We start from the raw sequence: 56579 nt of genomic DNA on the forward strand, positions 1-56579 counted from the left end.
AACCGGCACGATTCGATGGCATTCGAGCGCACGCTGGATGCCATTCCTGCGATACCGGGCCTGAACGGACAGCCTCGCAAACGTCCGGGCAAGCTACATGCGGACAAAGGCTATGACTTTGCACGCTGCCGTCGTTACCTGAGGCAGCGCGGCATCACGGCCCGCATCGCCCGCCGTGGCGTGGAAAGTAAGGAGCGGCTCGGCCGGTATCGCTGGGTAGTCGAGCGCACGCATGCCTGGTTTGCCGGTTTCGGCAAACTGCGCATTCGTTTCGAGCGTCGTCTCGACATTCATGTCGCGTTGCTCTCCCTGGCTGCTGCCGTTATCTGTTCGCGCTTCGTTGATGACTTGTGTTAGCCGCTCTAAGCCTTTTTCCGGCAATTCGCTTTCATGCTCATCCGCGTCGCGCACCGAACACCGCGCCTCGTGCGCCGACGCCCATAGCTTCCCGGCGCGCTTCACGCACGCCTCGATCACGTCGCCGAGCGGCCGCACGTCCGCCGTCCATCGCCCCCCGATCCACCGCCCCCCATCGTCGCGACCGGCGCCGCGCGGATGCGCCCGCGCGCCTGCGCGACCCATGGCCGGGGCCGCGTATTCCCTCCGCCATGCAGGCTCCGCAGCATGGCCGCTACCGTACGCCGACCCGGCCATGGCCGCCGCGATTTAGGTGTTTACCCGTAACCATATTGTCAGAGAGTTATCGGTATGCCGATAATACTCTCATGGATGTGAAAACTGCAGTGCGCGTCTTCGACGTGATCAATCTCTTCGCCGAAGTCCGGCAGCCGATGATCTACAGCGAAATTGCGCGTCGAACCGAGATCCCCCTTTCGAGCTGCCACGCGCTGTTGCAGACGATGGTGGCCAAAGGCTATCTGTATGCGCCGGGCGTGAAGGCCGGCTATTACCCTACGCAGCGCCTGTTGCATGTCGCGCGCGACATTTGCAGCGAAGACCCGCTCACGCTGATGTTCCAGCCGCTGCTTTCCGCGCTGCGCGACGCCACCGGCGAAACGGCCGCGCTCGCCACGCTCGCGGGCAACCGCGTGGTCTATCTCGACGTGATGGAGTCGCGCCAGAAAATCCGCTATAGCGATGAGCCGGGCGGCTTCATGACCATCGCGAGCGCGGCCGGCAAGGCGCTGCTCGGCGCGCTCGCGCCGGCGGGGCGGCGCAAGCTGCTCGACAGTTGCGAGCCGCAGTTGCATTCGGCCAGCGGCGCGGTGATCGATCGCGCCACGTTCGAGCGGGACGTCGACCAGGGCGTGACAGACGGCTGGCATCGCTCGACGGGCGAAAGCGTGGAGGACGTGGCCGGCCTCGCGCGCGGCTTCCTGATTCATGGCGAGGCATTTGCGCTCGTCATCGGCGCGCCGAAGGCGCGTCTTCTCAAGAACGAGCAGAACGCCGTGAAGGCGCTACTCGAGGTGTACGCGCAAATCCCGCCGTCGCTGCTCGCCGCCTGAGGCACTGGAACACGCGACGCACGAAACGACGCGGCGGCGCTGGCCGATCCATCGGTCCGGCGCGGACTCATGAAGGGAGACAGACAGCATGCGCTGGAAAAAACGGCCGGAAGGCTCGAACTGGGGCGACTTCGGTCCCGACGATCAATTGGGGCGCCCCAATCTCATCGGCCCGGAACAGGTGCTCAAGGGCGCGCGCGAAATTCGCGCGGGCCTCACGTTCACGCTCTCGTTGCCGCTCGACTTTCCCGGCGAAAGCAAGCTCAACGTGCGCCGCCATCCGCCCGTGTTGCGCCCCACGTTCCGCGACGGGCTGCCCTATGTGAATTTTCCTTTCGCGCGCAACGAAGCCGGCGCCACCGATGTCGTCAGCGACGATCAGGTGCTGCTCTCGCTGCAATACTCGACGCAGTGGGATTCGCTCGCACACGTCGGCGCGCGCTTCGACGCCGACGGCGACGGCGTGGCCGAGAGCGTCTACTACAACGGCTATCGCGCGAACGTGGACATCGTCGGGCCGATGGAATACCGCGTCGACGAAAACTTCGCGCCCCACGCCTGCGGCGGCGAACACAGCCATGCCGACGTGCTCGGCATCGAGCACCTTGCCGTGAAAGGCATGCAGGGCCGCGGCGTGCTGATCGACTTCACCGCGCATTTCGGGCGCGAATGCCGCACGGTCGGATACGACGACCTCATGCGCGTGATCGAGGCCGATGGCGTGGAAGTCGAACGCGGCGATATGCTCGTGCTGCGCACCGGCTTCGCGGAGATGGTGCTCGAAATGAACCGTCAGCCCGACGAAGCCGTTTTGTCGAACCATTGCAGCGCGCTGGACGGTCGCGACGAGCGCCTGCTGCAATGGATCACCGGTTCCGGCATCGCCGCGCTCGCCGCCGACAACTATGCCGTAGAGCGCTTTCCCGCGCGCCCGCCCGCCGCGCCCGGCGATCATCCGCTGTTGCCGCTGCATCATCACTGTCTCTTCAAGCTCGGCCTGCCGCTGGGCGAACTCTGGTATCTGCGCGACCTGGCGGCGTGGCTGCGCGAGCACGAGCGTTCGCACTTCATGCTCACCGCGCCGCCGCTGCGGTTGCCGGGCGCGATGGGCTCGCCCGTCACGCCGGTCGCCACTGTGTAACCCGCTGCTTCGTATTCCTCTGTTTTATTCGCACATCAGACATGGCTAAAGAAAGAGTCCTGATTACCGGCGGCGCCGCCGGCATCGGCGCCGCGTGCGCCGCGCGCTGCGAGACCGACGGCTACGAGGCGGTCGTGATCGACCGCGTGGGCGACGGCATCATCGCCGACCTCTCCGACACCGAAGCGACAGCCGCCGCGCTCGCCCGCGCGCTCGAAGGCGGCCCGATCACGCGCCTCGTCAACAACGTTGGCGTGGTGGTGCCCAACGACGCCGAACACCAGACGCTCGAAGAACTCGAACGCGCGTGGGCGCTCAACGTGCGCTGCGCGCAGCAGTGCATGCAGGCGCTTTTGCCCGGCATGAAGGCTGCGGGCTTCGGGCGCATCGTCAACATGTCGTCGCGCGCCGCGCTGGGCAAGGAATTGCGCACGGCTTATTCGGCCACCAAGGCCGCGCTGATCGGCATGACGCGCGTGTGGGCGCTCGAACTGGGCGCGTTCGGGGTGACCGCGAACGCCATCGGCCCGGGTCCGGTCCGCACCGAACTTTTCGACCGCGCCAATCCGCCCGGCGCGCCGCGCACCGAGGCGATCATCAACGCCGTGCCCGTGAAGCGCATAGGCACACCCGAAGACGTTGCGCACGCCGCCTCGTATCTGCTCGACGCGCGCAGCGGTTTCGTGACTGGCCAGGTGCTCTATGTGTGCGGCGGCATGACCGTCGGCGTGGCGGGAGTTTGACGATGGCGCCCCTCGAAACGCGCGTGCCGCGCCGCGCCGGCATTATCGGTGCGGGCAGCATCGGCGTGGCGTTCGCGATCTGCTTCGCACGCGCGGGCTGGCGCGTGCGCCTCTACGATCCCGACGCGGCTCGCCGCGCCGCCGCGCCCGAAGAAGTCGCGTTGCGCCTCGACGATCTCGCATGCTTCCAGTTGCTTGAGGAGAGCAGCGGCGCAATCACCGCGCGCGTGGAGGTCGTCGATACGCTCGAAGCCGCCGCGGCCGAAGCCGATCTCGTGCAGGAATGCGCGCCCGAGCGCGCCGAGCTCAAGCACGAGATCTTCGCGCAGCTCGACCGTGCCGCGCCGGCCGACGCCATACTCGCAAGTGCATCGTCGTTTCTCGCGGCCTCGAAATTCGTGGACGATACGCTGCCCGGCCGCACACGCTGCCTCGTGGCGCACCCGGGCAATCCGCCCTATCTCGTGCCCGTGATCGAAATCGTGCCCGCGCCTTTCACCTCCGAAACGGCGGCGGCGCGCGCGATCGCACTGTACCGCGAAGCGGGCATGAAGCCCGTGCACGTACAGCACGAAGTGGAAGGCTTCATCTTCAACCGCCTGCAAGGAGCCGTGCTGCGCGAAGCGTATTGCCTCGTGCGCGATGGCGTCGCATCGGTGGAAGACATCGACACCGTGATGCGCGAAGGCCTCGGCCCGCGCTGGTCGGTGATCGGTCCGTTCGAGACCGTCGACCTGAACACCCGCGGCGGCATTGCCTCGCATGCGCAGAAGATGGGCCCTTCGTATGAACGCATGGGTGCCGAACGCGGCCAGCATGATCCGTGGACACCCGAGCTCGTCGAACAGGTCGAAGCGGCCCGGCGCGCGGCGCTGCCGCTCGATCAATGGGACGAACGCGTGGGCTGGCGCGACCGTCAGCTCATGCGCCTCGCGCGCCATCGCAAGACCCCAACCCGCGACGACTCGTAAGCGCCACAGCGCGCGCAGCGAGACCCGACAATTACTACGATTCAGACAGAGACACTTCCATGCAGAAAGTCACCGCTTTCTTTACCGAGCTGATGCGCCGGTATTTGCCAGACCCGTTCGTCTTCGCGATCGGCCTCACCCTGCTTACGATGGTCCTCGCCGTGAGCGTGCAAGGCCAGGCCGTCGCGGCCCTGACCACGAGCTGGGGCAAGGGCTTCTGGGCGCTGCTCGCGTTCACCACGCAAATGGCGGTGATTCTCGCAATGGGCTACGTACTGGCCACTGCGCCGCTCACCGACCGCTTTCTCGACCGTGTGGCCGCGCGCGTGAACGATCCTCGCACGGCCGTGATCGTCGCGACGCTCGTCGGCGGCATCGGCAGCTATCTGAACTGGGGCTTCGGACTCGTGGTGGGCGGCATCGTCGCTCGCAAGCTCGCGCTGCGGGTGAAAGGCGTGCACTACCCGCTCATCATCGCTTCGGCGTATAGCGGCTTCACGCTCTACGGCCTCGGGCTTTCGGCCAGCATTCCCGTGCTGATCTCAACGAAGGGGCATCCGCTTGAAGCGCAAATGGGCGTTATTCCGCTTTCCGAAACGATCTTCTCGCCCACCATGCTCCTCACGAGCCTCGTGACCATCGTCACGCTGCCGCTACTGAACGCGTGGCTGCACCCGAAGGCGGGCCAGCCGATCAAGGAAATCGACCGCTCACTCGAAGAACGGCAGCAAAAGGCCTCGGCGCCCGGCGTCGATCTCGACGAAGGCGACACGCTCGCCAACCGCCTGAACAACAGCCGCATTCTGAGCTACGTGATCGGCCTGATCGGCATGGGCTATGTCGCGCTGCACTTCGTGCAAGGCGGCTCGATCGACCTGAACCTCATCAACTTCTTCATTCTGTTTCTCGGCATCCTGCTGCTCGGCACGCCGATTCGCTATGTCGAGAAACTCAATGAAGGCATTCGCACGATCAGCGGCATCATCCTGCAATACCCCTTCTATGCCGGCATCATGGCGATCATGGCATCTTCCGGACTCGTCAATACGTTATCCGAAGCATTCGTGAAGGTCGCGACGCCCGGCACGCTGCCGTTCTGGGGCTTGATCAGTTCGTTCGTCATCAACTTCTTCGCGCCTTCGGGCGGCGGACACTGGGTCATTCAAGGCCCGTTCATGATCGAGGCGGCGAAGACGATCGGCGCTTCGGTGGGCCATACGTCGACGGCCGTGATGCTCGGCAACGCCTGGAACGATCTCGTGCAGCCGTTCTGGATCCTGCCCGCGCTCGCGCTCTCGAAACTCAAGCTCAAGGACATCATGGGCTACACGGTCATCATGATGTTCTGGATCGGCATCGTGTATTCGGTCGCCATTCTCCTCTGGGGCTGATGCGCGCCCCTCACCGCACCCACACGCTCACCGGAGACCATTCATGCTGTATCTCGTGCACATGCAGGTACACATTCCGCACGGCACCGACGCCGCCTTCGCCGACGCCCTGAAAGCGGAAGAAAAAGCGTTTTCGCAGAAGCTGCAACGAGAAGGCAAATGGCGCCACCTGTGGCGCGTGGCCGGAGAATATGCGAACTACAGTGTGTTCGACGTCGAATCGAACGATGAGCTTCACGCGCTGCTCTGCGCACTGCCGCTCTTTCCGTTCATGAAGATCAGCGTGACGCCACTCGCCCAGCATCCTTCGGCCATCGAGCCCAACTAGGGGGAGCGCGCCATGCCTTTTCTCATCGAAACGTTCGACAAACCCGGCCACCCCGGGACACGCTCGCGCGAACGTGACACGCATCTGGAATTTCTCGCGCGCAACAAGGTGCTACTGCTCGCCTGCGGCGCCAAGCTCGACGACGACGGCGGCAGTGCGGGCGGCGGCATCTACATCGTCGACGTCGAAACGCGCGAAGAAGCCGAGCGCTTCATCGCGCAGGACCCGTTCGCTCACGCCGGGCTGTTCGAGAGCGTGAAGATCGTTCGCTGGCGCAAGGCTTACGTCGGCGGAACCTGCTACCTGTAAGCGCAAGGCGAGCGCCTTCCCCTGCGGGGCCGTTTCCCGGGCACGTCGATTGCTGGGCACCTGCGTCGCCAGTCCATCAAGCGGCGCGGTCCACGAAGCCGCGCCTCCACGCGAGGAGGAATCGATCATGCTCAAGCTGGCCCTGTTCTTTGCAATCGTCGCCGTGATCGCGGCTTTGTTCGGTTTCACCGGCATTGCAGCCGGCGCGGCAACCATCGCGAAGATCCTGTTCTTCATTTTCGTCGTGCTGTGCGTGGTATTCCTCGTGATCGGCGTAGTGGTCGCGAAGAAAGTCGTCGATTGAACGATGTCGACTCGCCTGAACAGATCGTCCAGGAGGGCTCGCTCAACGCATTCGACGCGGGCTACCCGACGTTCAATAACGTCGAAATGACCGACTCGCACGCGCTTAGCCTCGCAGGCGTCTGTATCCCGACGGATGGATCGGTCAGCCGCGCGCATGAACTTTCCCGCTCATGCCTGACGGGTCGCGCCAGAATCGCGGCCCGTTGCACACACGAAAAGAGGGCGATGTCATCGCGAGGTCATGCAGGCGCGCCATCGTTGCGCAGACACTCACCCTGCGATGCTTGCGCCCGCGCGCATCAGTCATGCACGGCCGCCAGCGCAGACATCGCCCCTCTGCTCGCGAGGCGCGACGACATGACGAAAAAAGACATCCCCGAGAATGCACCCTCCGAAAGCGGCGCCGGCGTCTCGCGCCGCGGCTTTCTCAAGCTCGCCGGCGCCTCTGGCTTCGCGAGCGCGGCCGGCGCCTTCGCGGGCAATGCGAGAGCCGACGCCGCAACGCCCGACGGCACGCCCGAGCAGATCCACCTTACATGGGGCGAGGATCCGACGCGCGAAGTCGTCGTTTCGTGGGCCTCGCTTGCATCTTCCTCGAATCCGCGCGTGATCTACAGCGCCGATCGCGGCAAGCGGGAAACGGTCCATGCCGTTCAGCGCACGTACAACGACGGGCTCACGGGCGTCGTTGTGTTTACCTATCACGCGCGCCTGCGCGGCCTCGACCCGGCCACGACGTACCGCTACGAAGTCACCGCCGACAACGACAGCCGCGCCGGCGCCCCCTTCAGCTCGAGTTTCACGACCGCGCCGCGCGGGCGCGCGCCGTTCCGCTTCACGAGCTACGGCGACCTCGCCACGCCGAACACGAGCTGGGTGCTTTCGTCGCCGCAGAGCCGTTTCGCCGTGGAAGCCGTGGAGCGCTTCCAGCCGCTCTTTCATCTGTTGAATGGGGACCTGTGCTACGCGAACCTCAATCCCGCACATCAGACCGACGTGTGGCGCGACTTCGCGAACAACAATCAAACGTCGTCGGCAAACCGGCCGTGGATGCCCTGCCCCGGCAATCACGAGATCGAGTTCTACAACGGGCCACAGGGCCTCGATTCGTACCTGACGCGCTACACGCTGCCCGACAACGGCACGCGCTTCCCGGGCCGCTGGTACAGCTTCCGCGTGAGCAACGTGCTGTTCGTCTCGCTCGATGCCGACGACGTCGTCTATCAGGACGCCGCCGCCTTCGTGGCCGGCCCCGCGCCGCTCGTGCCGGCCGCGAGCACGGGTCACGCGCCCATCCAGCCGGGCTCGTCGTTCTATGTGCGCGGCTACAGCAGCGGCGAGCAGACACGCTGGCTCGAAAGCACGCTGCAGCAGGCGAAGCATGACGACGATATCGACTGGATCGTGGTGCAGATGCACCAGGACGCCCTCAGTTCGTCGAAGACGGGGAACGGTTCGGACAAGGGCATTCGCGAAGCGTGGCTGCCGCTCTTCGACCGCTACGGCGTAGACCTCGTGGTGTGCGGGCACGATCACGACTATGAGCGCAGCTACCCGGTGCGCGGCTGCAATCATCACGCGGGCATCGACGCGAAAACCGGCGCGCGTGTCGATACGCTCCAGCCTCGCCCGGTACCGCATGCCCAGGGCTCGGGCGGCACGTTCGACACGACCCACGGCACGATCCACCTGATCCTCGGCGGCGGCGGCACAAGCGCGCCGCTCGACGTGTATGGCGTGGACATCGGCAACGGCAATCCGCAGGCCCAGGTGTTCACGAAACCCAATCGCCCGGTGGCGGGCACGGCCGCGGGTACCTTCGTTCGCCCCACGGCCGACGCGCTGGAAGACGCGATATGGTCGGCGCAGCGCGATACGGGTACGGGCTATGGCATCGCGGTGTTCGACGTGGACCCGGGCACGCACGGCGGCAAAACCACGATCACGATGAACTACTATCACGCGCCCGGCGCCGATCAGACGCCCACCGGGAATTATGAGTTGTTCGAAACGATTACGCTGTCGAAGCCGCGTTAAGGCGCATTCGGGCCACATGATGGCGCGGGGCGCAAGCGCCCCGCGCTGCGATCAATCCGTGACGGTCGCTTCTTCCCGTTCCTTCATCGCAATCGCACCGGCCGCAAGCCGCCGGTAACGCGACAACGCCCACAGCGGAAAATACGCGGTATATCCGTGGTACTTGAGATAGTAGATGCGCGGGAACCCCGGCGCGTTGTGCGAGCGATGCCACCAGAACCCATCGTCCTGCTGCACGGATAGCAGATACGCCACGCCGCGGCGCACCGATTCGGATTCCCAATCACCGAAAGCCATTTGCGCGAGCAGCGCCCAGGCAGTGAAGTTCGATGCGCTCTCGCCGCCGTTGGTGCCCCGAAGGCGCGGATCGACATAGCTGTCGTTGGTCTCGCCCCACCCGCCGTCGGCATGCTGGCGCGCGCGCAACCACGCGAGCGCGCGTGCAATGTACTCTTGCCTGGGGTCCTCGCCCGCGAGCGCGAGACCCGCCAGCACACTCCACGTCCCGTAAATGTAGTTGGTGCCCCAACGACCCCACCAGCTGCCGTCAGGCTGCTGCGCCGCCTTCACGTACGCGATGGCGCGCGCGAGCGCCGCCTTGTCCTCTGCGCGGCCCGTCACGCCGAAACACAGCAGCACGCGGCCCGATACGTCCTCGGTTGGCGGGTCGAGCAGCGCGCCGTGATCGGCAAAGGGAATCGCGTTCAAATAGAGGCGATCGCAGTCCGCATCGAAAGCCCCGAAACCGCCGTTGCGCGATTGCAGGCCGCGCATCCAGTCGAGCGCGCGCGTCACGCGCTGCGCGTAAGGATCGACGCCGGTTTCGCTCGCCTGGGCGCGGCCGCGCCGATGCAGCATGGCCGCGACCACGGCCGTGTCGTCGATATCGGGGTAGTACGGGTTCTCATACTGGAAGGCCCATCCGCCCGGCGGCGTGTCGGGCCGCGCGTTCTCGATCCAGTCGCCGCGCACGTCTTCCACCTGGCGCTGCGCGAGCCAGTCATACGCGCGAGCGATGCGCTGCTTCAACTCCCGGTCCGAAACGGCGACCGGATCGGCTGGCACGACCGCGCATGCCTGCTCCAGCGCCATCGTGCTCCATGCGGTGTCCCACACGGGCGAGAGACATGGCTGGCAATAAACGCTGCCGTCCGGCCGCTCGACGAGCAGCTTTTCCAGCGCATTCTCGCAGTCGCGGCGCAGTGGATGATCCTCAGGATACCCAAGCACCTGCATCATCTGGTAGCTGTAGACGATGGGAGGAAAGATGCCGCCCATGCCGTCCTCGCCGTTCATGCGCTCGGCGCACCAGGCTTCGGCATGCTTCATGGCACGCTGGCGCAGCGCGCGCGGCATCAGCGGCTCGATATGCCGCACCGCGCGGTCCATGGCGAGAAAAAGCCGGCGAATGCCCTTGCCGCGCGGAAAATATTCGCGCTCCTCTTCGGGCGGCGTGACGAACAACTCGGCAATCGACACGCCATGCGGATTGGCCGCGCGCGCCTTGAGCGAACAGAGCGCGAGCAGCGGCACCATGGTCGTGCGCGCCCAATAGGCGACCTTATACATCGAGATCGGCGCCCACCTTGGGAACAGCACGAACTCGACCGGCATGAACGGCGTGGCGCGCCACGGCACCTGGCCGAAGGTAGCGAGCAGAATGCGCGTGAACACGTTCGACTTCGCCGCGCCGCCGAGCTTCAGAATGGCCTCGCGTGCCATCACCATGTGCGGCGCGTCGGCCGGGTCGCCCGCCGCCTTCAAGGCGAAATACGCCTTCACGCTGCACGAAACATCGGGCGCGCCGTCCACGTACAGATCCCATGCGCCATGCGTCTGCGAGCGCTGAATGGCGCGCAGATAGCGCGCCATCTTCTCCTGGCGCACCGTGTCGATCTTGCCCATGAAGTGCATCATGAGGATGTATTCGGCGGTGATCGTGGCGTCCGATTCGAGCTCGAAGCACCAGCTTCCATCGGCGTCCTGCTGTTGCGCGAGCGCTTCGCGGCCGCGAATGATGGAGGCGTCGAGAGACGCCATGCCGGCAGCGGAAGCGGAAAAAGGCGGGCGGGAATTTTTCATCGGCGAATCATACCATCCGTACGGAATGTTTAGCCGAGAGGCCCGCAATGGTATGATCGGCGGCATGAAAGACTCCTCCGTCAAGGCGCCGGCGCGCGCGACAAGGCGCGGCGCGAAAGCGGCTGACACGGCGCTCACCTCGCCGTCGAAGGCCCCCTCCCCGCGCAAAGGCGCTGCCCCGCCCGACGGTGCGCCGGCCGCGGGAGCGCGCCGCAAGAAAGCCCCGGCCCAGGTGCGCGCCCAGTTGCTGCAGGCCGCCTCCGATATCGCCACCGACCATGGCGTGCCCGCCGTGACGCTCGACGCAGTGGCCGAGCGCGCGGGCGTGACCAAGGGCGCGCTGCAATATCACTTCGCCAACAAGCAGGGCCTGCTCGATGCGCTCTTCGAGCAGACGATGGAGCGCTTCGAGCAGCACATGCACACGCGCATCGAGGCGGGCGTCGCGAAAGGCGCCCCGCAACATAGCGCCGCCGCGCGCGCGTATCTGCACACCACGATCGACGAAACGAGCCCGGCCGCCAGCACCGACGTGCTGCGCGTGCTCGTGGCCGCGATGATGACCGACCCCGCGATCCGCGAGCGTTACGCCGCGCCCATGCGCAAATGGACGCGCCCCGACCCGCTGCCCCTCGAAGCCGCCGCGCGCCTCATGATCTGCCGCCTCGCGGCAGACGGCCTGTGGATCTCCGAACTGCTTGGCTACCAGAACATGCCGCCGCGTCTGCGCGACGAAGTCGTGCGCCAACTGGAGCAACTGGCGCTCGTCGGGGGCAAATAGACCTCGCGCCAGGGTACACCCTGGGCGCGGTGCCATCACGCGCCGCGCACTATGCCGAAATCGTCGCCGCCTGCGGGTCGATCGAACAAGACGGCCAAAATGGCGCGTCCTACGATTACCGGCATGAAAACCCTCACCGTTATCGATTCGCACACAGGCGGCGAGCCCACCCGCCTCGTGATCGCGGGCGGCCCCGAACTCGGCCATGGCCCGCTCGCCGAACGTGTCGCCATTTTTCGCCGCGATTTCGACCTCTTGCGCTCGGGCATCGTCAACGAGCCGCGCGGCTCGGACGTGATGGTCGGCGCGCTCCTTTGCGAGCCACACGATCCGTCCTGCTCCGCCGGCGTGATCTTTTTCAACAACGTCGGCTTTCTCGGCATGTGCGGGCACGGGACCATCGGTCTCGTCGCCTCGCTCGCGCATCTCGGCCGCATCGCGCCGGGCGTGCATCGCGTCGAAACGCCCGTCGGCAACGTCGAAGCCGAGCTGCATGGCGACGGCACGGTCACCGTACGCAACGTGCCCGCGTATCGCTATCGGCACGCGGTGCCCCTCGACGTGCCGGGTTCCGGCCGCGTGCATGGCGACGTCGCCTGGGGCGGCAACTGGTTCTTTCTCGTCGCCGATCACAACCTGGAGCTCGAAGCCGATAACGTCGAAGCGCTCACCGAAGTCACGTGGGCAATGCGCAAGGCGCTCGAAGCAAACGGCATTACGGGCGCGGACGGCGCGCTGATCGACCATATCGAACTGTTCGCGCACCCGGATCGCGCGGACGTGGACAGCCGCAACTTCGTGCTGTGCCCGGGCAAGGCCTACGACCGCTCGCCCTGCGGCACCGGCACGAGCGCGAAGGTCGCATGTCTCGCCGCAGACGGCCTGCTCGCGCCCGGCGCGCTGTGGCGGCAGGAAAGCATCATCGGGAGCGTGTTCGAGGCGAGCTATGAAGCCGCGCCGGAACTTCCCGCCGGTCACGTGCGCCCGAGCATACGCGGCAGCGCACATATTAGCGCGGAGTCCAAACTGATTTTTGCCGACGACGACCCGTTCGCGTGGGGCATTCGCACGTGATTCGAGGTTCGAGCGATCGTCCCGACGTGGTCGTGATCGGCGCGGGTATCGTCGGCGCGGCCTGCGCTCACGAGCTTGCCGCGCAGGGCCTTCACGTCCTCGTCATCGAGCGCGCGGGGGCCGGTGGCGGCGTAACGGCCGCGGGCATGGGCCATCTCGTCGTGATGGACGACACAGCCGCCGAATTCGCGCTGAGCGCGTGGTCGCGCGCACTGTGGCACGAACTCGCGCCGCGCCTCGATGCGCGCCACGCGTTCGCGCGCTGCGGCACGCTCTGGGTCGCCGCCGACGACGAGGAATACGCGCTCGCGCAAACGCGCCATGAGGCGCTGCAACGCCAGGGCGTGGCCTGTTCGATGCTCGACGCGCGCGCGCTACGCGTAGCCGAACCCGGTTTGCGCGAAGGTCTCGTGGGCGGCATGAGGGTCGACGACGACGCCGTGGTTTACGCGCCCGCCGTTGCCGCATGGTTGCTCGCGCAACCAGGTGGCGTGCGCATCGACTGCCGCATGCGCACGCAGGTCGCGCGCATCGATCGCGCGGGCGTGCACCTCGCCAACGGCGAGGTGATCGCGGCGGGCGCGGTGCTCGTCGCGAACGGCCTGCAGGCGACCGACCTCGTGCCGCGCCTGCCGATGCAGCCCAAAAAGGGGCATTTGCTCATCACCGACCGCTACCCCGGCACGATCCGCCATCAGATCCTGGAACTCGGCTATATCAAGAGCGCGCACAATGCGAGCGGCACTTCGGTCGCCTTCAACGTGCAGCCGCGGCCGACCGGACAATTGCTGATCGGCTCGTCGCGCCAGTTCGGCAGCACGGACCCCGCCATCGAGCCGGCGATTCTCGCGCGCATGCTCAAGCGCGCCGCCGCGTATCTGCCGCAATTGCCCGCGCTCAACGCGATTCGCGCGTGGACGGGCTTTCGCCCGGCATCGAGCGACGGCATGCCGCTGATCGGGCCCGCCGGTCCGTTCGCCGACAACGAGAGCCATCCGTCCACGTGGCTCGCCACCGGGCACGAAGGTCTGGGCGTGACCACGGCGCTCGGCACCGCGAAGCTGATTGCCGCGCAAATGCTCGGCCATGCCGCCGCTATCGACGCGACGCCCTATCTTCCTGCCCGCTTCGCCGTGGAGGGGGCCGTCCATGCCTGAAGCCCTCACGTTGACGATCGATGGGCGCGACGTGAGCATCGCGCCGGGCAGCTCGGTCGCGGCGGCCATCGCCGTCGCCGCGCGCGAGCGACACGCAGCGCTCGTCACGCGGCGCTCCGTGGACGGCGCGCCGCGCGGGCCTCTCTGCGGCATGGGCATCTGCCAGGAATGCCGCGTCGTCGTCGACGGCGTGCCGCACCGGCTCGCCTGCCAAACGATCTGCGCCCCCGGTATGCGTGTCGTGACAGGAAATGCGGCGCCATGAACTTCGATATCCTGATCATCGGCGCGGGACCGGCCGGGTTGAATGCGGCATGCACGGGCGCGCAAGCCGGTGCCAACGTAGGCGTAGTCGACGACAACGCGCTGCCCGGCGGCCAGATCTGGCGCCAGGGCCCCCGTCATCGCGCCGCGGGCCCCGCGCGCGCCTTGCTCGATGCGCTCGCGAAACGCCCCTACGTAACGCTGCTGAACGGTACCCGCATCGTGCAGGCGTTGCCGGGGCGGCGACTGCTCGCGGAAGACGCGAGCCGCGCCCTCACGCTCGGCTACGACAGGCTCATCATCGCTTCGGGCGCCCGCGAGCGCTTCCTGCCCTATCCTGGCTGGACGTTGCCGGGCGTCACCGGCGCGGGCGGCTTGCAGGCGCTCATCAAGGGCGGTGTGCCCGTGCGCGGCGAGCGCATCGTCATCGCGGGCAGCGGACCGCTGCTCTGGGCGGCTGCCGCGACCGCGCGCCAGCATGGCGCGACGGTCGCCGCGCTCGTCGAGCAGGCGCCGTCGCAAGCGGTGCGCCGCTTCGCTGCGGGCCTCGCGCGCACACCCGCGAAGCTTGCGCAGGCGCTGCGCATGCGCTTCGATCTCCGTGCGACGCCTTATTGGTGCAATGCATATGTAGTCGAGGCAATCGGCACGTCGCGCGTGACGCAGGCGCGTGTCCGGGATGGCGAGGACGAGAGGCTCGTCGATTGCGACCGGCTCGCCTGTGCCTATGGTCTCGTGCCGAATACGGGCCTCGGCGCGGCGCTCGGTTGCCGGCTGACGGCACAGGCGGATTCCTCCGCCATCGCCGTGGACGAATGGCAGCGAACCTCGGTCGATGGCGTGCTCGCGGCTGGCGAATGTGCGGGCGTGGGCGGCATGGAACTCGCGGCGGTCGAAGGACGGATTGCGGCGCACGCCGCGCTCGGCGAAACCGCCGACGCGCGGCAACTGTTCGCCGCGCGCGAGCGCTACCGGCGCTTCGCCGCGCGCCTTCACGCCGCGTTCGAACTGGCGCCCGCGCTGCGCACGCTGGCGCAGCCGGACACCGTGTTCTGCCGCTGCGAGGACGTCGCGTATGGCGACGTCGCGCGTCACGCGTCATGGCGCGACGCAAAACTCCAGACGCGCTGCGGCATGGGCCCCTGCCAGGGCAAGATCTGCGGCGACGCCGCGGCGTTCTGCTTCGGCTGGCCGCAGCACGGGCAGCGCCCGCCGTTCTCGCCGGCACGCATCGAAACTTTGCTGCAAGGCGGGAGCTGAAGCGCCGAACGCTTTTTGTCGCGGATGCGCCGGCGCACGCGAAACGGCACAATAGCGGTTTCCGCCGATCCCGCCTTTGCGCTCCGCGATGCCCGAACTGGTTCTGCCCGCCGCCGTTGACAACGCCACGTTTGCGCAGATGGTCGCGCATTTCGCCATGCTGGAACCGCTGTTCGACGCCATGCCGGACGTGGTGTTCTTCGTGAAAGATCACGAGGCGCGCTATGTGATTGCGAACACCACGCTCGCCGCGCGCTGCGGCTTCAAGGCCAAGCGTTCGCTGCTCGGCAAGACCGCCGAGCAGGTTTTTCCCTCGCGCTTCGGGCAAAGCTATACCGCGCAGGACCAGGCCGTCGTACAGCTCGACAGCAGCCTCGTCGACCAGCTCGAACTGCATCTGTATCCCGGCCGGCAGCCAGGCTGGTGCCTCACCTCGAAAGTGCCGCTGCACGACGCGCAGGGACGCGTGCTCGGCGTGGCGGGCATCTCGCGCGACCTGCAGGCGGCCGAAGGCACGCACCCCGCCTATCAGCGGCTCGCGGTCGCCGCGAAGTACATCCAGGACAACTATGCACAGCCGCTCAAGCTTGCGCACCTCGCGAAGCTCATCGACATGTCGGTCGCGCAGATCGAACGCTACTTCCACAAGATCTTTCATCTCACGCCGCGCCAGATGCTGCTGAAAGCGCGGCTCGACGCGGCTTCCGTGCTGCTCGCCACCGACCAGAGCATCACCGATATCGCAACGCAATGCGGCTATAACGATCACAGCGCATTTACGCGCCAGTTCAAGGCCACCGTAGGCATCACGCCAAGCCAGTATCGCGCGATGCTGCAGGCGCACGACAACGCCCGGACGCCGGGCGCATGAGCGCCTGCGCGGCGCGACCAGGGTTGTCCCTGGCGCACGGATGGACTATGCAGATTTCGTCTCTTTGACGCACGAAAGGCCTCAAGCGCGAGGCAATCTGGACAGCGATACTCGACTCATATTCAACAGGTACCGGCGCGAGCCGCTACGCATTCAAGGAGTGAGTCACAGTGAGCGCTATCCAGTGGAGCGGCGTGTTTCCCGCCGTCAGCACCCAGTTCAAGGCGGACTTCTCGGTCGATATCGACGCCACGCACCGGGTGGTGAGCAATCTCGTCAAGGACGGCGTTTCCGGCCTCGTGGTGTGCGGCACCGTCGGCGAGAACACGTCGCTCGCAACGAACGAGAAGATGGCCGTGATCGAGGCCGCGCGCGACGCGGCGGGCGGCAAGGTGCCGGTGATCGCGGGCATTGCCGAATTCACCACCGAATTCGCGCGCCAGACCGTGCGAGAAGCGGCGCGCGTGGGCGTGGACGGCGTCATGGTCATGCCCGCGCTCGTGTACTCTTCGAAGCCGCACGAAACGGCCGCGCATTTTCGCGCCGTCGCTTCGAGCACCGATATCCCGGTGATGGTCTACAACAATCCGCCAATCTACAAGAACGACGTGACGCCCGACATCCTGATCGCTCTTCAGGATTGCGAAAACATCGTCTGCTTCAAGGATTCGTCGGGAGACACGCGGCGCTTCATCGACTTGCGCAACGCCGTGGGCGAGCGCTTCGTGCTGTTCGCGGGCCTCGACGACGTCGTGGTCGAAAGCGTGGCGGTCGGCGCTCAAGGCTGGGTGTCCGGCATGTCGAACGTGTTTCCCAAGGAAGGCGAAACGCTCTTCCGTCTCGCGAAGCAAAAGCGCTTCGACGAAGCGCTCGCGCTCTATCGCTGGTTCATGCCGCTGCTGCATCTCGACGCGCGTCCGGACCTCGTGCAATGCATCAAGCTGTGCGAGGAGCTCGTGGGGCGCGGCAGCGCCGTCACGCGTCCGCCGCGCCTCGCGCTCGAAGGCGAAGCGCTCGCGCACGTGAAAGCCGTCGTCGAGAAGGCGCTCGCCGCGCGCCCCTCCCTGCCCAACGTCGGTCTCTGAGCCGCCATGACCGGCGCGCCCGCGCACGTCGTCCTCGCGCTCGACGAAGTCTTCGCGCTCTCGCGCAAGGTGCTGCTGCGCCACGGCGCGTCCGGAGCCCATGCCGACGCGATCGCGCGCGTCATCACCCAGGGCCAGCGCGACGAATGCCATTCGCACGGCATTTATCGCCTGCTGGTCTGCGCACGTTCGCTCAGGAGCGGCAAGGTCGACCCGCGCGCCGAACCCACGCTGCGCGATATCGCACCCGGCGTGCTGGCCGTCGACGCGCACTACGGCTTCTCGCTGCTCGCCTTCGAAACGGGGCTGCCCGTCCTTGCGCAAAAAGCGCGCGGCCAGGGCATCGCGGCAATGGCCATCAATCGCTGCTTCCATTTTTCGGCGTTGTGGCCTGAAGCCGAAGCCATCGCGGCGCAAGGCCTCGTGGGCCTCGCGATGAACCCGAGCCATAGCTGGGTCGCGCCGGCGGGCGGCACGCGCGGCGTATTCGGCACGAATCCGCTGGCGTTCGCCTGGCCGCGCGAGGGCACGCTCCCGTTCGTGTTCGACTTCGCAACGAGCGCCATTGCGCGCGGCGACATCGAACTGCACGCGCGCGAGGGCAAGCCGATCCCGCCGCATTGGGCGCTCGACGGCCAGGGCCAGCCGACCACCGACGCCCGCGCCGCGCTGGCGGGTGCGATGCAGACGTTCGGCGGTCACAAGGGCTCGGCGCTCTCGGCCATGATCGAACTGCTGGCGGGTGTGCTGATCGGCGATCTCACCAGCATGGAATCGCAGGCTTTCGACCAGGGCGCGGGCGCCAGCCCCTGCCACGGCGAGCTCGTCATCGCCATCGACCCGCGCCGCTTCGGCGGCGGCGAGGCCGCTCAGGCACGCGCGGAGCGGCTCTTCGGCGCCATCACGGCCCAGGGCGCGCGCCTGCCGTCGCAGCGCCGCTTCGAAGCGCGCGAGCGCAGCGAGCGCGACGGCGTGAAAGTGCCGCGCGCCCTGTACGACGATGTACTGAAGCTGCTCGACTGATTCCCGCCGACGCCGCCCCCCAACGTATCGCTTAAGCGCCGGTTAAGCCGGGATGAGCGACAATGACACGTTGAAATAGGGGGAGCGAGCAATGCGCCTGTTGCTGGTGGAAGACGACGAAATGATTGCCGAAACGGTGCTCGATTCGATGCGCCGCGAGGGTCATGCCGTCGACTGGGCGCGCGACGGGCGGGAAGCGGAGCTTTCGCTCGACAACGATGTCTACGACCTCGTGCTGCTCGATCTGGGGCTGCCGAAGAAGGACGGCATCGAGGTGCTCAACGGCTATCGCCGCAAAGGCGGCGAAGCGGCCGTGCTGATCCTCACCGCGCGCGATTCGGTCACGGACCGCATCGCCGGGCTCGACGCGGGCGCGGACGACTACCTCATCAAACCCTTCGATCTCGACGAGCTGGCCGCCCGCACGCGCGCCATGCTGCGCCGCCGGACGGGCCAGAAGCAACCGGTCTACACGCACGGCAGCCTCGCGCTCGACCCCGCGGCCCACGAAGTGACGAAAGATGGCGCGAGCGTCGCGCTCGTGCCGCGCGAATTCGCGTTGCTGCGCGTGCTGATCGAACAGCCCGCGCGCGTATTCACGAAGGCCGAGCTCGAAGAGCGCATGTACGGCTGGGGCGAGGAAGTGGGGAGCAACGCCATCGAAGTGCATGTGCACAGTCTGCGCCGCAAGATCGGCACCGAGCAGATCGTGACGGTACGCGGCGTGGGCTACCGGCTCAAGAGGCCGGAATGAATTCGATCCGCCGCCGCCTGCTGGGCTGGCTCATTTGCGGCTTCGCGGCCACCTCCGTGGTGGCGGGTTTCGGCATTTTCCACACCGCGCGCGAAGAGGCGGGCGAACTCTTCGATTACGAGCTGCGCGCGGTCGCGCTTTCCATGCCCGCGAACGTCGAAACCGCGCGCCAGGTCGAGCAATCGGGCCCCGGCTTCGACGAGATCGCCGACGACCGCATACTCATCGAGATCTGGGACCGCAACGGCACGCCCATCTACCACTCGCGGGAAACGCCCACGCTGCCGCGTCAAACCACGGGCTTTCGTACGATCGAAGAAGGCGAAGTGCATTGGCGCGTGTTCGGGGTTGTCCAGCCCGAGCGCTTCGTGCAGGTCGCGCAGCCCATTTCCGTGCGCGACGCGCTGGCGTTGCGTCTCGCGCTGCACACGCTGTGGCCGCTCGCGCTGCTGGTGCCGGTTGCGATCGTGCTCGTGCTTCTCGTCGTGACGCGCGGGCTCGCGCCGGTGCGTGCGTTATCGGCGCTGCTCACCGCGCGCTCGGCGCATGCGCTCGAACCGCTGCGCCTTGACGGCTCGGTGCCCGTGGAACTGCGTCCGCTCGTGGAGGCACTCAACGACCTGCTGGCTCGCCTGAACGCGGCGTCGCAGGCGCAGCGCACGTTCATCGCCGACGCGGCGCACGAGCTGCGCTCGCCACTCGCCGCGCTCAAGCTGCAGTGGCAGGCGGCGCTGCATGACGGCACGCTGAGCGGCGAGCCGCGCACGCTCGAGCGCATGCAAACGCGCCTGAACCGCACGATCCGTCTCGTGCAGCAATTGCTCACGCTCGCGCGCGAAGATGCACAGGCGCCCGTGCCCACCACCGCCGTGAGCCTGCGGCGGCTCGGCGAGCAGGCCATCGGCGACTTTTCGCTGCTCGCGGAAGAGAAAGGCATTGACCTCGGGCTGGAGTCGCGCCCGCCCGTCGCTCCCGAGGACATCTGCAACGTGAATGCCGATGCGCACGGGCTCAATACCTTGCTGAACAATCTGCTCGACAACGCGATCCGCTACACGCCGGCAGGCGGCAAGATCGATCTCGTGCTCACGCGCACGCACGACACGCTCGGCTTCGAAGTCGTGGACAACGGACCCGGCATTCCGGAAGCCGATCTCGAACGCGTGCTGGACCGCTTCTTCCGCGGCGACCAGGCGCTGGGTACAGGCAGCGGCCTCGGCCTTTCGATCGTCGCGCGCATCGCGCGGCGGCAAGGTCTGACGTTCACGTTGCGCAACAACCCTGGCGGGCGCGGCCTCACCGCCGCGGTGAGCGGGCTGCAAACGCTCGCGGACGCGGTGGCCGACCCGCTAGCCAGCAGCCGAACCGCAAGGGCCACGAGCGATTCGGCATAACGAGGCGGCTGTCGCATACCTGGCGTACCCTGCCCACCCGGCTTACACTTCGTACTCCGGATTACGCTGCAGTTCACGCAACTGCGGCGCATGACGACCGACGTGCACTGCCGATGCACGGCGCGCGCCGTCTCTTCATTCGTCCAGTAGCGAAGGCGCCGCGGCGTGTTGCCCATATACGTTGAGCAGATCGTCGCAGAACGCGCGCACGATGGGCTTTTCCACGGCGCCGCGTTTGACGGCGAGATGCATCGGCACGTCGAAGCTGAACGTCGTGCGCCCCAGCACCCGGATCAGACCCCGCTGCTCGAACGGCTCGGCATGATGCGCCGGCAGATAGCCGATATGGCTGCCCGAGAGGATCAAAACCGTGGCCGCGTCGATGCTGTCGGCGATCGCGCTCACCTGCCGGTCGCCGATGCCCGCAAGCTCCTCGGGGATCGGATAGCTGCGCCATACCCAGTCGTGCTCGCGCAGATCGTCGACATTGACGTGAGGCGCCTGGTGGAAAAGCACATGCCCACGCCCGCAGCACAGCACCTGGCGTTCGTCGAACAACGCGGTGTAGTCGAGGCCCGCCACGCGATGCCAGAAGTAGCCGATCGCAATGTCGAGATGGTTGTTGACGAGGCTTTCTTCGAGTTCCTGCGGTGCGGCTACCTTCATCGTGAAGCGCACGGCCTGATCGCGCTTGCGAAACGCACCAATTGCTTCCGCGAGCCGTGCGTTCTCGACATGCGAAGCCTGCCCGATCAGCCCGATGCCCAGTGTGCCGACGAGCTTGCGGTCGATATCGCGCACGCGCGCGACGAACTCGGAGGTGGCCGCAACCAGTGCGCGAGCGGAAGGCACGAAGCGCTCGCCCTTCGACGTGAGGCGAAAGCCGCCGCGCCCGCGCTCGCAGAGCTTGAAGCCGACGCGCGCCTCCAGCGCCGAAAGCTGCGTGCTGATGGTGGACTGGCGCACGCCCAGCGTCGCTTCCGCCGCCGTGATGCCGCGCGCATCGACGACGGCGAGAAAGACGCGGATGAGCCGCAGATCGAGATCGGTGGTATTGGAGAACATACTGCTTCGGATCGCTAACGGAGATTCACATCGGAAAGCCCATCGCCTTGATGCCCTTTATCCAGGCGCGCTTCCAGCCGCCTTCCGCGTCGGCGCCGTCGAACGCATGGAACGTGACCTTCGCGGCAAGCCAGCGCACGGGCTCCGGAGGGATATAGATCGGGCTCTGGTTGGCGATGTCGAGCGCACGCTCGGGGCTCTTGCGGTCGAAAAGAATGTTCAGGCCCATGAACGCGCCGAAGCGGCTCGCCGCCACGCCAAAGCCCGTATAGCCCGCCACGAAAACGGCCTTGCCGTTCAGATAGCGTTTCGCGAACACGGAGCCGCGCGAGCAGTAGTCGATCGGACCACCCCACGCGTGTGAGAAGCGCACGTCGCGAAGCTGGGGAAACGTGCGGTAGAACGCCTGCGCCAGCCGATAGTAGGTTTCGGCCTTCTGGTCCTGCGGCGGGTTCGGGTCGCCGTCGAAGTGGTAGCTCACAAGGCCGCCGAAGATGATGTTGTTGTGCTTCGTAAGGCGGAAGTAGTTGAGCTGCGTGCGCGTGTCGTAAATACCCTGACGATTCTTCCAGCCGATGCGCGCGAGCTGCTCCCCGGTGAGCGGCTCGGTGGCGAGCACGTGATCGCGCACCTGCAGCACACGGCGATTGATATCAGGAATGCCAACCTTTGCCGTACCGCTGCCGAACACCACGCGCGGCGCGCGCACGCTGCCTTCGGGTGTCTTTACGTGGACGGTTTGGCCTTCGTCGATGACGTCCACGAGCGGCGTGTGCTCGTAAATTCTCACGCCGAGCGAGAGCGCCGCGCGCTTGAGGCCCCACGCAAGCTTGGCCGGATGCACGATGCCGCTGCGATTGCGCGACCATAGCGCGCCGGCGAACAACGGCGAATCCAGTTGCTCGCGCGTCGTCTCGCGGTCGAGCAATACGACATCGTGCCCGTAGCGCCTGTGAAGCTCGTAGTCGCCGCGCAAATGCTCCATATGCTCCGGATCGACAGCCACGGTCATCTCGCCATTCCATTCGACGTCGGCGTCGATGTCATAGCGATCGAGCGTCGCCTCGAAGCCATCGAGATTGCGATGGCCGAATTCTTCGAGCTGCGCGATATCGTTCGGGAATACGCGCACCGCATTGGGCAAGCCATGCATCACCGATGTCGAAATGATGCCGCCCGCGCGGCCCGACGCGCCGTGTGCCACCTTGCCCGCCTCGATCAGCACCACATTCAGATGCGGCATCTGCTCCCTGGCCTGCACAGCCGCCCAGAGGCCCGTGAAGCCGCCGCCGACGATCAGCAGATCGGCGTCCACGCTGGCACCGAGCTTCGGCTCGGTCGGCGGCTCGGCGGGATTGTCGAGCCAATAGGGAAAAAAGCGCGTGTGCGACAGCGCCTCTCGCACATCGAGCGCAACGGGCGTGTGCGATTGAACGTCGATATCTGCAGGGGTACTCATCATTGGCTTCACCGCGTGGAACGGAAGAGACGGGGCCGCCGCCAGCGGAGGCGGCGCGCTTTAGGCCTGTTCGAGCACGACGTAGAACTTCTTCGCGTCCTCCATGGTTTCCCAACGGCCTGCAAAGCCCGCGGGCAGCAGGTAACCCTGGCCTGCCGTAAACTCCTTGCGACCGCCGTTCGCGTCGGTCAGCGCAATCTTGCCTTCCACGAGCCATACCGCCTCGTCGGCGGTCGTGGCCGGGAAATCCACCGCGCCGACCTTGCCTTCCCACCAGCCGATCACGTAATTGTCGTTCTTGCCAGCGGCCGCGCGCCAGTCGCTTTCGTCCATGCCGAACTCCAGCCTGGTGAATTCCCCGATACCGGCGCCCAGCGGCACGATGTCCTGAATCAGTTTGCTCATTGCGTCGTTTCCAGGTGATTGAATGACGCCAAAGTTACCGGCTGGCACGGCTGCGGTATGCCCCCCCTCAGGGGGGACAAGCTGCGTTTTGGGCCCGTTTAGCGCCATCTGGCGGTCCCGCTCCGCCTTTTTGGCGGCCAAATGCCATCGGCTATAATGAATCGGCTTTCACGAAGGGGCGCGCCATGCTGCTCAACGTACCCCCGCCCGACCGCGATCAACCCAATTTTCCACTTTCGTTCAAGACCCTCGGCAACGTGATCGAGGCTGTCGGCACGCCCGATTTCGTGCCGCGCCTCACGCTGCTGCTAAACGAAGTCGTGCCCGTCAACGTCGTGCATATCGAACGCTCGCGCGTGGATAGCACGATGCCCACCGGCTTTCGCTGCGAATGGATCGGCAGCGGCGGGGTCGGAATGGATTCGGGCGCGATTTCGGACGTGATGACCCTCTATTACGACCGCTTTTACGAAAGCGACCCGCTTTTCGCCGGCATTCGCGGCAAGATCGGCACGATGCTCGTCGTGCGCGACATTGGCGCCATTCCGCCGGGCGAGTTCCGCCAGCGTCTCTTCGACGAAGCGCGCATCGCCCACGAATGCGTGCTCGCGCGCGGTACGCGCCACGCACAGGACTCCATCGCGCTCGAACGAGCGCTGCGCGAGCCGCCGTTTACCCTGGTGGAAATGAACCGTTTTCGCAACGTGAGCGAGTTTCTGTTTCCGCTGCTCGAACTGCACGCCTCCACGAGCGCAGCCCGGCGCATCGCCCACGCTGCCCCGTTCATGCATCCGCTCGCGCAATTCGACGCGCGCATCGCGGCGGACGGCGTGCGCCTCTCCAAACGCGAATACGAAACGTGCGCGCACCTCGTCACGGGCAAGACCGTGCCCGAAACCGCGCAGATTCTGGGCGTGCAAGTGGCCACCGCCGAGTCGTACGTGAAGCGCGCGTTCGCGAAGCTGGGCGTGCGCACCAAGCGGGAACTGATCGCCTGGGGCCACGCCGCCGCTTGAATACGGGCTGCCGCTGCGCGATCAACGATCGCGCATACATCGATCGCCATCGATGTAAACATCTCCACTTCGATATTTGGCCGCACGCAATCTCCCCTACCATCGCCCGATCGATTTGACTCTAACGATCGGAGACTCGCGAGATGGAGCGCCAGTTCAACCAGCCGCTGGGCGGCAACGAGATGCCGCGGTTCGGCGGCATCGCAACCATGATGCGCCTGCCGCAGGCGCAGACCACCGAGGGGCTCGACGTCTGCTTCGTGGGCGTACCGCTCGACCTCGGCACCTCGAACCGCTCGGGCACACGCTTCGGGCCGCGGCAGATCCGCTCGGAATCGGTGCTCCTGCGCCCCTACAACATGGCCACGCGCGCGGCACCGTTCGATTCGCTGCAGGTCGCCGATATCGGCGACGTCGCGACGAACCCGTACGATCTGAAGGATTCGATCCGGCTCATCGAAGCCGCATACGATCGCATCGTCGAGACAGGTTGTCGTCCGGTCACGCTCGGCGGCGACCACACGATCGCATGGCCGATTCTGCGCGCGCTGCACAAGAAGTACGGCAAGCTCGCCGTCGTTCACGTCGACGCCCACGCCGACGTGAACGACACCATGTTCGGCGAAAAGATCGCGCACGGCACGCCGTTTCGCCGCGCCGTCGAGGACGGTCTCCTGCAATGCGACAAGGTCACGCAAATCGGCCTGCGCGGCACCGGCTATCACGCCGAAGATTTCGACTGGTGCCGCAAGCAGGGCTTCACCGTCGTGCAGGCGGAAGCCTGCTGGCACCGCTCGCTCGCTCCGCTGATGGAGGAAGTGCGCGCGCGCGTGGGCGACACGCCCGTGTACCTGAGCTTCGACATCGACGGGCTCGATCCCGCCTTCGCGCCCGGCACCGGCACGCCCGAGGTGGGCGGACTCACCGTGCAGCAGGGGCTTGAAATCGTGCGCGGCATGAAGGGGCTCAACGTGGTGGGCGCCGATCTCGTGGAGGTTTCGCCGCCCTACGATCAGGCCGGCACGACCGCGCTCGTGGGTGCGAGTCTCGCTTTCGAAATGCTCTGCATCATGCCCGGCGTGGCCTGCCGCTAACGCGCGCGAGGAAAAATACCATGGCTACGAATCCTGGGCACCGTCCCGAAGACCACGCATTCGTGCTGCCCGCCGCGACGATTGCGGGCACCACCTTCTTCGCTGCGACCGGCGAGGCTCGCTCGGCCATCTGCAACGCGGCTACGGGCGAGACCATCGGCTGGCAGGAGCACGCGACGGCCGAACTCGTCGACCGCGCGGTGCATGCCGCGCGCAATGCGCTCATTGCGTGGCGCCACACCACGCCCGCCGCGCGGGGCAGGCTGCTGCGCAAGATCGCGGAATTGCTGGAAGCCGATCGCGAGCGCCTTTCGGCAATGCAGATGCAGGTGAGCGGCAAGCCGCGATTCGAAGCGGACCTCGACGTGAGCGACGCGGCCGCGACCTTCAACTATTACGCGAGCCTGTGCGACGACGCGTCGATGTTCGCGGCCGAGTCCGTTGCCGTGCCGGACGACACATTGCAGGCCGAGCGCATGCACGAGCCCATGGGTGTCGCGGCGCTGATCGTGCCATGGAACTTCCCGATGGTCACGACCGCATGGAAGCTCGCCCCCGCGCTCGCCGCCGGCTGCACCGCGGTTCTCAAGCCCTCGGAGCTCACCTCGCCCACCGAGCACATGCTCGCTGAAATCGTCAGCGAAGCCGGTGTCCCGGATGGCGTCGTGAATGTCGTCAACGGAGGCGGCGACGTCGGCGCGTGGCTCACGGCGCATCCGCTCGTCGACAAGATTTCGTTCACCGGCAGCACGGCGTCGGGACGCAAGGTCATGCAGGCCGCCGCGCAGGACATGAAGCGCGTGACGCTCGAACTGGGCGGCAAGTCCGCGCTGATCGTGCGCGCAGACGCCGATGTCGCGCAGGCCGTCACGCTCGCCGTGGGCGGCGCCTTTGCGAACGCCGGGCAGATGTGTTCGGCAACGGCGCGCATCCTCGTGCACGACGACGTGTACCGCAAGTTCATGGCCGCATTCGAAACGGCGGTGCGCGCGCTGGTCGTCGCGCCGCCCGATCACGGCGGTGCGGCAATGGGCCCGCTCATCAGCGCCGCGCAACACGCGCGCGTGACGGCGCTCGTGGCGGAAGGCGTCGAAGCGGGCGCGCAGATCGCCTTTACCGGCAAGCTCGATTCCGCATGCGCGGACGGCTTCTTCATGGCGCCGGTCGTCGTCGCGGAACCCGCCGCAAACAACACGCTGTGGACCGACGAGGTGTTCGGACCCGTAGCGTGCGTAAAATCGTTCCGATCGGATGACGAAGCCATTGCGCTGGCCAACGACACGCGTTACGGACTTGTCGCCACCGTCGCGACCAACGACGAAAAAGCCGCGCGCCGCTACAAGGCGCAGCTTCGCGCGGGGCTCGTCTGGATCAACACGCCTCAACTGATCTTTCCGCAGGTATGCTGGGGCGGTTTCGGGCTGAGCGGCATCGGCCGCGAGCTTGGGGTAGCGGGCCTGCGCAGCTATCAGGAGTTGCGTCACGCGGTCGGCCTGCGCGCGTGACCGTACCGTGATGGCCTCGTCGCGGCGTCGCGACGTTTTGGCGGCCCTCGCCGCCGACGCCCCGGAAGCCGCGGCCCGCGTGGCATAATTGCGGGATCATTTTCGCCACTTCACGCTACGCGCCGTGCGCCGAATCCCTCTCTGGCCGGGCAGTCTGCTGGGGACGCTTGCGCTCCTCATGGCAACGCTCGCGCCGGTGGTTTCGCACCTGCTCGCCGCCCAGGCCATGCAGTCCACGCAAGGCGCAGTGGTACGCGCGCCCTGCGGCATGCCTTCGATGGCGCGCCACGTTCACGGCGCAAACGGCGAAGCGAACCTGCATGCAACGCCCGGCGACATGCAGGACTGCGGTTATTGCAGTCTCTTCGCGCATCTGCCGGTTGTGCCCGGCATGCCTGCCGCAATGTTCCTTGTCGGGCAGCTCGTGCAAGCGCGCATCGCCACGCAGTTCGAAAGCGTGCGCCTCGTCAAGCCCGCGAGCCACATCCGCGCACGCGCCCCACCCCTGTCCTGACCGTATCGAACCTGGCAACCCCCGACGATACGCCCCGCGTATCGCCGGGCCTGCACGCGCGCCGCCGTTGCTCGCGCGCGTGCCTCGCTCCACGACAGGACAACTCATGTCTAACCAATCGCCGTCCGGCCGCGCGTCTCTGGGCGCGCTCGCGCACGTTCGCTCCATCAGCCATGTGATCGCCTGCGCGCTGGTGCTCGCGCCATGCGCGGCCCATGCGCATGCCATCGCGGGCGACCGCGTATTTCCCTCCACGCTCTCCGTCGACGACCCCGGCGTAGGCGACGAGGCCAACCTCGAATTCGGTCACCAACGCGTGCCGGGCGACGCTGGCGACCAAAGCATCAACACCTTCGACTTCGAGTACGACAAGCTCATCACGCCGAGGCTCGCCTTCTCCGTGGACGGAAGTTACGTCATGCAGAACAATCCCACCGCGCGCGGCTTCGACAACTTCGGCGTGGGGCTCAAGTATCTGCTCTACGTGAACGAGGCACACGAGTTCATGACGTCGGTCGGCGTGGACGCCGAACTCGGCGGCACGGGAAGCCGCGCAATCGCCGACAACTTCTCGACGATCTCGCCCACCCTCTTCGCCGGCAAGGGCATGGGCGACCTGCCCGACTCGCTCGCGTGGCTGCGCCCCATCGCCATCACCGGCGAGGCCGGCCCGTCGTTCACGACGGGCGGCGGTCAACCGAACTCGTTCGACTATGGCTTCACGTTCCAGTACAGCCTGCCCTACCTGCAACAGCACGTACACGACGTCGGCTTGCCGCAGCCGTTTTCCAACCTGATCCCGCTGGTCGAGGTGCCCCTCTCGAGAAGCCAGGGACAAACCACGGGCACCGTCAACCCCGGCTTCATCTGGATGAACCGCTACGGCCAGCTCGGTATCGAAGCGCAGATACCGATCAACCGGGCAAGCGGCTCGCATGTCGGCATCCTCGCGCAGGTGCACCTCTTCTTCGACGATATCGCGCCGCGCACGCTCGGCAAGCCGCTTTTCCAGTAAGCCCGCACATTCACACAGGAATTCCGCCATGAAACTCGCTACATTGCGCACGCTCGTCGCTTCGGTCGCGCTGCTTGCCGCCCACGTCGCCTGGGCCCATGCTTATCCGACGCATCAGGAACCGCCGGCGGGCGCAACTGCGCCGGCCACGCTCAACGCCGTCGTGATCGACTTCGACGATGGGCTCGAACCCGCATTCAGCTCCATCGACGTCATGAACGCGCAGGGCAAGTCCGTCATTCGCGAGAAAGCGAAGGTCGACGCCGGCAACAACAAGCGCATGTCGGTCGCGCTGAATGCGTTGACGCCGGGGAAGTATTCGGTGGTGTGGATCGCCGTCGCCGCCGATGGGCATCGCACGACCGGGCATTACACATTCGACGTGAAGTGAACGTTCGGCAATGAAGACGCCGTGCGGCGATGTCACGCGAGACGGCCGCACGGCTCGCCGGGAAGGCGGCTAGAAGGCTCTGCCTTCGATGAGCTTGCCTTCGGCAAGCAGGGCGTCGATGGCCGCCTGGGCGCGACGGTCGGCTTCGTCGAAGGCTTCGCGCTGGGTGGCCGGGGGAAACGCCCCGAGATCGAGCGTGTACGAAGGCTCGTCGCCGGCTCCGCAGACAACGGCGTGCAGCTTCACCCCGGAATCACGCGGGGCTTCGACGATCCAGCGAAAGTACGACACATAGCGATAACTCCGCATCGGGTTGATCTCCTGAAAATCCCGAAAACACAGGGAGGTTCGTGAAACCCATGAAGCGCCCCCAAAAAAGACAGACTATCGCGTCAAAACAAACGCAGTCGTGATCGCGATCACGACTTTCGAGCCATATGCCGGCTTTCTTACGATGGCGTGGTCGCCATAAAGGCGTCAGGCGCCCCGTTCAAGGCGTCGTATAGTTCGGCAACCGGCAAATCGCCTATCTCCTTGTGGAGATAGGCCGTGAACGCGCGATCGTAAAGCGCGCGCCCCGCGTGGGTTTCCATCGTCATATCGAAACCGTTGAGAACCAGGTCGGCGATTTCGCCGGCTTCGAGCAGGATGTGTTCAGCTTTCTTTCGTTCCATGGTCGTGCTCCGCTACAGCAGGATCATGGAATTTTACGGGGACGGGCGAGGAATTGCTGGAGGAAATAAACAGGGGCGTTTCGGTTCTGTGTCACGCCTGCCGCTAGTGTCGCCGTCTGCTGTGTTATCCTGGCGGCATGCGGCTCGCGCGGTCCGGTCCGACGACTGCGTGCCGAGCGGAGATGAACAGGATGGACGAGAGAAAGCGAGAAAGCATGGTGGCCTACCTGCAGCGCAGGATGGCCGAATTTGGAATCGAACCGGAGGACGTTGCCGCTTCCATTGCGGCAGACCAGGAACGACTGCGTGCCGCACGATATCGCGACGCCTATGGCAATACGTGGGACGGAAAAGGCGCGGTTCCGCAATGGGTACTACAGGCGACCAGCGCCGGTCAGTCGCTGGAGCATTTTGCGGTCAACGCGACGCCGGAACAGGAATCGCGCAAGCGCCCGGCTGTCGACTGGCGAGACGACCCCTTCGCTGGCACCCGTCTTGCGACAGTCAAGTCCGAGCAGGCAGCCACTTCCTGAGCATGCGCAAGGATTTATCCGTGGCAACATCGGCACCGCATCGTTGCTGCATCGACGCTTCAGTCTCCAGAGCCTCCTCATCGCCCCGCGCGCACCGCTAGTCTCCACGAGCCTCGCCACGGCCCGCTCCAAACGTCGGGCGGAACAGCAGCAGCACGATCGTCACGACACAGAACGCCGCGCCGGCACGGAAAGTCGCAGCGGCGCCAAGGCGTTCCCACAACTGGCCCGCGACAGCGCTCGAAACGAGCGTCACGATACCGCTCAGCAGGTTGAAGAACCCAAACGCGGTACCGCGCAGATGTGACGGCGCCGCGTGCGCGACCATCGTGGCGAGCAGGCCTTGCGTCATGCCCATGTGCAGTCCCCAAAGCGCGACGCCCACGACGACTACGCTCCAGTGTATGCCGTGTGCAAGGACGAGGTCCGAGCCGATCAGCACGACGAGACCGGCTACGAGCAACCGCGTGTGGCTCACCGTGTCCGCGAGTTTGCCGCACGGATAAGCGGACAGCGCATAAACGACGTTCATCGCCACCATGACGAGCGGAACCAGCGCAATCGGTACGCCGCTACCCATGGCCCGAAGCACGAGAAACGCCTCGCTGAATCGCGCCAGCGCGAATACCGCGCCGGTTGCGACGACCCACCAATAATTCGAACCCATTTCGCCGAGACTCGACCAGCGCACGGGCTTGTTCCGCTGCACCCGAGGTTCGTGCGCGGGCTCTTTGACGCCGAACGTCAAGAGCGCGACCGCGAGCAGGCCGGGAATGACGGCAAGCCAGAAAGCGAGCCGAAAGTCGTTCGCCCATTTCAACATGATGAGAACGGCCAGCAACGGCCCAAGGAACGCCCCCACCGTGTCGAGCGACTGGCGCAGCCCGAAGGCCGCGCCGCGCACGTGCTGCGGCGTGATATCCGCGACGAGCGCATCGCGAGGCGCCCCCCGGATGCCCTTGCCGACCCGGTCCATGATGCGCGCCGTCACCACGATCCCGATCGTCGGCGCGACGGCAAAAATCGGCTTGCTCAATGCGCCGAGCGAATACCCCGCGACGGCCAGCCATTTGCGGTTGCCCAGGTAGTCGCTGAGCGTGCCCGAAAACACCTTGACGATCAGGGCCGTGGCCTCCGCGACGCCTTCGATGAGGCCAATCGCGCCTGCGCTGGCGCCGAGGCTTGTCAGCAAAAACATGGGCAGCAGGCTGTGGATGATTTCGGATGAGACGTCCATGAAGAGACTGACGCAACCGAGCACCCACACGCTGCGGGGAATCTGCCGGACAACGCTGACTTGCGGTTCGTTTCGCATGCGATATGGTGACACCAAATGGCACATTCGAACGGCGTGGACGTACGCCGATGCTCAGGCGAGCCGTTACGGCGGCTACGTCCCGTGACGCTTCGCCGGGGCGGCTGGGAGCTAATGCGGGCCGAACTGGCGAGGCATCAGGTATGGGTCGCGGCGGCAGAACCGGCCCGCCTTGCGCGGCGTAGCGCGGGAATGTCCGAAAGCCGCATGCCGGCGGGCAGGAGCGGATGCTTCGCATGTCCCACACGTTGCGCGCGGTAAATGCCCGTATGGCCGGAAAACAAATAAGCCACGACGCAAGCCAGCGCCGCATACATGCCGATGTCCGCGCCGAACAGCTCGATTGCCATGACGGTCGAAGCGACAGGCGTGTTCGCGGCGCCGGCAAACACGGCGACGAATCCAAGCCCGGCAAGCACCGGAACCGGCAATGCCAGCACGTGGCCCAGTGCGTTTCCGAGCGTCGCGCCGATATAGAACAGCGGCGTGACTTCGCCGCCTTTGAAGCCCGATGCGAGCGTAACGACGGTGAAAACGAATTTGCCCGCGAAATCGTAGACCGGCAACGCACGATTAAACGACTCGACGATAGTCGGAATACCGAGGCCCAGATATTGCGGCACGTCGAGCACTGTTGCCGCTATCGCCACAACGATGCCCCCCACGAACGGGCGCGCCGGCGCGTAAGCGATCTTGCGCTTGATGAACGCCGAAAGCGCGTGGGTCGAATCGGCGAACAGCATGCCCACGACCCCGAAAGCGATGCCCGCCAGAATGACGGACCCCAGTCCGAGCGGCGAGATGCGCGGAACAAACGGAATGCTGTAGACCGTGTGATGAATACCCCAGACGCGACATACCTGGTCCGCCACCAGCGACGACGCAATGCAGGTTAGCAGCGCGTCGTAGCGCAGGCGCCCGATGGCCAGCACTTCCAGCCCGAATATCGCGCCTGCCAGCGGCGTGCCGAACACCGAAGAAAAGCCCGCTGCGATTCCGCCCATCAGCAGAATGCGGCGGTCTTCCCGGTCGAGGCCAAAGAGATGCGTCACCTGGTCGGCCAGCGCCCCGCCCATCTGGACGGCCGTGCCCTCGCGCCCCGCCGAGCCGCCGAAAAGATGGGTAATCACGGTAGCGACGAACACGAGCGGCGCCATCCGCTTGGGCACGATTTTCTGCGGGTCGTGGATTTCGTCAATCAGCAGATTGTTCCCGCCTTCGACCGGCTTGCCGACACGGTGATAAACCCAGCCGGTCATGAAGCCGGCAACGGGCAAGAGCCAGAGCAGCCACGCGTGGGCCACGCGAATGTCGGTCGCGCGATCGAGCGCAAAAAGGAACAAGGCCGATGCGCTACCCGCCAGCGCCCCCAGGATGCACGAGAGCAGCAGCCAGCGCGCGAGGTACGGAACCATCGCGAACTGCTCGATAGACTTCAGGTGTTTCATTGCGGTCCAGGTTTGAATGAGCGTCAAACCCGGGCGACAGGGGGCGTCGCGTAGACGGCCTACGACCTCCTGCACCCAGGAACTCGTAGGCATCATCAGCCCTGCGGGAATGCAGGGCGGTTACGGGAGGAATGCCATCTCCCAAAAGACTCGTGATTCTATGCGACAACATATCGCGCCGCAACAGGATTGTCGCAGCCATCAAGAGGCGGATTCGCGGCGCTAAAGGAGCGTGAGAAAGAGAATCGCCACCAGCAAGGCGCCGATTAGCGCGAGATAGAAATTCAGATTACCTGATTGAAGCGCGCGCAGGCGTTGCGCGCAAACGTTCACGAAGCGGATAGCGGGCTCGAACAGGTGGCGCTCGAACAAGTCCGTCACCCCCGACGAAAATACCAGACGCTTGACGAAATATTCGCGCTGCTCGTGTTCGCGCGTGGCGCTGATCGTCGGTTGATAGACGAAGCTGTAAAAGGTCCGCATGGCATTGGAGAACGTCAGCGCGGTCGTCATGGCGTCGCGCTCGTGCGCCGTCATGCCGCCGAACCATACCGGCACGCGACGGACCGCGCGCTTGCTCGTGAGCCAGAGAAGCGCCAGCGGTAGCAATGCGAGCAGCGGCATCGCGAGAATCAGCTTCGACGGCGAAATGAAGGCGAATTTGTCGGTGAGCGGCACGAGCAGCCATCCCGCCACCATCGCGCGCGGAATGTCGACGTGAAAAAGCGCCTGCGCCCCGCGGGCGAGCGCGTTGAGCCAAAGCGGCGCCCCCACCGCCACGGCCAGCACGCACAGCCCGAGCACGCCGACCGCGGTCGCGCTCGCTCGCGGCACGGGACGCGTGACCTCGACGTCGGGCAAGCCCTGCAGTCCGAGTCCGAACAGCTTGACGAACGTTGCGAGCGCAACGGCGGCCGCAAGTGCGAGACCCGCGCCCGCCAGCACGAGTACGAGCCGCCCGATGAACGAGGTGAGATGAAAACCCTGGAATACCGTCTGAAACACGTACCATTCGCTGACGAATCCGGCTTGTGGCGGCACGGAAGCCAGACTCATCACCGAGAATACCGCGCCAACCCCGAGCAGAAAGCCGCTGCGCCTCAGCCACCCGCGCGGAACGATGTCGTAGCTACCGCACGCCGCGAAGACGCCGTCCGCCGCGAGAAACAGCGCGCCCTTGGCAAGCGCGTGCCCGGCAAGATGCAACAACGCGACAGTCCACGCGAGGCCGGCCAGGTCGCCGAGCTGGCTGGCGCGGAACAGCTGCGTCACGCCCAGCATGACGACCGCCACCGACGCATTTTCCGCCGACGAGTAACTGAGCAGCGCACGCCAGTCGTCCTGCTGAAACGCGAAAAGCACCGCGAGAATCGCACTGGCGACGCCCAGCGCAATGGCAATCACGCCGAGTCCAAACGCCGTGCCGCTCTGCGCCGATACGTCGAGCCAGCCATTCCACGCGCGGCTCAACGCGAAGTACGCCGCATTGAGTACGACGCCCGAGAAAAGCGCCCCGGTTGCGCCGCTGCCGCTCGCGTACGCACGCGGAAACCATTCGTAAAACGGCAACAGGCCGAGCTTCGCACCGAAGCCAATCAGAAATGCGATGCCGGCGAGCCACGAGACGAGGTTGCCCGACGACGCAGCATGAGCGGCGAAGCTTGCAAAGCGGATTTCACCGGCTGCCTCGCCGAGCAGTACGACGGCGAACATCAGCGCCACCGCGCCGACCTCCAGCAATGCGAGCATGAGCATGACCGGCCGGCCCTCGCGCTCCGCGGCCCGCTCGCCCATGAGCATCAGCGCACCGCCCAGGCTCATGCTCTCCCATGCCGCCAGAAGCGCCGCGCCGTCCTGAAGTCCGAACACGCCCAATGCGCCGAGCAGGCTGAAAGCCGCCCCAGCGTGCCAACGTCCGGAGCGGCCGGAAAGCGGCGAGCCCAGCCAGCAGGCGAAGGCTGCCGGTACGAGGCCGAAGCCCATTAGCCATAGCCCTGCTGGCTCCATGCCGAAGGCCACTGGTTGACCCGCAAGCTCCACCGGCAGAGAACGGACCGGCGTGCCGTCCGGCAACGCTGTGAGGCAGGCGACGATCCCCAGCGCGCACCCCAGGCCCAGCAATGCGCGAGCGGCGCCGCGGCAAGCGTGCGGCGGTGCGAGACATGCGGCCAGTATCCACGTGGCTGCGGCAAGGCCAAACAGCAGGTTAGCGCTCAATTTGTCCTCCGCGTATCCGCTGGTTTGCCCTGCCGACAATCATCAGGAGTGCGTGGATCAAGGCCGCCGGATTGGGCGGGCAACCGGGTAGATAGATGTCCACTGGCAATATGCCATCGAGCCCGGTCGCGCATGCGTAGTTTCCGCCGGTCATGCCCCCGGAAACGGCGCAGGTTCCCGTGGCGACGACCCACCGCGGCGTCGGCATCGCATTCCATGTTGCGAGCAGGGGCTCGCGCATGGCTTTCGTCACCGGGCCCGTCACGAGCAGGACATCGGCAAATCGCGGGGACGGCGTGAAAAAAATCCCAAGCCGATGCAGGTTGTAAAAGGGATTGTCGAGCGCCTGCAATTCCGACTCGCAGCCGTTGCACGATCCCGCGTCGACATGGCGAATATGCAGACTGCGCCCGAAAGCCCGGCGCTCGCGCTCCACCACCTCGCGCACGATGCGCTCGCTCATCGCCTCGTCCCATTCGAGGTCGGAACGCTCGCGCACGCCGAGCGCCCACGCTTCGGATGGCGTGAACGCGCCGCTCGGACAAACCTCGGCGCACCGCTGGCAGACGATACAGCGGCCCCAGTCCACTTGCGGTCGCGCGCGCGACTGTTGCGAGGGCGCGAAGACGATGGCCCGTGTCGGACAGGCTTCGGCGCATGCCTCGCAGCCCGGCGTACATCTTGCCGGTTCATAGCGCGGCATACCGAGCACGCCGTGCTGCCCGTCATCGTCGCCGGTCAGCGGCCAGCCCGTGCTCGCGCTCCCCTCCTTCAACCCGAACCACGTCCATAGCGACATGCGCGATCCCTCCTGAGGCGCCGTGAGCGACGCTAGCGTGCGCAGCCTGAAATCGTCAGCCCGAAGCTCGCTTCATTGATTGCGTAATCCATCATGTTGCTGTCGTGAACCGTCGATGGAAAAACGCGCCAGTTCGAAAACGACGGCGACTTGATTTTTACGCGGGCGAATCGCGCTTTTTCATCGAAATGCACCGCATACAGCACCGTGCCGCGCGACGACTCGGTCCAGCCCAGGCCTTCCGCGAATTCAGGCGGGCGGCAAGCGGCGCCTGGCGGGCCATCCGGCACACCCTGGCCGATTGCGCGCCCAATCAATGCGATGCTCGCGCGCAGCTCCGCGATTCGCACGCGCATGCGCGCACACGCGTCGCCTTCCGTTGCCATGGAAACGTCCGGCCTCAAGAGCGTGTAGGCTGCGTACGGATGGTCCCGGCGCAAATCACGGTCGACGCCCGAAGCACGCTCAACGGGCCCGGTGGCCCCTTGATCGAAAGCCAGTTTCGCACCCAGCGGCGCGGTCGAGATCAGCCGGTCCAGATGGCTGGTGGTGCGTTCGATGAGTCCGATGTAGCGTTCGACTTCCGGCTTGAGCGTCGCGAGCCCGTCGGCGACCGCATGTATGTCCAGTTCGCGCCGCACTCCTCCGGGCCAGACGATACCGCGCAAAAAGCGGCTCCCGCATGCCCGGCCGTTTATCTGCTTCGCACGCTCCTCAAGCAGTTTCCCCTGCGCTTCGCCGACCTTGAGCGTTGTCGTATGGCATAAGTGGCCAAGGTAGTGCAGATGATTGTAGATGCGCTCCAGTTCGGCCGCGACGAGACGATGCCAGCACGCGCGCGCGGGCACTTCGCAACCGGCCGCGTCCTCGATTGCCTGGGCACAGGCAAGCGCGTGCGCCAGGCTATCGACACCCGAAACGCGCTCCGCGAGCACGACGCCCGTTCCGCTGTCGAGGCATTCGAACTGCTTCTCCACGCCGCGATGCTTGAGGAACAGATTAGCGTGGTAATGGAGAATCGCCTCGCCCAGGTAGTAAAAGATGAACTGCGCCGACTCGACCACATCGGCACGTACAGGTCCGAACGGCAATAGCTGCACATGTTTGCCCGACACCGCGGGCAGAGCGGGGGCGGGCACGCTGGCGGCAACGCTCCCGCCCCGCGCGCGCTCCGGCTCCAGCGGCCCTCTCGCGTCGCGCGGCAAGAATGCGGTAACGAGCCGCTCAGGTTCCGGGTGCCCCGAGAACGCAATCCCGCTCATTTCCATGACCTCGCGTTCATGCCAGCCAAGCAGCGGACAGATTGCCGCCAGACTCGGAACCGCCGCGCTGCCGACGTCTACCGACCAGACCTGGAAAGCCCGATGGCCCGGCAACGTCGCCACATAGCGAAGCTGCCCGCGATCCGGCGCCGGAAACCATGCATAAACGCCCTGCATTCGGGCACCTTGCATAACGAGCGCTCGTGCTCGTGCCGGCAGTTCGCCAGCTTCCACCGTCGTCAATTCGCAATTTTTCACCGGGTTCCTCCGCCGAGGTCGCCTGCTACCGTTGCAAAGAATTGCCATAGCTCCTGCGGCCACCAGACGCCGAAAACGAATACCGGCGCCAACGCCAGCCACATCGGCAGCGTCATCCATGCGCTGACTGCAATCTGCGTCGTGTCATTCACTTCGTTTTTTTCGGCTCCCCGAGAAAGGAGATACATCTTGCGAAAGTGATTGAGAAAGCCGACAAAAATGACCACCAACAAGATCAGAAGCACGATGACCGCCCAGGCATTGGACGTCGCAAGCCCCGCGCGCATGAGCGTCAGTTCGCTGAGGAAAAGACCAAAGGGCGGCGCACCGGTGATGGCAACGGCACCCGCGAGCCATAGCGCGCCGGAAACCGGCAGGCGCTGCCAGACATCGCGAATTCCGTCGACATCCTTCGTGCCATAGAGCCGCATTGCATTGCCCGCGCCGAAAAACATCAGCGACTTGTTCAGCGAATGATTGAGCATGTGATAGAGGACTGCGGCGATGGCCAGCGGACCGCCGAAGCCGAAACCGAGCGCCAGTATGCCCATATGCTCGACGCTCGAATACGCCATCAGCCGCTTGATGCCTTGCTGGCGGACAATGAAGAGCGCGGCGACCAAAAGTGAAAATGCGCCGAATACCACGAGGACTACGCGAGGCAGCCGTGACGGACTCGCTGCGTCCGTGATCGTGAGAAAGCGTGCGACGCCCAGCATCGCCGTATTCAGCAACGCTCCGGAGAGCATCGCCGAAACTGGCGCAGGCCCTTCGCTGTGCGCATCGGGCAGCCATGTGTGCATCGGCGCCAGGCCAGCCTTTGTTCCATAGCCGACCAGCACCAGTAAAAAAGCCATCTGCGTCAGGGAGGGACTCATGCCCGGCGCGGCGCGCCGCAGCGCGTCCCACGTCATGTCGTAGGTCGGGCCGATGACGAGGCTGCCTGCCCAGTAGAAAAGAACCGTGCCGAGTAACGCGAGGCTGATGCCCGCCGAAACGACGATGATGTACTTCCACGCGGCTTCGATGGATTCCTGCCCGCGCTCGAAGCCGACGAGGAATGTGCTCACCAGCGTGGTCAACTCGATCGCAATCCAGTAGACGCCGATGTTGTTCATCAGAGGGCCTGAAATCATGGTCGCAGCAAAGAGCGCAAAAAGCGCGTAAAAGCCAGGCAAACGCGCCGCCTCCTCCTTGAGCAGACGCATGTAGCCCACCGCGTAAATCGACGCGAGAAAGTACACCGCGCAGGTGCAGACGAGTGTCCAGGCGCCGAGCGCGTCGAAGAGTACGTAGCCCGCAATGAACGTGCGTGCGCCATCGACATGTACGGCCAGCCAGATCGCCGCGGCGAGGCACACGATCGCTGCGGCGAGATTCCCATACTCGGCGGCACGCGCACTTCGGCTCAGCACCGCGATCAGTGCAGCCAGGAGCGGCGCGACGGTCACAAGAACGAGCCACGCTTCGATCATGGTTACCCCACCAGACGCCGCAATTCGCGGCTGCTCGTGCTGCCCACGTGAGCGACGAGATAGCGCACCAGTACGCCGAAGCTGACCACGATCACGAGCAGATCGAACAGCAGCACCAGTTCGATGAGCAGCGGCATCCCCGGCACGAGTATCTGCGAGCCGAGAAAGATGCCGTTCTCGAGAATCAGGAGACCAAGCACCTGACTGATGGCCTCCTGGCGCACCGTCAGCATGAGAAACCCGATGAGCTTCATCGAAAGCATGACCGTGAGCGCGAGCACAACGACGGTTCCTCCAAGGCCGAGCGCATTTCCCAGATGGTTCGAGACGACAAAGGCAAAGAGTACGAGCAAGGCGCCTAGCACCAGGCTCGAACCAGGTTGCAGGCTCACGTGCAGTTCGCGCTCCACTTCGAGCCGCGCGATGATGCGCCAGACAAGGTACGGAAGTACCAGTCCGCGGAATAGAGCCGTCAACAAGGCCACCAGATAAAGCTCGTGATAGTTGCCGTAGTAGCCCACCGCGCCGGACAGCGCCGCGATGAGCCACGACTCCGCGGTGAAGGCGAGCAGATAGTCCTTCAACCAGCGCGAGCCGAGCATCACGAACGCGAGCAGTAAACTGCCGATCGCAAGCAGACTGAACAATGAGGCTGCAAGCGGTGTCAGATGCGTGAGCAACATGGCTTCACCGTAGCTGGTTAGCCGCGATGGCAAGCACCGCGAGCATGAACGAAGCCGCAAGCGGCTCCTGATAACGGAAGAAACGCAAGCGCGATTGAGCCGTCTCCACGAGAACGACCACCAGCGCGACGACGAGCATTCGCCCGAAGAGCCCCGCCGCCGCCGCCAGCGCACCGATTGCCGTGCCGTGCTGCGAAAGACCCCATGGCAGCGTCAGCACATTGCAGAAAATCGTGTAAAGAATGAACTGCTTCATCATCGACGCCCATTTGAGCAGCGCGAGCATCGGGCCGGAATATTCGAGGATGCGAGCCTCCTCGATCATGTAGACCTCGATGTGCGTGCTCGAATGGATTGGAAGCCGGTCTGTCTCGACGAGCAACAGCACGAAAAACGCGAATACGAGAAACAGATGCGCGGGACTCCAGTAAACCGGGGGCTGCTGCACGAGCAGATGATTGACGACGAACGGCAGCATTGCTTTGGCGAGCAATGTGATGCCGACGAGAACAAGAATGAGCGTGGGTTCGGCGAGAATGCCGAGCATTACCGAACGGCTCGATCCGATGCCGCCGAAGGCGCTGCCGGAATCCAGGCCGGCGAGCAGAATCACGAAGGACCCGAGTGTGAGGATGAGTCCGCCTCCCAGGATGTCCCCCATGTCGGAGAGCGGCAGCGGAAAATCGGTGAGTACCGGAATCAGAATCGGCACGGTAAGCATGCAAGTAAATGCCACCACCGGTGCGCACCAGTAAATCCAGGACGCCGTTTCCGGCACGACGATCTGCTTGCGAAACAGTTTGCGCAGGTCGCGATAAGGCTGGAAGATTCCCGGCCCCCGCGCGCGCTGTACGCGCTCCTCCCATTGCACGATCACACCTTGCAGAAGCGGCGATAGCACGAGCACCGTGAGAACCTGCGCAATCTGCAGGAGGACGTCGCGCATGTTCATGGCCGTCTTCCCCGGACGTCGCGCATGGCGGATGCACGCCTCGCACGCACGGGCGCCAAGACGTGTGCCGTGCGAAACCAGCGAACAGCCACGACCAGGCAATTCAGGCAGTGAGGGTCATGCCATGACGACTCGCAGCATCCCATGTTCTTCGCTTCTTTTCAGGCGTCAATATGCCCGGGATGCTCGTGAATGCGAGCCGGCCAAACATGCCTGCCGGCCCCGGCGCCCGGGGTCTGGCAGGCATCATCAGCCGTGAGGGGAAAGCACGGCGGTTAAGGGAGAATGCCATCTCCGCGCAATGTCGCCTTCGAGTATAGGCAACGCCGCGTCACATGCAAGGCGGCATGCGCGGCCGCCTTATTTTCAATGAGGCTTATGTCCGAATATCGAAAAATGCTTTTGACCCGGACCATGTTCTTCCGCACCCAGCAATCCGAATTCAATCGGCGACCGGGTATAGAAAACGTGAACGTGCTGCGCCTCGACCGCGTCGAGCATGCGCCTGGCTTCGTCCTCAGTGACGGCGAGAATGATCTGCACGGGCTGGTCGGCGAGTTTCAGCACATGCGCCGCATGATGTACTCCCGCATGCCCCGTGCCCTCGGCGCAATTGATGACGGTAGCGCCGTGAATGCCCAGGTGCTTCGCTTCGTAAAGTAGCCACTCACACACCGTGCGATGGCCATGATGGCGGTTATGTTCTGTATAGAACGTGAGCTGATAACCGTTCATGTCTCCCTCCACGGCGCCGCGCCGGGCCGCTGAGCGGAAACTGCGGCCCAAAGGACCGCTCGGTGCCGGTCAGCCAACGAAGCGTCCTCGTTTGATTCTAGTGCATCATTGCGGCAGCCACATATGCTGCGTCGCAGCATAGCCGCGCGACGTACCGCATATGCTCAGGAATGGTGCGCGTTCCGGAAGGCCGCGGCGGCACTTCTGATGGCGTCGTATGCAGCATCGACGTCGGCCCATCCTTCAAACCGCACCCATTTGCCGGGTTCCAGCTTTTTATAGTTCTCGAAGAAGAATTGAATCTGGTTGACCACATATTCATCGACGTCGCCCAGCTCGACGATTTTCCGGGTGGCGGGACAAACATTGTCCACCGGAACCGCAATGACTTTTTCATCGGGCCCGGCCTGGTCGGTCATGTTCAAGAGCCCGACCGGCCGACAACTGATCATCGAAAGACGCTCGAGCGCAAATGGAGCAATAACCAGAATATCGAGCGGGTCACCGTCGCGGGCCAGCGTTTGCGGAATGAAACCGTAATTGGCCGGGTAACGCATGCCGGCACTCATGATACGGTCCACCTTCAGCAGCCCATATTGCTTGTCCGCCTCATATTTGACGGGCACGCTCTGCGCCGGAATCTCGATGATGGCGTTGACTTCGAGCGGAACGTTGTCGCCGGTGGGTATCGTGTTGAAGTCCATCAGCTCGCTCCTTCCGTACCGAGCGTGTCGTATTCGATTCGCGCACGTGTATAAAAGAGGCGGGCGCCGCCGGCGTTGAGCTTTTCAAGCAGCTCGTCAATCCGGGCATCTTCGGCGATGAGCGTGACGGCGACCGACTGTTCTGCAAGCTCGAAAAAACGAGCCGCATGATATTTGCCCTTCGCGTCGACGCCTTCCGCTATTTCGATAACCGTTGCACCTTGAATGCCGGCGTGCCTGGCTTCCTCGAGTATCCATTCCACGACCGACAGATGCCGGACGCGATGGCTCTGATTGGCCGCGTATATAGTTAACTGACTACCTCGCATGAACACCTCCTGTCTTCGAGAGCATGACTGTGCTGAGCCCCAGGCCCGGGAAAGGACGACGCTCCATTATCCCGCTCACGGCGGGGCACCAGAGCATAATGATTTGCACGAGGAACCAGAATTCTGTGACGAAAGTTCTGGGCGGCAGGACGCCAGGGCAATGCCCACGACGCCCCGACCCAGGGCTCGCAGGCATCATTAGCCGGCCACGCCGGCGGTTAAAGGAGGAATGCCATCTCCCGAGAACCAGTGTAGCACGCAGGTTTTGCGCCTGCCACGCAGTTGATGTCGCCTGCGTCCATCGAGGCGTGACATTTTTTTTCGTGCGAGCGGAACGCAATGGCGAAGCACGCTGGCTTTTTCCCGGGTTGAAGACAACCTCGGGATAAAACCACTCGGATCACGGCAGAAGTGTTCGCACCGTGCGCAAGGAGGCTCGTGATTACAATCGACATCCCGGGTTTCCGGACACTCCGGCTCACCCATCTCGTTCTCGACTTTAATGGCGCGCTAGCCGTGGACGGCCGAATACTTCCCGGTGTTGCGTCGCGCATGCCGAAACGGCTCGTCGCGACCCTGAGAGCGTAACCACAAATTCCACGGCGACACGCATGCAAATTCAGCCGCTCGTTGTCGCTGCCGTCCGCGCGCCATAGAATGAAGCGATGTCGATGGAGATGGCATGCCTCCCTGAACCGCCGCCTACGCTCAGCGGCTGATGATGCCTACGGTTCCCGGTCGGGACGGTCAGGGTCATCGCACTCCCGGCCGGGCTCGTTGCGTTGGTGTCTGTTGGTGTCTGGCCATAGGGAATGCGCAAAGTGCAGGCTTCTCCTCGTCACCCATCCGGAACGCCGGCTCGCCTTGTGCTCTCGGACGGCGAGGTCGACTTCCTCTGGTGGTTTATCCAGGGGAGCATCATGGACCCCGGCGTACGCTCGCGGCTCAATGCGCACTGGGGTATGTGTCCGCGGCACGCGCTCGCTTTCTTTGCAGTCGAGGCCGCATTCCGGCCACATCTCATTCACGGTAGTACGCTTCTCTATTGTTCGCTCATGGAGCGAGCGGCTCATGTGCTCGACGGTCACGGCCTTCACCGTCTTGTGCCTTCAACCGTGATCCGCCACCGTCTGGCTGTTCGAGGTCCATGCCACATGTGTGCTCTCGGCTATGGTCCCCACTCCACTGCCAGTGCGCCAGCCGAACGGCTCACGCAAGGGCGCGAAATAAAAACCGCACTCGCTTTTGCAACCCACAACAACCGGGGATGGCGTCTCCACGTTTGCGGCCGCTGCGCACAAAACGGAAGCGACGCGCTGTGCCGGTCGCATCTGATCGAAGAAATGGCTCAATGCAACCCAGAGTCATTGAGCGCTCAGCACGCCAGGATTGCTGAAATTGCGCGCCATCTCCGCTGCTTCGAGCGCTCATTGCGCTGGGACTGCCGGGACACGGATACGGACGAAGACCGCGGCGCCCTCATTGCTGCAATCGGCTGGTGTAGCGGCTGGCGCAGCATATTGGGAACGTTCGACACATGTTGAGCGGCTTGCATCGCTGCATTGCCGTATCCGTCACCAGGCCTGAACGCCTGGCGACGGTTCGCGTACGCGCGCTGCCCCGCCAGCCTCCCCCACATCCTCGGTAAATATGTCGCGATACAAATCTTGTCCGTAGCTCGTCTGCAACGGCTCTCCTTGAATCAGGCGGAAAGTGCGCCCGCCGTCTTCCCGGCGTTCAGCCCGAAGGAACAGTGCTGGAAACGCACAATCATCCGATAGGCTTTTGGCCAGCGTAAATAGATGCGTGACAAGGCAGATCTTCACGTGCGCATCGAGCAAGGCCATAAGGATCTGTCTGCCGATTTCCGACCCTTCACGTTCGTTTGTCGATGCAAACGACTCGTTTGAAAGGAAAAGCGCATGCGGCCCGATATGGTCGACGATCTCGCTCATGCGCCGCAGTTCTTCGTCAAACTTTCCGCCTTGCATCGTGACGTCTTCTTCTCGCTTGTAATGGGTAAATATGCCATTCGCGATATTCGCTTCGAACTCCGAATCGCCGACCAAACCGCCCGTCTGGAGCAGTACCTGTGCGATTCCGATACTGCGTAAAAAAGTGGACTTGCCTCCCTGATTCGCACCTGTCACAACGATAGCGTCGTTGCCGTTTGCGTCGACGTCGTTTCCAACCGGCGGCTGCTCCATCCGCAATGCAAGACTGACGTCGTACAACCCGGCGAATTTCTGCTTGCGCTGCCCAGCCGGAAAGGGCACAGGAAAGCAAACCGGCAGTCCCCGCTTTACCAGTTCGTTGCGCAGATTCATGAAACCCAGATAGAAACCCAGCTCAGCGCGCAGCATCGCGAAGAAGCGCTTGATATGGTCAGCCGATTGCGCGAGTGCGTTCGCAACGTGATTGACGCCCCGGGCTTCAAGTTCGGAGACCGCGCGAGCGCCGTTCTCGTCTCGCTCGGCGATACGGAACGTGCGTGACGGCGGTTTCCTCGCAAGCAAACGACGAATCAGATTCGGGTCCGGCTCGTGCGGCTTGCGCAGGACGTAGCGCGCCCCCTTGTTGCCACGACCTGGCTGCGCACTGATCAGCACTCCACCATTGAACTTCAGATCTTTCAGGCAGTGCTTTATTGACGCGAAATAGTCGTCAGTCAATTCGGCGCCCACCATTGCGAAGAATCGCCTGAAGCCGCCCGATTCGAACGACGTTGCTTCGTCGTCGGCGAGCCGGCGCAATTTCCCCAGCGACACGAGATACGCCTGGACGAGGTCTCGGGCCGAATGCAGGACGCTGCTGGCCGACGCCGTCAAGCCCCAGTAGAAGCTCTTGCGCTCCGTCTCCTGCGCCTCCACGGCAATCGCGTACATCTGCCGTACCGTGGCCTCGTGGCCAAGACAATCCTTGAGGATGGCCTGTCGATACAGGATGTCATCAAGCGCATCGAGACTGACGGGCACCACGCTCTTTGCCACGCCCTCGATGAATTCATCTCCGGCCGCCATCGCACGGTAAAGGGTGGCGAGTTCGAGATCCTGCGTTAGCGTCTTTTCGTTCCAGCGTTCGTCGCGACGCCAGTCGAAATCGCGTTCGGCGTAGAGCAACCAGGCTTTCATGATTCGAGGCGATCCTTCAGACGTTGAAAAGTGAGCCCGTACTGCTCGGCCACAGATACGGCGTATGCGCGTCCATCGGCAATCTTTCGGCGAACGCGGAACGTTCTTGCCGCCGGGTTGGCCGGGCTAATTTCGCTAACCATGCTGACCGTCTGCGGCCCGAGCCTCGCCAGCTCTTCGATAAACGTCACGCAAACGCATAGCGCATCGCGATTCATGATTTGCCCAATGATCCGGCGGCACAGGAATAGCGCATCCGCGAGCGTCGTGGAACTGAATATCTCGTTCATCACGATGACACTGCGCGGCGTGGCCCTCTCCAGGATGTCGTGCATACGCGTGAGGTCGTCCTGGAGCTTTCCGCGCATGTCCCGGGTATTCTCCTCGCGCTCGAAATGGGCGAAGATCTGGTCGCAAAGATAGAGGGTCGCGTGGCGCCCGGGCACCGGGAATCCAAGCCTCGCCAGGTAATGCAGTTGTCCGAACATTCTTGCGAACGTGGTCTTGCCGCCGTTGTTGGGGCCGGAAACAACGAAGATACGTTCAGCCTCATCGAGCCGGAAATCGTTGCAAACGACGGGAAGCTTGTCGCTGCAAAGCTTGTGGGCGAACGCGAGGTCGAATGCATCGTCGCAACGCTCGGCCTTGCTGGAAGACGAAACAATGGGGAAGCAGAACGAAAGGCCTTGTTCCCGGCAGGGTCGAATGCAGGCGTCGTATGCGATGTAGAACTGCACCTCGCGGTCAAATGATGCGACGCTCGTGTCGAGATAGTCGGCGTGATTCGACCAGAAGCTGGCCAGCATCGCAAATGGCCGAGGTTGAAGCTCGGCGACGAAGTCGAGTATTTGCGCCTCGACGTGGTTCATTTCCGGCCAGTCTTTCACCTCAACGCTGTGATTCTTTACATCGCCTTGCTTGAAGCGCTCGAAAATGTCCAGGACGTGCGCGCTGTAATCGCTCTCGCCGTCATAGTTCAATACGGTCACCGCATTACCATGAATGTGAATTGCGTATCTGACGGTTTCCAGCGCGGCACGCAGGCCGTCCACGTCTCGCCTGAGTCCAGCGAACGGCGCGGCGCCAAGATACCGCGCGAGCCACGTACCGAATTCGCGCAAGCCGCTCGAGTGCGGACGAGCCTCGCGCAGCATCGGCTCCAATGCCTCTAGCGCATTGCAATACTGGGATGCAGCATCGAGGAACCACCACTGCTTTTGTCGCGGATAGTAGAGCTTTTCGGCTTGCGCCAGAGAGGCACGCATTTTTCGCATCGACTGCGCGAAGGCGTGGATGCATTGGGAAACCTCTCGGCGCGCGAGGTCACGCATGACGTCATGCCGGTATCGCACAGCGCTCTCGCAATTGAGCGCTGTGCGAAAAAACGGCGTCAGGTTGTACTCGTCATAACCTTGCGTGACCGTCTGCTCGATCTGGTCGAGATTCAGGTCGCCGAAGAACTCGGGCTCGGGCACGTCATCACGAGGTGGCCCGTCTTGTGGCGTCTCGAACAGGATGCTGTAAAAGCCCATTTCCCGCTCCCCTGGTCGCCACGCTTTAATCGGGCGCGACGAAACTCGAGCTCAAACGGATCGAGCTGTGACGATGTGAACCGGGAATCGCCGTCTTGACGGCAAAGGCACAGGTGGGGCCAGCGAAGAAACCGCACGCACCGACAGCGCCTGTTCCCAGGCCTGTAGGCATCATTAGCCCGTCGGGGCGGTTTCGGGAGGAATGCCATCTCCGCCGTCCACTCTACGCCCCCGGCGACGAGGCTACAAGTCCTCGAAACCGCCCGGGTGACGCGCCAACCAGTCGGCAGGAATGGTCCGCCGTACCCGGCGTCGTTCGCCCGAGGCGCAACGCGCGCATGGCCGCCCCGCTAGTCGGTGCGCTCTTCCCGACCGGCCGCTTCTATCAGGCTGCGCAGTTGCCCGGCCGAAAACGGTTTGCGCACGGACGAGAATGCGAACCCCACTTCGCGGGCAAGCGGAGCTTCATCGCCAGATGCAAAGATGATCTTCAGCGCGGGCACCTGCTGGAGTGCAGCCCGGGCCAGCTCAACGCCCGAACCGTCGGGTAGCGCGATATCGGTGACGAGAATCCGCACCTCTTCCGTCACCTCGCGCAAAGCGGCCTCCCGGCTGTCCGCCTGCCGGACCGCGTAGCCCATTTCCGCGAGCAGTTCGCTCACCGCCTCGCGCGAAGCGGCATCGTCATCGACGACGAGCACGGATATCAGCGGCACGACGGATTTGGCAGCGCTGTCCGCCACCTGATGAAGCGGAACGGATAAATCAGGATGCCCAAGCATACGGCGTATTTTCGTTGCCAGTTGCTCGCGGCTATAAGGTTTGCTGAGCAGATGCACACCGGGGTCCAGCCGCCCCCCATGGACGATGGCGTTCTGCGTGTACCCCGACGTAAACAGCACTCTCAGGCCCGGCAGGGCGCGCACGGCCATTTTGGCCATTTCGGTGCTGCGTACCGGACCTGGCATTACCACGTCGGAAAACAACAGGTCGATCTTTACTCCGCTTTTGATGATGACCATGGCGCTTTGCGCGTCGTCCGCCTTCAGTACCGCGTACCCCAGGTCCGTCAGCATCTCGACCACCATGGACTGCACCCGCTTGTCGTCCTCGACCACGAGAATGGTTTCTGAACCGCCTGTGACCTGCGGCGTATGCGGCCGCTCCAGCTCGGCGACCTGTTCCATCGACCGAGGCAGGTAAATCTTGACGGTGGTGCCATGCCCGGCCTCGCTGTACATCCGCATGTGGCCTCCGCTCTGCTTGACGAAGCCGTAGGCCATGCTCAGTCCAAGTCCTGTCCCTTCTCCCTCCGGCTTGGTGCTGAAATAAGGCTCGAACGCGCGTTCCATGACCTCGGGCGTCATGCCCGTGCCGGTATCCGTGATGGCGAGCAGCACGTACTGCCCCTCGGGCACGTCGTCGGGAAGCGCGTGATAGTGGCTGTCCAGCGTCGCGTTCGAAAGCTCGAGCGTCAGATGCCCGCCTTTGGGCATGGCGTCGCGACTGTTGATCGCGAGATTGAGTACGACATTCTCCAGATGATTGGGGTCCACAAGCGTATTCCAGAGGCCACCGGAGACGACCGTTTCCACCTGGATCATTTCGCCCAATGCCCGACGCAGCAGGTCGTCCATGTTCCGCAACATGACGGCAAGATTGACCACCGCGGGCTGCAAAGCTTGCCGGCGGCCGAAGGCGAGAAGTTGTGAAGCGAGATTTGCGCCTTGCTCGACCGCGTCGATTGCCCTTTCGAGGCGCTCGCGCGACCACGCATCGCGGCCGTGACGGCGTTCCAGCAGTTCGAGATTGCCCCGCAGCACCTGGAGCACGTTGTTGAAGTCGTGCGCGACGCCGCCGGTCAGCTTGCCAATGGCCTCCATCTTCTGCGCCTGCAGCAGGGCTGCCCGCGCATTTTCCAGTTGCTCCTGGGCAACCTTGCGCTCGGTCACGTCGCGCGTAATTTTTGCGAAGCCCACGAGGTTGCCGGTCTCGTCCCGAATCGCATCGATGATGACGTTTGCCCAGAACCGGCTTCCATCCTTTCTGACCCGCCATCCTTCCGTTTCGAAGCGGCCTTCGCGAGCGGCGGTCTCGAGCCCGCGTTCCGGCAGTCCCTGAACGGCGTCTTCGGGCGTATAGAACCTGCGGAAGTGCGTGCCGATGATTTCGTCCGCTTCGTAGCCCTTGATCCGGGCGGCGCCGAGATTCCAGTTCGTCACGATGCCGTCCGGTGACAGCATGAAAAGCGAGTAATCCGTGACGCCCTGCACGAGGAGTCTGAACTTGCGCTCGCTTTCGAGGACGGCCTCGTGAGCCCGCCGTTTGTCCGTGACGTCCCGGACGATCTTCGCGAAACCGATCAGGCTTCCGTCGGGGGCCACAAGCGGCGTGATCAGCACGCTTGCCCAGAAACGCGAGCCGTTCTTGCGCACGCGCCATCCCTCGGTTTCGCAGTGTCCCTTCTCGCGCGCCGTCTGCAGCATCGCCTCAGGTACACCCGCTTGCCTGTCCCCGGCAGGATAGAAGACGGAGAAGTGCTTGCCGACGATCTCCTCGGCGCGATAACCCTTGATGCGCGCGGCGCCAGGATTCCAGCTGGCGACGATTCCCTCGGCCGTCAGCCGGAAGATTCCGTATTCTGAAACTCGCGCGACCAGCGCCTTTTCCCAGGCAACCGCTCGCTCGTCGGGCAGAGACTGCAACATGCGATCCTCCATTTCGCGACTCCTTGCACGACCCCGGTTCCGCCGGTGAGTCGCAGCATCGGTCACTGCGTCGAAGATGCACAGATTAGCATTTCAGGCCCTCCGGAGACTCCGGGGCACTGGCGACACTCGAAGCGCAAGGGCGCCGCAATTCGCGCCCGCAAGCCTTCCGGGGGGGCGTCGCCACATTGCGCGGGAACACTTGATCGTGCGATCAGCGGCAATGGCGCGGCCGCCGGCTCGCATTCGACGAGTTCAATGCGGAATATATCGGACGCCGTGTGCTCGCGAGGCATGCCGCCGATCCGGTTGACGAAACGCCGCCAGCCGGCATTGGCTTTGGACGGGTCATCGGGGACGCCCGGCGAGCGTGCGCAATAAACCTTCCCGGAAGCGAGGCGCTGTTCGCTGCGCGGCCGCGCATGAACGGAAGAAGAGGCCCGATCGCGCCATCGAGGCGCGAGGGATGTTGAATGCAGCAGAAAACAGGGCGACGAGAGACGTCGCTCCGCAGCGCAGATCACGCCTTCCGGACAAATTCCGATTTCAGGCTCATGGCACCGAAGCCATCCACCTTGCAGTCGATGTCGTGATCGCTGTCGACCAGACGGATGTTCTTGACCTTCGTGCCCATCTTGATCACGCCCCCCGACCCTTTGAGCTTCAGGTCCTTGATCACCGTTACCGTATCGCCGTCCTGCAGGACATTGCCCGCCGAATCGCGGTACACCTTGGCGGCGGGCTCGGCCGAACCGGCAGCCGCTTCACTTACGGGCCATTCGTGGGCACATTCCGGGCAAATATAGACCGTGCCGTCTTCGTAGACGAACTCGGAGTGGCATTTCGGACACGGCGGTAATGCGTTCATATCTCAATCCTCGCGCCAGATGGCGACGTTAGCTTCTGATTTGTGAGCGGGTGGCCGCGGCGAGCGGCGGGCGGAACCGGGTGAAGGGTCTTCCGCCACCGGAGGCGGCTGCGCAACGCGGGACGCGGCAGCACGCCGCGCCGGGAGAAATAGGCGCGCGGCCAGAAGCCGCCGGGCTCGAGGGGAACCTACCGGCGCGCCCGCGTACCCACGGTGCTTTGCGTCTTGTATGTCACACCGTGCTGCGCGAGATATTCGCGGATCAATTGACGGACGACCTGTGAAGGCGTCAGATCCTGCGCCGCGCACAGCTCTTCAAAGGCTGCCTTCTTGGCGGGATCGATCAGAATCGTCAGTCGGGCGCTTTTGGTTTCCATCACGCAGGTGTTTGCCGTCCAGATATGTTAATCAAATTATAATCGAAAACCGGACGCCAGCCATCGAATCCAGGCATGGCGCCGCACCTTTGAGCACGCCGGGCGCCAGGCCGGCGGCAGCTTACCACACCGCCCTGCGCCCACCTCAACCGGTCACGCAGCATCCGCACGCACCCTGTTCAGCAGGAACTCGCGCAACGCCACCTCCCAGTTCGCGTCCATCACGGTGAATCCGGCGGTCTCGATACAAGCCATCTGCCTGTCGAAGCACATCGCGCGAAGCTGGTGAACCGGCAGCGCGCGGCCGAAGAACAGGCCGGTATCGTCGAGCAGCAAGCTCGGCTTGCGCCGGTAGCGCGCCGCCATGACCGAAAGCGCATCCTGGACGTGACGCGCGGATTCCGCCGGATAGACGAACACGACGTTGACGCCCGCCGCATCGAGCCGGTCGCACGTCGCTTCGAAGCGATGGAGCATCTGAAACCCGCGCCCGCTTGCCCGACCGACGCCCACCGCGACAAGCCCCTGCTCGCCGGCCGCCTCGCGCAGAAGCAGACGCCTGCGCTCGTGCGTCAGCAATGGAATCTCGACGTCGATCATGCCCCTCCCTTTGCGCCCGCCACGCCGTTTGCCGACGCGGTGAATCCGCACCCATCATAGTATAATTACATGTTAATGGTATTTACATTTAATGTAAATGAAAACGGCACACGTCCGCGACCATGCGCGGACCACGACGACGCGATTTCATGCATCGCCGATCCGGCCCGGCGACGATGAAACAGTCCGGTCATCATGTTAATATCGTTAACATTCCGTGTTAACACAATGCGCGCTGCATGACACGAAAGGCGTGCCCATTACTCATGCATAGTTGGGAGAATCCGGCGTTGCCATCCGACCTGGGCCTGCTCGCCCCGCTTTTCGCCGAGTTGTCGGGCCAACGCCCCGGCGTGCCTGCGGTGCACGACGGGCTGCGCACGCGCATCCTCTGTTTCGGCACGCTCGGCGTCCAGACCGCCATGCGCAAGAACGATCCGTTCGCGCTGCACCTCCCCTACACGCGCGCCATGATGGCGTTCCAGCTTTTCCAGCCGCGTCCGGCGCATATTCTCATCGTGGGCCTTGGCGGGGGGTCGCTCTCGAAGTACTGTCATCTTTGCTTTCCCGAAGCGATCGTCACGACCGTCGAGATCGATGAACGCGTGATCGCGTTGCGCGACCAGTTCCATATCCCGGACGACTCCACGCGCTTTCGCGTAGTCCATGCCGACGCCGCCGCGCATCTGGCCGCGCGGCGGGACACGGCCGACGTGATCCTGCTCGACGGCTTCGACGCTTTCGGGCTCCCCGTCAATCTGTCGAGCCAGGCCTTCTACGACGACTGCCATGCCTGCCTGCGCGACGGCGGCGTGCTGGTGGCCAACCTCCTCGAGCGCGGCGCCTGCGCGGCCAGTTGCTTCGAACGGATCGGCCGCGCATTCGAGCCGCGGACGTACTGCACGTGGGCACGGCACGACGGGAATCCCATCGCCGTCGCCGTGAAGAACGCGCCGGCGCCGGACTGGCCGGCACTGCACCAGCGCGCGCGTGACATCGTGCTCGCCGGCGGGCTCGACCTTGTCACGCACGCGAAAAACATGGAACGCAACGATGTCGCCCGCATAGCCGCCCACGGCGCCGGGCTGACGCGATAGGAGACCCGGCTCGATGGAACATCGCTTCGTGATCCAGCTCGCCCTGCTCGTCGCCGCCGGCTGGCTCGCGATCGGCGGCGCGGGGCTCGCGAATCTGCGCCGCACGCGCGTGGTGGCGCACGGCCTTTTCCCGGCGGGCGCATGCCTCGGCGTGCTGATGTTCGGCGTCGGCCTTTATGGCCTGTGCGCCATGGCCGGCGAAGCGCAAACAGTCGTGTTGCCGCTCGGCCTGCCCGGCTTGCCGTTCCACTTCCGCCTCGACGCGCTCTCGGCATACTTTCTCGCGGTGCTCGGCATGGTGAGCGCGGGCGTGAGCGCGTTCTCGGCGGGCTATTTCCGCAAGGGCGAGGGCACGCCGCCCGGCCTGCTCTGCTTCGAGTACCACGCGTGCCTCGCAAGCCTCGCGCTCGCGCTCCTCGCCGACGACGCCTACAGCTTCCTCGTCGCCTGGGAAATGCTGACGATCTCGGCCACGTTCCTCGTGATGAGCAACTCCCGCATTGCCGAAATCCGCGGCGCGGCGTTTCTTTACTTCCTGATCTCGCACGTCGGCGCGTTGGCGCTGCTGCTGTGCTTCGGTCTGCTACAAGCCAATACCGGCGACTACACCTTCGCCGCGATGCGTGCGCAGCACCTCACGCCCTTCTGGGCGTCGGTCGCGTTTCTGCTCGCGCTGGCCGGCTTCGGCGCGAAGGCCGGCATTTTTCCGCTGCACGTGTGGCTGCCCGAGGCGCACCCCGCCGCGCCTTCGCCGGTCTCGGCGCTCATGAGCGGCTTCGTGCTGAAGGCCGGCGTCTACGGCCTCCTGCGCACGGTCTTCGACCTGCTGCACCTGCAGATCGCGTGGTGGGGCGTGCTGATGCTCGCGCTCGGCCTCTTCACGGCGCTGCTCGGCGTGGTGTTCAGCGCGATCCAGTCGGACATGAAACGGCTGCTCGCGTATTCGTCGATCGACAACATCGGGCTGATGTTCGTGAGCATGGGGCTCGCCGTGCTGTTTCGCTCGTTCGGCATGAACGGCCTCGCCGCGCTTGCCATGACCGCGCTGCTCTATCAGATCGCGAGCCATGCGGCGTTCAAGAGCCTGCTGTTCATCGGCACGGGCGCCGTGCTGCACGCCACGGGAGAGCGCAATCTCGGCCGTCTCGGCGGGCTGATTCACCGCATGCCGTGGACCGCCTGGACAGTGCTCGCCGGCGCGCTGGCGAGCGCCGGCTTGCCGCCGCTTTCGGGCTTCGTCTCGGAATGGCTGCTGCTGCAGAGCTTTCTTTTCACGCCCGCGCTGCCAAACAGCTTCCTCAACATGAGCGTGCCCGTCATCGCCGCGCTGATCGCGCTCGTCGCCGCGCTCGCGGGCTACACCATGGTGAAGTTCTTCGGCATCGTGTTTCTCGGGCAGCCGCGTGAAGCCTCGCTCGCCCGCGCGCGCGACGCCGGCATGTGGGAGCGCGCCGGCTTCTGCTGGTTCGTCGCCGCCACGGTGCTGCTCGGCCTGCTGCCCGTGCAGATCGTCCGCGTGCTCGCGCCCGTCACGCGCCAACTGGCGGGCGCCGACCTCGGCGCGGCCGTGTCGGCGAGCCGCTGGCTGCTGCTCGCGCCCACGAGCGTCGATCGCGCGAGCTACATGCCGGCCGTCTTCCTCGCCTTCTTCGTGTGCTGCTGCGCGCTCGCCTGGCTGCTCGTGCGGCGCTTCTATCATGGGCGGCTGCGCCGCGCGGCGCCATGGGCCTGCGGCAATCCGTTCGTGACCGCGCGCATGCAGGACACCGCGGAAGGCTTCGGCCAGCCGATCCGCGAAATCTTCGCGCCCTTCTTCAGGATCGAGCGCCATGTCCCTTCGCCGTTCGACGCGCAGCCGACCTACCGCGTGGTCGCCGCCGACCGCACGTGGGCCTGGCTGTACGCACCGCTCGCACGCGGCGTGCAGCGCGTCGGCGCGCTCGCGCTCAGGCTGCAGGCCGGACGGATCGCCGTCTATCTCACGTACAGCTTCGTCGCGCTGATCGTCTTGCTCGTGCTGGTGCGCCGATGATCACGCTCTCCGGACTGCTCTCGCAAGGCCTCGAAATTCTCGTCGCGCTGGCTTCCGCGCCGCTCCTTTCGGGCTGGGTCGCCATTTGCCGCGCACGGCTGCAGGGCAAGCGCGGGCCGAGCCTCTGGCAACCGTACCGGACGCTGCACAAGCTCTTCAACAAGGATTCGGTCGTGGCGCTGCATGCGAGCCCGATCACGCGCCTCGCACCCTATGTCGTCTGGGGCTGCATGACGCTCGCGTGCGCGATCGTGCCCACGCTCTCGACCGATCTGCCGCTTTCGCCCGCCGCCGATGCGATCGCGCTCGTCGGGCTCTTCGCGCTCGCCCGTGTCGCCACCTCGCTCGCCGCCATGGACGCCGGCACGGCATTCGGCACGCTCGGCGCGCGGCGCGAGATGCTCGTGGGCTTTCTCGCCGAGCCCGCACTGCTCATGGTGCTGTTTTCCGCGTCGCTCGTCACGCAGTCGACGCTGCTCACGCGCATCGTCGCCACGCTCAGCCACGGCGAACTGACCATCTATCCGAGCCTCGCCTTCGCGGGCATTGCGTTCGCGATGGTGTCGCTTGCCGAAAACGCGCGCCTGCCCGTCGACAATCCCGCCACGCACCTCGAGCTCACGATGATCCACGAGGCGCTGATCCTCGAATACTCCGGCCGCCATCTCGCGCTGATCGAATGGGCCGCGAGCCTGAAGCTCTTCGCGTATTCGTGCATCGGCCTCGCGCTCTTCGTGCCGTGGGGCATCGCCGAGGCGGGCAATCCGCTCGCGCTGCTCCTCGCCGTGCCCGCGCTGTTCGCGAAGCTGCTGGCCGGCGGCGCGCTGCTCGCGCTCGTCGAGACGCTCAACGCCAAGATGCGGCTCTTTCGCGTGCCCGAGTTTCTCGCGACGGCCTACCTGCTAGCCGTGATCGGCATGCTCGTCCATTTCCTGCTGGGGGCGTAATGCACGGGCTAGCCACGCAGATCATCAATTTCCTGGCCGCGATCCTGTTGCTGATCTCGTTCGCGATGCTGAGCCAGCGGCGCATTCTCGCGCTGATCCATCTCTACACGCTGCAAGGGCTCGCGCTCGCGCTGGCCAACCTCGTGCTCGGCTTCCTCACGGCCGACACGCATCTTTACGTCTCCGCCGCGCTGACGCTCGTGCTCAAGGTCGGGCTGATCCCCTGGATCCTCTACCGCCTCGTGAAGCGCCTGAACGTGACGAGCGACATCGAACCGCTCCTCAACATTCCCATCACGCTGATTACGGGCATCGTGCTCGTGATCGTCGCGTTCAACGTGGCGCTGCCGCTCACGCAGTTCGCTTCGTCGGTTGCGCGCGGCACGCTCGGCATCGCGCTCGCGTGCGTGCTGCTGTCGTTCCTCATGATGATCACGCGCGCGAAAGCGATCCCCCAGGTGATCGGCTTCCTTTCGATGGAAAACGGCCTCTTCTTCGCCGCGGCCGCCGCCACGAACGGCATGCCGATGCTCGTCGAACTCGGCGTCGGGCTCGACGTGCTGGTGGGCATGCTGATCCTCGGCGTGTTCATGTTCCAGATCCGGGAGCGGTTCGACAGCCTCGACATTCCCCACCTCGGGGAGCTCAACGATGAATGATGCCTGCGTCCTCGCCGTAGTCCTCGCGCTGCCGCTCGTGGCAAGCGCGACGCTCGCGCTCACGGGCGCGCATCGCGCGGCGCCCGGCGTGAACGCCGGCTTCAGCCTGCTCACCTTCGCCGCCACGCTCCTGCTCGCGCAACGTACGGTGGCACATGGCGCCGTGTCCGCCTTCGGCCAGTTGTTCTTCGTCGATCCGCTCAACGTCTTTCTCGTCGTGCTGACCGCGTTCGTCGGCTGGACCACGGCCCTCTTCTCGAAGCCGTACATGCGCACCGAGCGCGACCGCGGCCGGATGAGCGCGAGCCGCATGCGGCTCTTTCACGCGATGTACCAGCTA

The 56579-nt window shown here is 64.7% G+C and carries 55 protein-coding genes and 5 riboswitches (1 of these 60 running past the window's edge); of the genes, 32 read left to right on the plus strand and 23 right to left on the minus strand.

Annotated features, from left to right (window positions below; genetic code table 11):
- The 10 genes from BLU17_RS14650 to BLU17_RS14695 all read left to right on the plus strand — a co-directional run.
- Window positions 1-357, plus strand: a 357-nt coding sequence (locus BLU17_RS14650) for a transposase (protein WP_143189256.1), incomplete at its 5' end; no start/stop codon positions are given.
- A gap of 368 nt (window positions 358-725) precedes the next feature.
- Window positions 726-1469, plus strand: a complete 744-nt coding sequence (locus tag BLU17_RS14655) for an IclR family transcriptional regulator (RefSeq protein ID WP_091997637.1) — start codon at window positions 726-728, stop codon at window positions 1467-1469.
- 88 nt (window positions 1470-1557) lie between these two features.
- Entirely contained in the window at window positions 1558-2610 is a 1053-nt protein-coding gene (locus BLU17_RS14660; RefSeq protein ID WP_091997638.1) for a cyclase family protein, read from the plus strand.
- 41 nt (window positions 2611-2651) lie between these two features.
- Window positions 2652-3353 carry an SDR family oxidoreductase gene (locus BLU17_RS14665; RefSeq protein WP_091997641.1) on the plus strand — a complete coding sequence of 234 codons (702 nt, stop codon included), beginning with the start codon at window positions 2652-2654 and terminating at the stop codon, window positions 3351-3353.
- Between the two features lie 2 nt (window positions 3354-3355).
- Complete coding sequence (locus BLU17_RS14670; RefSeq protein ID WP_091997644.1) at window positions 3356-4324, plus strand: 3-hydroxyacyl-CoA dehydrogenase; 969 nt, start codon at window positions 3356-3358, stop codon at window positions 4322-4324.
- A gap of 59 nt (window positions 4325-4383) precedes the next feature.
- Window positions 4384-5715 carry a short-chain fatty acid transporter gene (locus tag BLU17_RS14675; RefSeq protein ID WP_091997646.1) on the plus strand — a complete coding sequence of 444 codons (1332 nt, stop codon included), beginning with the start codon at window positions 4384-4386 and terminating at the stop codon, window positions 5713-5715.
- Window positions 5716-5758: 43 nt separating this feature from the next.
- Window positions 5759-6043, plus strand: a complete 285-nt coding sequence (gene catC / locus BLU17_RS14680; protein ID WP_091997648.1) for a muconolactone Delta-isomerase — start codon at window positions 5759-5761, stop codon at window positions 6041-6043.
- Between the two features lie 12 nt (window positions 6044-6055).
- Window positions 6056-6352, plus strand: coding sequence for a YciI family protein (locus tag BLU17_RS14685; RefSeq protein WP_091997650.1), 297 nt, complete (start codon window positions 6056-6058; stop codon window positions 6350-6352).
- Between the two features lie 127 nt (window positions 6353-6479).
- Window positions 6480-6656 carry a DUF1328 family protein gene (locus tag BLU17_RS14690; protein ID WP_091997651.1) on the plus strand — a complete coding sequence of 59 codons (177 nt, stop codon included), beginning with the start codon at window positions 6480-6482 and terminating at the stop codon, window positions 6654-6656.
- A 359-nt stretch (window positions 6657-7015) separates the two neighbouring features.
- Window positions 7016-8695: a purple acid phosphatase family protein gene (locus tag BLU17_RS14695; protein ID WP_091997653.1), complete on the plus strand. Its 1680-nt coding sequence runs from the start codon at window positions 7016-7018 to the stop codon at window positions 8693-8695.
- Between the two features lie 51 nt (window positions 8696-8746).
- Here the strand turns inward: BLU17_RS14695 and shc are convergent, their stop codons facing one another.
- Window positions 8747-10777, minus strand: a complete 2031-nt coding sequence (gene shc / locus BLU17_RS14700) for a squalene--hopene cyclase (RefSeq protein WP_091997656.1) — start codon at window positions 10775-10777, stop codon at window positions 8747-8749.
- A 64-nt stretch (window positions 10778-10841) separates the two neighbouring features.
- Between shc and BLU17_RS14705 the strand changes: the two genes are divergently transcribed.
- From BLU17_RS14705 to BLU17_RS14750, 10 genes are all read left to right on the plus strand, one after another.
- Window positions 10842-11558: a TetR/AcrR family transcriptional regulator gene (locus BLU17_RS14705; protein WP_091997905.1), complete on the plus strand. Its 717-nt coding sequence runs from the start codon at window positions 10842-10844 to the stop codon at window positions 11556-11558.
- Between the two features lie 114 nt (window positions 11559-11672).
- Window positions 11673-12632 (plus strand): 4-hydroxyproline epimerase, encoded by a 960-nt coding sequence (locus tag BLU17_RS14710; RefSeq protein WP_091997907.1) that lies wholly within the window; start codon window positions 11673-11675, stop codon window positions 12630-12632.
- A complete protein-coding gene (locus BLU17_RS14715; protein WP_091997908.1) occupies window positions 12629-13789 on the plus strand; it encodes an NAD(P)/FAD-dependent oxidoreductase in 1161 nt (386 codons plus the stop codon). Before BLU17_RS14710 ends, BLU17_RS14715 begins: the two co-directional genes overlap by 4 nt.
- Window positions 13782-14054 carry a 2Fe-2S iron-sulfur cluster-binding protein gene (locus BLU17_RS14720; RefSeq protein WP_091997658.1) on the plus strand — a complete coding sequence of 91 codons (273 nt, stop codon included), beginning with the start codon at window positions 13782-13784 and terminating at the stop codon, window positions 14052-14054. The genes BLU17_RS14715 and BLU17_RS14720 overlap by 8 nt, the downstream gene beginning before the upstream one ends.
- A complete protein-coding gene (locus BLU17_RS14725) occupies window positions 14051-15313 on the plus strand; it encodes an FAD-dependent oxidoreductase (RefSeq protein ID WP_091997660.1) in 1263 nt (420 codons plus the stop codon). Before BLU17_RS14720 ends, BLU17_RS14725 begins: the two co-directional genes overlap by 4 nt.
- Before the next feature lie 88 nt (window positions 15314-15401).
- Complete coding sequence (locus tag BLU17_RS14730) at window positions 15402-16184, plus strand: AraC family transcriptional regulator (protein ID WP_245746869.1); 783 nt, start codon at window positions 15402-15404, stop codon at window positions 16182-16184.
- A 170-nt stretch (window positions 16185-16354) separates the two neighbouring features.
- The gene (locus BLU17_RS14735; RefSeq protein ID WP_091997661.1) at window positions 16355-17269 is read left to right on the plus strand and encodes a dihydrodipicolinate synthase family protein; all 915 of its coding nucleotides are present in this window, start codon (window positions 16355-16357) and stop codon (window positions 17267-17269) included.
- 6 nt (window positions 17270-17275) lie between these two features.
- A complete protein-coding gene (locus BLU17_RS14740) occupies window positions 17276-18292 on the plus strand; it encodes an Ldh family oxidoreductase (protein WP_091997663.1) in 1017 nt (338 codons plus the stop codon).
- Between the two features lie 91 nt (window positions 18293-18383).
- Entirely contained in the window at window positions 18384-19046 is a 663-nt protein-coding gene (locus BLU17_RS14745; protein ID WP_091997665.1) for a response regulator, read from the plus strand.
- Window positions 19043-20440, plus strand: a complete 1398-nt coding sequence (locus BLU17_RS14750; protein WP_091997667.1) for an ATP-binding protein — start codon at window positions 19043-19045, stop codon at window positions 20438-20440. Before BLU17_RS14745 ends, BLU17_RS14750 begins: the two co-directional genes overlap by 4 nt.
- 135 nt (window positions 20441-20575) lie before the next feature.
- Here BLU17_RS14750 and BLU17_RS14755 read toward each other — a convergent pair whose 3' ends face one another.
- Genes BLU17_RS14755 through BLU17_RS14765 form a run of 3 tightly spaced genes read right to left on the minus strand, consistent with a single transcriptional unit; the run spans window position 20576 to window position 23369 of the window.
- Window positions 20576-21505: a LysR family transcriptional regulator gene (locus BLU17_RS14755; RefSeq protein ID WP_091997669.1), complete on the minus strand. Its 930-nt coding sequence runs from the start codon at window positions 21503-21505 to the stop codon at window positions 20576-20578.
- A gap of 25 nt (window positions 21506-21530) precedes the next feature.
- A complete protein-coding gene (locus tag BLU17_RS14760) occupies window positions 21531-22964 on the minus strand; it encodes an NAD(P)/FAD-dependent oxidoreductase (RefSeq protein WP_245746870.1) in 1434 nt (477 codons plus the stop codon).
- 60 nt (window positions 22965-23024) lie between these two features.
- Window positions 23025-23369: a cupin domain-containing protein gene (locus tag BLU17_RS14765; protein WP_091997673.1), complete on the minus strand. Its 345-nt coding sequence runs from the start codon at window positions 23367-23369 to the stop codon at window positions 23025-23027.
- A 185-nt stretch (window positions 23370-23554) separates the two neighbouring features.
- Between BLU17_RS14765 and BLU17_RS14770 the strand changes: the two genes are divergently transcribed.
- The 6 genes from BLU17_RS14770 to BLU17_RS14795 all read left to right on the plus strand — a co-directional run bounded on the left by BLU17_RS14770 (window position 23555) and on the right by BLU17_RS14795 (window position 28904).
- A complete protein-coding gene (locus tag BLU17_RS14770; RefSeq protein WP_091997674.1) occupies window positions 23555-24385 on the plus strand; it encodes a helix-turn-helix transcriptional regulator in 831 nt (276 codons plus the stop codon).
- Between the two features lie 143 nt (window positions 24386-24528).
- Window positions 24529-25479 carry an agmatinase gene (gene speB, locus BLU17_RS14775; RefSeq protein ID WP_091997676.1) on the plus strand — a complete coding sequence of 317 codons (951 nt, stop codon included), beginning with the start codon at window positions 24529-24531 and terminating at the stop codon, window positions 25477-25479.
- A gap of 20 nt (window positions 25480-25499) precedes the next feature.
- Window positions 25500-26984: an aldehyde dehydrogenase family protein gene (locus BLU17_RS14780; protein ID WP_091997677.1), complete on the plus strand. Its 1485-nt coding sequence runs from the start codon at window positions 25500-25502 to the stop codon at window positions 26982-26984.
- A gap of 124 nt (window positions 26985-27108) precedes the next feature.
- Window positions 27109-27498: a DUF2946 domain-containing protein gene (locus tag BLU17_RS14785; protein ID WP_143189257.1), complete on the plus strand. Its 390-nt coding sequence runs from the start codon at window positions 27109-27111 to the stop codon at window positions 27496-27498.
- Between the two features lie 106 nt (window positions 27499-27604).
- On the plus strand, window positions 27605-28513 hold the full coding sequence (locus BLU17_RS14790; RefSeq protein ID WP_091997680.1) for a hypothetical protein: 909 nt from the start codon (window positions 27605-27607) through the stop codon (window positions 28511-28513).
- Between the two features lie 28 nt (window positions 28514-28541).
- Entirely contained in the window at window positions 28542-28904 is a 363-nt protein-coding gene (locus BLU17_RS14795; protein ID WP_091997682.1) for a copper resistance protein CopC, read from the plus strand.
- Window positions 28905-28973: 69 nt separating this feature from the next.
- On the opposite strand, the gene BLU17_RS14800 is transcribed toward BLU17_RS14795, so the two are convergent.
- Window positions 28974-29213, minus strand: coding sequence for a hypothetical protein (locus BLU17_RS14800; protein WP_091997684.1), 240 nt, complete (start codon window positions 29211-29213; stop codon window positions 28974-28976).
- A 140-nt stretch (window positions 29214-29353) separates the two neighbouring features.
- Window positions 29354-29578 carry a hypothetical protein gene (locus BLU17_RS14805; RefSeq protein WP_091997686.1) on the minus strand — a complete coding sequence of 75 codons (225 nt, stop codon included), beginning with the start codon at window positions 29576-29578 and terminating at the stop codon, window positions 29354-29356.
- A gap of 191 nt (window positions 29579-29769) precedes the next feature.
- Here BLU17_RS14805 and BLU17_RS14810 point away from each other — a divergent pair, with 191 nt between their 5' ends.
- The gene (locus tag BLU17_RS14810; protein WP_245746871.1) at window positions 29770-30111 is read left to right on the plus strand and encodes an H-NS family nucleoid-associated regulatory protein; all 342 of its coding nucleotides are present in this window, start codon (window positions 29770-29772) and stop codon (window positions 30109-30111) included.
- Window positions 30112-30208: 97 nt separating this feature from the next.
- On the opposite strand, the gene BLU17_RS14815 is transcribed toward BLU17_RS14810, so the two are convergent.
- The 17 genes from BLU17_RS14815 to BLU17_RS14895 form a co-directional block, all read right to left on the minus strand.
- Window positions 30209-31426, minus strand: coding sequence for an MFS transporter (locus BLU17_RS14815; protein WP_091997690.1), 1218 nt, complete (start codon window positions 31424-31426; stop codon window positions 30209-30211).
- A gap of 137 nt (window positions 31427-31563) precedes the next feature.
- Window positions 31564-32874 carry a voltage-gated chloride channel family protein gene (locus BLU17_RS14820; protein WP_091997691.1) on the minus strand — a complete coding sequence of 437 codons (1311 nt, stop codon included), beginning with the start codon at window positions 32872-32874 and terminating at the stop codon, window positions 31564-31566.
- A gap of 79 nt (window positions 32875-32953) precedes the next feature.
- A riboswitch (Fluoride riboswitch) is annotated at window positions 32954-33025 on the minus strand.
- A gap of 71 nt (window positions 33026-33096) precedes the next feature.
- The gene (locus tag BLU17_RS14825; RefSeq protein WP_091997693.1) at window positions 33097-35091 is read right to left on the minus strand and encodes a proton-conducting transporter transmembrane domain-containing protein; all 1995 of its coding nucleotides are present in this window, start codon (window positions 35089-35091) and stop codon (window positions 33097-33099) included.
- On the minus strand, window positions 35081-35890 hold the full coding sequence (locus BLU17_RS14830; RefSeq protein WP_091997695.1) for an NADH-quinone oxidoreductase subunit B family protein: 810 nt from the start codon (window positions 35888-35890) through the stop codon (window positions 35081-35083). The genes BLU17_RS14825 and BLU17_RS14830 overlap by 11 nt, the downstream gene beginning before the upstream one ends.
- Before the next feature lie 32 nt (window positions 35891-35922).
- Window positions 35923-37458, minus strand: coding sequence for a hydrogenase large subunit (locus BLU17_RS14835; protein ID WP_218137018.1), 1536 nt, complete (start codon window positions 37456-37458; stop codon window positions 35923-35925).
- Window positions 37407-38618, minus strand: a complete 1212-nt coding sequence (locus BLU17_RS14840) for a proton-conducting transporter transmembrane domain-containing protein (protein ID WP_245746872.1) — start codon at window positions 38616-38618, stop codon at window positions 37407-37409. The genes BLU17_RS14835 and BLU17_RS14840 overlap by 52 nt, the downstream gene beginning before the upstream one ends.
- Window positions 38619-38887: 269 nt before the next feature.
- A complete protein-coding gene (locus tag BLU17_RS14845; RefSeq protein WP_091997701.1) occupies window positions 38888-39568 on the minus strand; it encodes a hydrogenase in 681 nt (226 codons plus the stop codon).
- Window positions 39569-39572: 4 nt separating this feature from the next.
- Complete coding sequence (locus BLU17_RS14850) at window positions 39573-40520, minus strand: respiratory chain complex I subunit 1 family protein (RefSeq protein ID WP_245746873.1); 948 nt, start codon at window positions 40518-40520, stop codon at window positions 39573-39575.
- 233 nt (window positions 40521-40753) lie between these two features.
- Window positions 40754-40825, minus strand: a riboswitch (Fluoride riboswitch).
- A gap of 61 nt (window positions 40826-40886) precedes the next feature.
- The gene (locus tag BLU17_RS14855; protein ID WP_091997703.1) at window positions 40887-41255 is read right to left on the minus strand and encodes a DUF190 domain-containing protein; all 369 of its coding nucleotides are present in this window, start codon (window positions 41253-41255) and stop codon (window positions 40887-40889) included.
- 164 nt (window positions 41256-41419) lie between these two features.
- A complete protein-coding gene (gene ppa, locus BLU17_RS14860; RefSeq protein WP_091997705.1) occupies window positions 41420-41959 on the minus strand; it encodes an inorganic diphosphatase in 540 nt (179 codons plus the stop codon).
- The gene (locus BLU17_RS14865; protein WP_091997707.1) at window positions 41959-42288 is read right to left on the minus strand and encodes a DUF190 domain-containing protein; all 330 of its coding nucleotides are present in this window, start codon (window positions 42286-42288) and stop codon (window positions 41959-41961) included. Before BLU17_RS14865 ends, ppa begins: the two co-directional genes overlap by 1 nt.
- 182 nt (window positions 42289-42470) lie before the next feature.
- A riboswitch (Fluoride riboswitch) is annotated at window positions 42471-42537 on the minus strand.
- Between the two features lie 415 nt (window positions 42538-42952).
- A riboswitch (Fluoride riboswitch) is annotated at window positions 42953-43023 on the plus strand.
- A gap of 839 nt (window positions 43024-43862) precedes the next feature.
- Window positions 43863-45419 (minus strand): MutS-related protein, encoded by a 1557-nt coding sequence (locus tag BLU17_RS14870; RefSeq protein ID WP_091997709.1) that lies wholly within the window; start codon window positions 45417-45419, stop codon window positions 43863-43865.
- Window positions 45416-46951, minus strand: a complete 1536-nt coding sequence (locus tag BLU17_RS14875; protein WP_091997711.1) for a MutS-related protein — start codon at window positions 46949-46951, stop codon at window positions 45416-45418. Before BLU17_RS14875 ends, BLU17_RS14870 begins: the two co-directional genes overlap by 4 nt.
- A 158-nt stretch (window positions 46952-47109) precedes the next feature.
- Window positions 47110-47173, minus strand: a riboswitch (Fluoride riboswitch).
- Window positions 47174-47301: 128 nt separating this feature from the next.
- Entirely contained in the window at window positions 47302-49671 is a 2370-nt protein-coding gene (locus BLU17_RS14880; RefSeq protein ID WP_425434091.1) for a PAS domain S-box protein, read from the minus strand.
- A 508-nt stretch (window positions 49672-50179) separates the two neighbouring features.
- Window positions 50180-50527 (minus strand): zinc ribbon domain-containing protein YjdM, encoded by a 348-nt coding sequence (locus BLU17_RS14885; RefSeq protein WP_091997713.1) that lies wholly within the window; start codon window positions 50525-50527, stop codon window positions 50180-50182.
- 188 nt (window positions 50528-50715) lie between these two features.
- A complete protein-coding gene (locus tag BLU17_RS14890; protein ID WP_091997715.1) occupies window positions 50716-50904 on the minus strand; it encodes a ribbon-helix-helix protein, CopG family in 189 nt (62 codons plus the stop codon).
- A gap of 153 nt (window positions 50905-51057) precedes the next feature.
- Window positions 51058-51504, minus strand: a complete 447-nt coding sequence (locus tag BLU17_RS14895) for a hypothetical protein (protein WP_091997718.1) — start codon at window positions 51502-51504, stop codon at window positions 51058-51060.
- A 266-nt stretch (window positions 51505-51770) separates the two neighbouring features.
- Here BLU17_RS14895 and BLU17_RS14900 point away from each other — a divergent pair, with 266 nt between their 5' ends.
- The 5 genes in view from BLU17_RS14900 to BLU17_RS14920 are tightly spaced (at most 13 nt apart) and all read left to right on the plus strand, a layout consistent with a single transcriptional unit that may run on beyond the window.
- A complete protein-coding gene (locus BLU17_RS14900) occupies window positions 51771-52601 on the plus strand; it encodes a fused MFS/spermidine synthase (RefSeq protein ID WP_091997721.1) in 831 nt (276 codons plus the stop codon).
- Window positions 52602-52614: 13 nt separating this feature from the next.
- On the plus strand, window positions 52615-54633 hold the full coding sequence (gene hyfB, locus BLU17_RS14905; RefSeq protein ID WP_091997723.1) for a hydrogenase 4 subunit B: 2019 nt from the start codon (window positions 52615-52617) through the stop codon (window positions 54631-54633).
- Window positions 54630-55580: a respiratory chain complex I subunit 1 family protein gene (locus tag BLU17_RS14910; protein WP_091997726.1), complete on the plus strand. Its 951-nt coding sequence runs from the start codon at window positions 54630-54632 to the stop codon at window positions 55578-55580. The genes hyfB and BLU17_RS14910 overlap by 4 nt, the downstream gene beginning before the upstream one ends.
- On the plus strand, window positions 55580-56239 hold the full coding sequence (locus BLU17_RS14915) for a formate hydrogenlyase (protein WP_091997728.1): 660 nt from the start codon (window positions 55580-55582) through the stop codon (window positions 56237-56239). Before BLU17_RS14910 ends, BLU17_RS14915 begins: the two co-directional genes overlap by 1 nt.
- On the plus strand, window positions 56232-56579 hold the 5' portion of the coding sequence (locus BLU17_RS14920) for a hydrogenase 4 subunit F (RefSeq protein ID WP_091997731.1). Its footprint extends 1116 nt past the window's final position; only the first 348 of its 1464 coding nucleotides appear in the window; its start codon is at window positions 56232-56234; its stop codon lies off the right edge, out of view. The genes BLU17_RS14915 and BLU17_RS14920 overlap by 8 nt, the downstream gene beginning before the upstream one ends.

The sequence above is a fragment of the Paraburkholderia lycopersici genome, assembly GCF_900096975.1.
Classification (GTDB): Bacteria; Pseudomonadota; Gammaproteobacteria; order Burkholderiales; family Burkholderiaceae; genus Paraburkholderia; species Paraburkholderia lycopersici.

Excerpts from the sequence above, each read along its gene's own strand:
- BLU17_RS14655 (WP_091997637.1), top strand. The coding sequence starts at position 726 with ATGGATGTGAAAACTGCAGTGCGCGTCTTCGACGTGATCAATCTCTTC.
- BLU17_RS14660 (WP_091997638.1), top strand. The coding sequence starts at position 1,558 with ATGCGCTGGAAAAAACGGCCGGAAGGCTCGAACTGGGGCGACTTCGGT.
- BLU17_RS14665 (WP_091997641.1), top strand. The coding sequence starts at position 2,652 with ATGGCTAAAGAAAGAGTCCTGATTACCGGCGGCGCCGCCGGCATCGGC.
- BLU17_RS14670 (WP_091997644.1), top strand. The coding sequence starts at position 3,356 with ATGGCGCCCCTCGAAACGCGCGTGCCGCGCCGCGCCGGCATTATCGGT.
- BLU17_RS14675 (WP_091997646.1), top strand. The coding sequence starts at position 4,384 with ATGCAGAAAGTCACCGCTTTCTTTACCGAGCTGATGCGCCGGTATTTG.
- catC (WP_091997648.1), top strand. The coding sequence starts at position 5,759 with ATGCTGTATCTCGTGCACATGCAGGTACACATTCCGCACGGCACCGAC.
- BLU17_RS14685 (WP_091997650.1), top strand. The coding sequence starts at position 6,056 with ATGCCTTTTCTCATCGAAACGTTCGACAAACCCGGCCACCCCGGGACA.
- BLU17_RS14690 (WP_091997651.1), top strand. The coding sequence starts at position 6,480 with ATGCTCAAGCTGGCCCTGTTCTTTGCAATCGTCGCCGTGATCGCGGCT.
- BLU17_RS14695 (WP_091997653.1), top strand. The coding sequence starts at position 7,016 with ATGACGAAAAAAGACATCCCCGAGAATGCACCCTCCGAAAGCGGCGCC.
- shc (WP_091997656.1), bottom strand. The coding sequence starts at position 10,777 with ATGAAAAATTCCCGCCCGCCTTTTTCCGCTTCCGCTGCCGGCATGGCG.
- BLU17_RS14705 (WP_091997905.1), top strand. The coding sequence starts at position 10,842 with ATGAAAGACTCCTCCGTCAAGGCGCCGGCGCGCGCGACAAGGCGCGGC.
- BLU17_RS14720 (WP_091997658.1), top strand. The coding sequence starts at position 13,782 with ATGCCTGAAGCCCTCACGTTGACGATCGATGGGCGCGACGTGAGCATC.
- BLU17_RS14725 (WP_091997660.1), top strand. The coding sequence starts at position 14,051 with ATGAACTTCGATATCCTGATCATCGGCGCGGGACCGGCCGGGTTGAAT.
- BLU17_RS14730 (WP_245746869.1), top strand. The coding sequence starts at position 15,402 with ATGCCCGAACTGGTTCTGCCCGCCGCCGTTGACAACGCCACGTTTGCG.
- BLU17_RS14740 (WP_091997663.1), top strand. The coding sequence starts at position 17,276 with ATGACCGGCGCGCCCGCGCACGTCGTCCTCGCGCTCGACGAAGTCTTC.
- BLU17_RS14745 (WP_091997665.1), top strand. The coding sequence starts at position 18,384 with ATGCGCCTGTTGCTGGTGGAAGACGACGAAATGATTGCCGAAACGGTG.
- BLU17_RS14750 (WP_091997667.1), top strand. The coding sequence starts at position 19,043 with ATGAATTCGATCCGCCGCCGCCTGCTGGGCTGGCTCATTTGCGGCTTC.
- BLU17_RS14755 (WP_091997669.1), bottom strand. The coding sequence starts at position 21,505 with ATGTTCTCCAATACCACCGATCTCGATCTGCGGCTCATCCGCGTCTTT.
- BLU17_RS14760 (WP_245746870.1), bottom strand. The coding sequence starts at position 22,964 with ATGAGTACCCCTGCAGATATCGACGTTCAATCGCACACGCCCGTTGCG.
- BLU17_RS14765 (WP_091997673.1), bottom strand. The coding sequence starts at position 23,369 with ATGAGCAAACTGATTCAGGACATCGTGCCGCTGGGCGCCGGTATCGGG.
- BLU17_RS14770 (WP_091997674.1), top strand. The coding sequence starts at position 23,555 with ATGCTGCTCAACGTACCCCCGCCCGACCGCGATCAACCCAATTTTCCA.
- speB (WP_091997676.1), top strand. The coding sequence starts at position 24,529 with ATGGAGCGCCAGTTCAACCAGCCGCTGGGCGGCAACGAGATGCCGCGG.
- BLU17_RS14780 (WP_091997677.1), top strand. The coding sequence starts at position 25,500 with ATGGCTACGAATCCTGGGCACCGTCCCGAAGACCACGCATTCGTGCTG.
- BLU17_RS14790 (WP_091997680.1), top strand. The coding sequence starts at position 27,605 with ATGTCTAACCAATCGCCGTCCGGCCGCGCGTCTCTGGGCGCGCTCGCG.
- BLU17_RS14795 (WP_091997682.1), top strand. The coding sequence starts at position 28,542 with ATGAAACTCGCTACATTGCGCACGCTCGTCGCTTCGGTCGCGCTGCTT.
- BLU17_RS14800 (WP_091997684.1), bottom strand. The coding sequence starts at position 29,213 with ATGCGGAGTTATCGCTATGTGTCGTACTTTCGCTGGATCGTCGAAGCC.
- BLU17_RS14805 (WP_091997686.1), bottom strand. The coding sequence starts at position 29,578 with ATGGAACGAAAGAAAGCTGAACACATCCTGCTCGAAGCCGGCGAAATC.
- BLU17_RS14810 (WP_245746871.1), top strand. The coding sequence starts at position 29,770 with ATGGACGAGAGAAAGCGAGAAAGCATGGTGGCCTACCTGCAGCGCAGG.
- BLU17_RS14815 (WP_091997690.1), bottom strand. The coding sequence starts at position 31,426 with ATGCGAAACGAACCGCAAGTCAGCGTTGTCCGGCAGATTCCCCGCAGC.
- BLU17_RS14820 (WP_091997691.1), bottom strand. The coding sequence starts at position 32,874 with ATGAAACACCTGAAGTCTATCGAGCAGTTCGCGATGGTTCCGTACCTC.
- BLU17_RS14830 (WP_091997695.1), bottom strand. The coding sequence starts at position 35,890 with ATGTCGCTATGGACGTGGTTCGGGTTGAAGGAGGGGAGCGCGAGCACG.
- BLU17_RS14835 (WP_218137018.1), bottom strand. The coding sequence starts at position 37,458 with ATGGCAATTCTTTGCAACGGTAGCAGGCGACCTCGGCGGAGGAACCCG.
- BLU17_RS14840 (WP_245746872.1), bottom strand. The coding sequence starts at position 38,618 with ATGCGTCTGCTCAAGGAGGAGGCGGCGCGTTTGCCTGGCTTTTACGCG.
- BLU17_RS14845 (WP_091997701.1), bottom strand. The coding sequence starts at position 39,568 with ATGTTGCTCACGCATCTGACACCGCTTGCAGCCTCATTGTTCAGTCTG.
- BLU17_RS14850 (WP_245746873.1), bottom strand. The coding sequence starts at position 40,520 with ATGAACATGCGCGACGTCCTCCTGCAGATTGCGCAGGTTCTCACGGTG.
- BLU17_RS14855 (WP_091997703.1), bottom strand. The coding sequence starts at position 41,255 with ATGAACGGTTATCAGCTCACGTTCTATACAGAACATAACCGCCATCAT.
- ppa (WP_091997705.1), bottom strand. The coding sequence starts at position 41,959 with ATGGACTTCAACACGATACCCACCGGCGACAACGTTCCGCTCGAAGTC.
- BLU17_RS14865 (WP_091997707.1), bottom strand. The coding sequence starts at position 42,288 with ATGCGAGGTAGTCAGTTAACTATATACGCGGCCAATCAGAGCCATCGC.
- BLU17_RS14870 (WP_091997709.1), bottom strand. The coding sequence starts at position 45,419 with ATGAAAGCCTGGTTGCTCTACGCCGAACGCGATTTCGACTGGCGTCGC.
- BLU17_RS14875 (WP_091997711.1), bottom strand. The coding sequence starts at position 46,951 with ATGGGCTTTTACAGCATCCTGTTCGAGACGCCACAAGACGGGCCACCT.
- BLU17_RS14880 (WP_425434091.1), bottom strand. The coding sequence starts at position 49,671 with ATGGAGGATCGCATGTTGCAGTCTCTGCCCGACGAGCGAGCGGTTGCC.
- BLU17_RS14885 (WP_091997713.1), bottom strand. The coding sequence starts at position 50,527 with ATGAACGCATTACCGCCGTGTCCGAAATGCCACTCCGAGTTCGTCTAC.
- BLU17_RS14890 (WP_091997715.1), bottom strand. The coding sequence starts at position 50,904 with ATGGAAACCAAAAGCGCCCGACTGACGATTCTGATCGATCCCGCCAAG.
- BLU17_RS14895 (WP_091997718.1), bottom strand. The coding sequence starts at position 51,504 with ATGATCGACGTCGAGATTCCATTGCTGACGCACGAGCGCAGGCGTCTG.
- BLU17_RS14900 (WP_091997721.1), top strand. The coding sequence starts at position 51,771 with ATGCATAGTTGGGAGAATCCGGCGTTGCCATCCGACCTGGGCCTGCTC.
- hyfB (WP_091997723.1), top strand. The coding sequence starts at position 52,615 with ATGGAACATCGCTTCGTGATCCAGCTCGCCCTGCTCGTCGCCGCCGGC.
- BLU17_RS14910 (WP_091997726.1), top strand. The coding sequence starts at position 54,630 with ATGATCACGCTCTCCGGACTGCTCTCGCAAGGCCTCGAAATTCTCGTC.
- BLU17_RS14915 (WP_091997728.1), top strand. The coding sequence starts at position 55,580 with ATGCACGGGCTAGCCACGCAGATCATCAATTTCCTGGCCGCGATCCTG.